The following is a 56,810-nucleotide window of genomic DNA, read 5'->3' as shown; positions in this document are numbered from 1 at the left end:
ACTGCTGGATGAGCATGGCAACGGCATGGCGCCGGCGCTCTCCTTATTAATAGGCAGCAAGCGCAGCTCGGCACCCCGTGCCGCACCGAATGCTCCGTTGGCTGCTGCACAGGTTTCCCAGGCCCATGCCGCGCCTGCAAGTACGCCTGCACCCACGCAGACGTCAGCTCCGGCGGCCAAGCGCTCGACGCAGAAAAGTCCGGAAGTCAGCGATGAACCGTCTCGCGACAGCTTCGACCCGATGTCCGGTGCCGCTTCGCAGCAAGCCCCGGTCCGTGCCGAACAGCGCACCGTGCAGGTTGAAGGTGCGCTCAAGCACACCAGTTACCTGAACCGCACCTTCACCTTCGAAAACTTCGTTGAAGGCAAGTCCAACCAGCTCGCCCGCGCGGCGGCATGGCAGGTGGCGGACAACCCCAAGCATGGCTATAACCCACTGTTCCTTTATGGTGGCGTTGGTCTGGGTAAAACCCACTTGATGCACGCGGTGGGTAACCATCTATTAAAGAAGAATCCGAATGCCAAGGTCGTGTACCTGCATTCCGAGCGTTTCGTGGCTGACATGGTCAAGGCGCTGCAACTGAACGCGATCAACGAGTTCAAGCGTTTCTACCGTTCGGTGGATGCCTTGCTGATCGACGACATTCAGTTCTTCGCCCGCAAAGAGCGTTCGCAGGAAGAGTTTTTCCACACCTTCAACGCCCTGCTTGAAGGTGGCCAGCAGGTCATTCTCACCAGTGACCGCTATCCGAAAGAAATCGAAGGCCTTGAAGAGCGCCTCAAATCCCGCTTCGGCTGGGGCCTGACGGTGGCCGTCGAGCCGCCGGAGCTGGAAACCCGCGTCGCGATCTTGATGAAGAAGGCCGACCAGGCCAAAGTCGAGTTGCCGCACGATGCCGCGTTCTTCATTGCCCAGCGTATCCGCTCCAACGTCCGTGAGCTGGAAGGCGCGCTGAAACGCGTGATCGCCCACTCGCACTTCATGGGCCGCGACATCACCATCGAGCTGATTCGCGAATCCCTGAAAGACCTGTTGGCGCTGCAAGACAAACTGGTCTCTGTGGATAACATTCAGCGCACCGTCGCCGAGTACTACAAGATCAAGATCTCGGATCTGCTGTCCAAGCGCCGTTCGCGCTCGGTCGCTCGTCCGCGTCAGGTGGCCATGGCCTTGTCCAAGGAACTGACCAACCACAGCCTGCCGGAAATCGGCGATGTGTTTGGCGGCCGCGACCACACGACCGTGTTGCACGCCTGCCGCAAGATCAACGAACTTAAGGAATCCGACGCGGACATCCGCGAGGACTACAAGAACCTGCTGCGTACACTGACCACTTGATGAACACCAGCGCAGCTTATTAAGGCAAGGGACTAGACCATGCATTTCACCATTCAACGCGAAGCCCTGTTGAAACCCCTGCAACTGGTCGCAGGCGTCGTCGAGCGCCGACAGACCTTGCCGGTACTCTCCAACGTGCTGCTGGTTGTCGAAGGCCAGCAGCTGTCGCTGACCGGTACCGACCTGGAAGTCGAGCTGGTCGGTCGTGTGCAACTTGAGGAGCCGGCGGAAACAGGTTCCATCACCGTGCCTGCGCGCAAGCTGATGGACATCTGCAAAAGCTTGCCCAACGATGCGCTGATCGACATCAAGGTCGACGAGCAGAAGCTGGTGGTGAAGGCTGGCCGTAGCCGTTTCACTCTGTCGACTTTGCCAGCCAACGATTTCCCGACCGTTGAAGAGGGTCCGGGCTCGCTGACTTGCAGCCTCGAGCAAAGCAAACTGCGTCGCTTGATCGAACGCACCAGCTTCGCCATGGCTCAGCAGGACGTGCGTTACTACCTCAATGGCATGCTGCTGGAAGTGTCTGAAGGCATCATCCGCGCCGTGGCCACCGACGGTCACCGTCTGGCGATGTGCTCGATGAAAGCCGATATCGGTCAGCCGGATCGCCATCAGGTAATCGTGCCGCGCAAAGGTATTCTCGAACTGGCACGGCTGCTCACCGAGCCCGACGGCAACGTCAGCATCGTCCTGGGTCAGCATCATATCCGCGCGACCACCGGCGAATTCACCTTCACCTCGAAACTGGTCGACGGCAAATTCCCGGACTACGAGCGCGTTCTGCCGAAGGGCGGCGACAAACTGGTACTCGGCGATCGCCAGGCGCTGCGTGAAGCATTCAGCCGTACCGCGATTCTGTCCAACGAGAAGTACCGTGGTATCCGTCTGCAACTGGCCAGCGGTCAGTTGAAGATCCAGGCCAACAACCCCGAGCAGGAAGAAGCGGAAGAAGAAGTCGGCGTTGAATACAACGGCGGCTCCCTGGAAATCGGCTTTAACGTGAGCTATCTGCTCGACGTGTTGGGCGTGATGACCACCGAGCAGGTTCGCCTGATTTTGTCCGACTCCAACAGCAGTGCGCTGGTGCAAGAGTCCGACAACGACGATTCGGCTTACGTTGTCATGCCGATGCGTCTGTAATCAGCTGACCCTGGATGTCCTTAAGTCGTGTTTCGGTCACCGCGGTGCGCAATCTGCACCCGGTGACCTTCTCCCCCTCCCCCCGCATCAACATTCTTTACGGCGCCAACGGCAGCGGCAAAACCAGTGTTCTGGAAGCCATTCATCTGCTGGGGCTTGCCCGTTCGTTTCGTAGCACGCGTCTGTTGCCGGTCATCCAGTACGAACAACTCGCCTGTACCGTGTTCGGTCAGGTCGAATTGGCCGAGGGTGGCCATAGCGCTTTGGGCATCTCGCGCGATCGTCAAGGCGAGTTCCAGATTCGCATCGACGGGCAGAACGCCCGCAGCGCTGCGCAACTGGCGGAGATCCTGCCGCTGCAGTTGATCAACCCCGACAGCTTCCGCCTGCTTGAAGGCGCGCCGAAGATTCGCCGGCAGTTTCTCGACTGGGGCGTGTTCCACGTTGAGCCGCGTTTCATGGCCACTTGGCAGCGTTTGCAGAAGGCCTTGCGCCAGAGAAACTCCTGGCTGCGGCATGGTACACTTGACGCCGTTTCGCAAGCGGTTTGGGACAGGGAACTGTGCCAGGCCAGCGCTGAAATCGATGAATACCGCCGCGCTTACATCAAAGCCTTGAAACCAGTCTTTGAACAAACCTTGAGCGAACTGGTTGAGCTCGAAGGTTTGACGCTCAGCTATTACCGAGGCTGGGACAAAGACCGGGAGTTGAGCGCCGTACTGGCCGGTTCCGTGCAACGGGACCAGCAAATGGGTCATACCCAGGCCGGACCACAACGGGCTGATTTGCGTCTTAGATTGGGTGCACACAACGCCGCGGACATTTTGTCCCGGGGTCAGCAGAAGTTGGTGGTCTGTGCACTGCGGATTGCCCAAGGGCATCTGGTCAGCCAGGCCCGCCGCGGTCAGTGTATTTATCTGGTGGATGACTTGCCGTCCGAGCTGGACGAGAGCCACCGTCGTGCGCTGTGCCGCTTGCTGGAAGACTTACGCTGCCAGGTGTTCATCACCTGTGTAGATCACGAATTATTGAGGGAAGGCTGGCAGACGGAAACGCCAGTCGCTTTGTTCCACGTGGAACAGGGCCGTATCACCCAGACCCACGACCATCGGGAGTGAAGGCATTGAGCGAAGAAAATACGTACGACTCAACGAGCATTAAAGTGCTGAAAGGCCTGGATGCCGTACGCAAACGTCCCGGTATGTACATTGGTGACACCGACGATGGCAGCGGTCTGCACCACATGGTGTTCGAGGTGGTCGACAACTCGATCGACGAAGCCCTCGCCGGCCACTGCGACGACATCAGCATCATCATCCACCCGGATGAGTCCATCACCGTTAAAGACAACGGCCGTGGCATCCCGGTAGACGTGCACAAAGAGGAAGGCGTTTCCGCCGCCGAGGTCATCATGACCGTCCTCCACGCTGGCGGTAAGTTCGACGACAACTCCTACAAAGTCTCCGGCGGTCTGCACGGTGTAGGTGTTTCGGTAGTGAACGCGCTGTCCGAAGAACTGGTTCTGACCGTTCGCCGCAGCGGCAAGATCTGGGAACAGACCTACGTCCACGGCGTGCCTCAGGCACCGATGGCCATCGTTGGCGACAGCGAAACCACCGGCACCCAGATTCACTTCAAGCCGTCGGCTGACACCTTCAAGAATATTCACTTCAGCTGGGACATCCTGGCCAAGCGTATTCGTGAACTGTCCTTCCTCAACTCCGGTGTCGGCATCGTCCTCAAGGACGAGCGCAGCGGCAAGGAAGAGCTGTTCAAATACGAAGGCGGTCTGCGTGCGTTCGTTGAATACCTGAACACCAACAAGACTGCGGTCAACCAGGTGTTCCACTTCAACATCCAGCGTGAAGATGGCATCGGTGTGGAAATCGCCCTGCAGTGGAACGACAGCTTCAACGAGAACCTGTTGTGCTTCACCAACAACATTCCGCAGCGCGACGGCGGTACTCACCTGGTGGGTTTCCGTTCGGCCCTGACGCGTAACCTGAACAACTACATCGAGCAGGAAGGTCTGGCGAAGAAGCACAAAGTCGCGACCACCGGTGACGATGCCCGTGAAGGCCTGACCGCGATCATCTCGGTGAAAGTGCCGGATCCGAAGTTCAGCTCGCAGACCAAAGACAAGCTGGTGTCTTCCGAAGTGAAGACCGCGGTCGAGCAGGAGATGGGCAAGTACTTCTCCGACTTCCTCCTGGAAAACCCGAACGAAGCCAAGCTGGTCGTCGGCAAGATGATCGACGCGGCGCGTGCCCGTGAAGCGGCGCGTAAAGCCCGTGAGATGACCCGCCGCAAAGGCGCGCTGGACATCGCCGGCTTGCCGGGCAAGCTCGCTGACTGCCAGGAAAAAGACCCGGCGCTGTCCGAACTGTACCTGGTGGAAGGTGACTCCGCGGGCGGCTCTGCCAAGCAGGGACGTAACCGCAAGACTCAGGCGATCCTGCCGTTGAAGGGCAAGATCCTCAACGTCGAGAAAGCCCGTTTCGACAAGATGATCTCGTCCCAGGAAGTGGGTACCTTGATCACCGCACTGGGCTGCGGCATCGGTCGCGACGAATACAACATCGACAAGCTGCGTTATCACAACATCATCATCATGACCGATGCTGACGTCGACGGTTCGCACATCCGAACCCTGCTGCTGACCTTCTTCTTCCGTCAGTTGCCGGAGCTGATCGAGCGTGGCTACATCTACATCGCCCAGCCGCCGCTGTACAAGGTCAAGAAAGGCAAGCAAGAGCAATACATCAAAGACGACGACGCCATGGAAGAGTACATGACGCAGTCGGCCCTTGAAGACGCGAGCCTGCACCTGAACGAAGAAGCCCCGGGCATTTCCGGCGAAGCGCTTGAGCGTCTGGTGAACGACTTCCGCATGGTGATGAAGACCCTCAAGCGTCTGTCGCGCCTGTACCCACAGGAACTGACCGAGCACTTCATCTACCTGCCGGCCGTGAGCCTTGAAAAGCTCGGCGACCATGCCGCGATGCAAGAGTGGCTGGCCCAGTACGAAGCGCGTCTGCGTACCGTCGAGAAATCTGGTCTGGTCTATAAGGCCAGCCTGCGTGAAGACCGTGAACGTGGCGTGTGGCTGCCAGAGGTCGAACTGATCTCCCACGGCCTGTCGAACTACGTCACCTTCAACCGCGACTTCTTCGGCAGCAACGACTACAAGACCGTCGTCACCCTCGGCGCTCAACTGAGCACCCTGCTCGACGAAGGCGCGTACATCCAGCGTGGCGAGCGCAAGAAAGCGGTCACCGAGTTCAAGGAAGCCCTCGACTGGCTGATGGCTGAAAGCACCAAGCGCCACACCATTCAGCGATACAAAGGTCTGGGCGAAATGAACCCGGATCAGCTGTGGGAAACCACCATGGACCCAAGCGTGCGCCGCATGCTGAAAGTCACCATCGAAGACGCCATTGGCGCAGACCAGATCTTCAACACCCTGATGGGTGATGCGGTCGAACCTCGCCGTGACTTCATCGAAAGCAATGCGCTGGCGGTGTCCAACCTGGATTTCTGATCCGCGCAAGCCATTCGGTGTGTGTTGCCGAAACAAAAAAGGCCCGCGGAAGCGGGCCTTTTTTATGGGCTTTCGTAGCAATAAACCGCTGGTCCTTGAACTCATGACAGCGGGACGAGGCAATGTTCAACTCAGAACAATCGCAGACTCACTCGATTTCAAATCAAACGCTTCGCGCGAAGGTCCAATTTCCCAAAGCAACTGCAAGCGCTGGTGGGCTTCGTACAATGTCGGAATATGACCTTCATCCACCCACCACATCACAACCCGTGGTTTGCTGATAGGCAGGAACCACTCCGCACCTCTCAAACGAAAGTCGTTGTGCGGCGTTTTATACAAGAAATCTTTCAAGGCCGCCGGGCTCTTCCACAGCGAAAGTGTATAAAGATACCCTTCTCCCCATAGTTCATCGAGAAGCTGTTGATTGTCCTCAACTTCCCGCCATATAAAGCCAGGATGGGCGTCGGCTAGACCATTTACGTAGGCGGTAGAAGAATAAAAACCGTCCATGCGTGGATCGGATTTTAAATGTTTTGGTTTGACCAGATCAAACTGCGCGAGAATAGCCATTGACTGTTAATCCTTTAATAAGATTAGAGGCTGTTAAAAAGTTGGGTAATGACAAGTAAAGTTTTGAATTGGTCTTACAGGCGAGCGCCGACATCCAGGTTACTTTGCAGTAATCAGACGGCTATTAATTATCGAGAAATCAACACGCGCTTTATTAAAGTTACATGCCGTGAACGATGGTTCTATTTAAACTGAGAGGAGACATGAATAGGTCATCTATCTGTAAGCGGTTAACGCTTGAATCTGCCCTGCCACCACTGACATTGCCAGGTGACAGGGAGACTCGCTTGCATCAAACCTGACCGTTCAACATCAAATTGAGGTTCTGTACTGCGGCGCCTGATGCGCCCTTGCCGAGGTTGTCGTACACCGCGGCAAGCAATACCTGGCCTGACGTCTCATCCGAGAAGACATAGATGTCCAGGCGGTTGGTGTCATTCAGGTATTCAGGGTCCAGTTGCGTAACGGTCTTGACCTGATCCAGCGGAACAACCTTGATGAACTCGGATTTGGCGTAATGGTTGCTGAGGCAGGCGTGGATCTGCTGCACCGAGGCGCCAGCGGGCAACAAGCGCAAATGCAGCGGCACGTACAAGACGATGCCCTGGCGATACTTGCCATAGCCAGGCGTGAAGATCGGCCGATGATCCAGCAATGCCTCAGACATCATCTCCGGGACATGCTTGTGGTTAAGGTTCAGGCCATAACCGCGGTACGGAGCGTCCGTGTGTTGCGGATGATCCGGGATTTCATAGGCGTCGATCAGTGATTTGCCCGAACCGGAATACCCGGAAATGGCATGCACATTCACCGGGTAGTCCTTGGGCACCACCCCGGCTTCCGTCAGCGGACGCAACAGCGCGATAGCGCCTGTCGGGTAGCAGCCAGGATTGGATACACGCTTGGCTGTCGTGATGATGTCAGCCTGGCCTGCAGTCAGTTCGGGCAAACCATACACCCAACCGGGTGTGGTGCGGTGAGCCGAACTGGGATCAAGTACACGTACCTTTGGATTCTCGATAAACGACACCGCTTCAACAGCGGCATCGTCCGGCAGGCAGAGAATCGCTACATCACAGCTGTTAAGTGCTTCAGCCCTTTTTACCGGGTCCTTGCGATCGGCATAGGGCAACTGCAAAAGCTCAATATCCGTGCGACCGTTCAGACGCGAATGTATCTGAAGTCCAGTCGTACCGGCTTCCCCGTCGATAAAAATAAGTGGCTTCATGTTCACGAAAATTCACGATAATGAGTGTTTTGAAACTTTATCACACCTTTACTGTGCTGCGCAGGGTGACGTTTTTATGCCAACAGTTTTTCAGGTTTATTTGAAGTACTGTTTTTGAGTCCTGCTACACCGTCACTGACCAGTGTCTCTTCAAATTTTCCGGCCATGAAGTCAATTTGATATACATAAGGAACCGGTTTAAAAAACATTTCCCGATTCAACAACTTGGCCAGTGTAAAAGTCGCAGTCAGGGTTGTAGCCAATAAACAAGCAGAACTTAGAGAGGCAACTTTACGTTGCTCGAAATCAAGCTTCGGATCTTCCAGATAGGCACGGTGCAAATGCAGCGGGTCGAGGCCTATACCGAAATTTATCAGTTTCTCCGTCTCGGTCATATCGGGCGTCAGTGCAAAATATTCTTCGAATGACATCGAGTCCGGGTGGAAGTGATGCAACGTTCCGCCGAAGCCTATAGGGCAGGAAACGACCGCTGGGATACCCAATTCCCGCGCCTTTTGGTACATCTGAATACGCGGCTCAATCACGAAGTAGTCCATGGCGTCACATAACATGTCTACGCCGGTCAAAAAGTCGTCGACTGTTTCAGCGCTCACCCCGTTGTACTGCTCAATGCGCAAGGCCGGATTGATCGATAAGAGACGCTCACGCAGGACATCGGCCTTCTTCAGCCCGACGGTATGAGTCGTTGCGCCAAATTGGCGGTTGAAGTTTTCCGGTCCAAAGGTATCGAAATCAGCAATTTTGATCCCGCCAACGCCCATGCGCACCAGTGTCTCCGCGTGGGTATATCCGACACCACCGCATCCTGGGACTGCAATTGTCTTGCTGGCCAACAGTGCCAGTTCTTGCTGGCTGATCAAGCCGATCATTCGACTGTAAATGACTTCGCGGGAATATTCATTTTGCATATAACGCTCCTTGTATTTATTTGGCGACGTAGTGGAAACCAACGATTGAAAAACCGTGGCGGGTCCAGAAAGACTGCGCCATCGAATTGGTAACGAACGTATCAAGGCAGACCTGTTCACACTGGTAATGATCAGCCAAGGCTCTTACGTAGCTGAGCAGTTGTGCGCCGACCCCACGCGATCGGTTTCCCGGCTTGATGATGAAGTGATCGATATACAAATAGTTGCCGCAGTAAATCCGGGTATTCAGCCAATAGCCTGTCAGGCCCACCAACTGAGTTCCTTCGAATACACCGACACACTGCCAATTCAACTTGGCGACAGCTTCCAATCGCTCTAACAACAGGTCTTTATTCAAATCCGGATAAAAAGTCGACAGCAACACCAGCGTCATGGGCAATTCGTAATTCTGCAAAACCCTGATCGTCACTGCCGTATCCTTACGTTCAGCACTGTGCATACAACCCCCTCACCCAGATACGTTAATAAGAATGGACGAGATAGGTCAGTGGAACTCGATAACCAGCAGATCGCGATAACCGCTGGCAGCACCATTACTGATCTGAATGGCTGTCGTATCGTGAAAAACCGTGTCATCCCTGAACAGCAGTGCCTGACAAGGCTTTTCCAGCGTGCCCACATAAATAGGTTGCTGGTGCATGATATCGACCAGGGTCGTTTCGCCTCCGACCACACCCCTTCTGTCGGCCATGAACAGACAACTGAATTTCACCCCATCCCGATGTTTGCCTTCGGGTACCGGCAATCCCGTCATGTCTGGAGTGGCGAGGATACGATTGAAATAGGTGTTGATTTTCCAGCCTTGAACATCTTCGATTTCACCGAAGGTGTTGGCGAGTTTCAGTAGAAGCTTCTTCAGCACTTCATTGTCGGCCATCTCCGCAGTGACGGGGGCGAAGTGCCGGTCGATGCCACCGTTCAGTGGGTTGAAATACTCCGGTTGGGAATACGGAACATGGGGTTGCTGCTCCAGGCGATTGCCGTTCGCATACCACTTGAATTTACCGAAACGGCGATAGCGATACATGCCACCATCGTTCATGTAACGATCAAGTTCGAGGTTTTCCCAATAACCCTGGAATTGTGCCCACTCGGGCATCTCGGAAAAATCCACACCCAGCAGTTCAGCGGAGTGCCCTGCAACAAATCGGCTGTTGTTGAGTGCCCAGACAGTCTGTGGCTCAGTATTGGCAAGATTGCTTTTCATAAGAGTTCTCTAAGTATCACGTCAACAGCGTTTTGTTGTTTTTCATAGCCCGTTCGATGCTTTTGTAATAGTCGACGGCTACGTTGTATCGGATCAGGCAGCCGATACACATTTCTTCAATGGCTTCAGGGCATGACTTCGCCAATGGCATCAGCACACGGTGGAGAAGTTGCTTGCCGTGATTGGCATCAATCTTTATATGCATGTCGTGGTAATAGATGACGTCTTCGGGCATGTGCAGACGACGCATGGCTTTGACTGTTCGGGAGAACCGGTAGGGCGCGGTGTGTTCAAGAATCGCCAGTGCGCCCAGCAGACGAGGGTGATACTGACGCCGCAATGCGTACATCAGCAGCAGATTGCCGTTCTTCAGGGCCTCCGCCGGCGCCTGTTGAACGCTGGCCTGTGGGCCGATGAGTTCGTGCAGTATTTCTGCGGATTTACGGAACAGCACGGTATGCATTTCGGATAGCGTACCCAGGCCCATTTCGTCCCAGTAGTTTTCCGCAAGCGCCAATTTCATATCGCCTGTCATGCCCAATTGCGCCAGGGCGATGACGTCATCGAAGCGACCGTCGACCTGTTCTTCCATGGCGATGTAAAAGCTCAGTTCTTCAAGCGTCGACTCTTCAGCCAGCCAAGTGAAAAACGGCGAAACCTCATCGCGATGAGTCGAATGCAGCCGGGTGTACCACTTCAAAAACTCGGCAGCGTTTTTTGGCAACCGGGTTTTATCAAGACGACTTTCTTCAAAGGCGTTCCATTCATCTTCCAACATTTGGGTGCGCGCATATTCGTGGTGAAACGGCGCCATTTTGTAGGCGCTGGGCTCGGCCAGTTCACGAAGATAAAACGAGTTGAGCGCGGTCTGTTCCGACAGCGAGTTTACGGTCGACGGCGGCGTGGTCGTCTGACACGTGGAACGATCTTGTAGATTCATTTCAATTCCTTTGCCTTACCAGGGGCGAGCACGCGCCAGACCCGAGCATGTGCCACGCCCCGTCGGAGTTAGCTATCAGTCTTGCAAGGAGCGCAGCGCGGGTTAGTTTTTGCGCATTGAGCGGAGCAGTCCCCAGTAAAAACTTTTATAAGAGACTTCCAGATAACGGCAGTTTTCATGAATTTTTTCGTGCAGGTCGTGCAGACGGTCAATAGGCAACCCGGGCATCAGATGATGCTCAACGTGGTAGTTATTGCCGTTGGTAAACCAGTTCATGAACGCGTTGCTTTTAATGGTTCTGGTGTTTTCGTAAGGGTCTGTCGAATCCGTCGCGCAACGGAAATGCTCTGGCATCTCAATCAGGGCGTGTACCGGAGCCGCGACAAACATGAGCGGAATAATCCACAGATAGACGATGATTTCATAACCGAACTGAAAGGAGACCCAACCCAGTAACGCAATCATCAATACCATCGAAAGGTGATCTCGCTTGATGCGTCTGGACACGTTGCTGGAAACGTTTTCGTACTGCGAACTGAACGCGATAAACACATTTTTGAAAAAACGTGGGTAGTGCGAAACCATCAAAAGCCTGGTTAATAGCGCGCTGATGGAACGAAGGGATAACTCACCATATTGATCACCGTAGTCAAAGAACTCGCGATTTTCCGGAGTGCCCAGGTAACGATGGTGGTGCATATGGCTGGCTTTGTAATCAGCGAATGAAACCAACATTGGCAGACCGAGCAGTATGCCGAATAGTTCGTTAAGCTTTTTATTCCTGAATCCCTGTGAGTGCAGAACTTGATGTTGAAGCTCTACGCCATGGGCGAACATTGATCCAAGAAGCATGACGCCTATGGCGATTTCCCATGGATGGCCACTCAGTGCCAGACAACCACCGGTTACAATCAGCGCTAAGTAGATTGCAAATTTCAGTGCAAACATTACATCGCTGGACCTGCTCTGAATATCGGCCAATGCCAACCGATTGGCATTAGTAAATGTAGTTCTCTGCACAACTCACTCCGTCGAACTGAACAAGAATTTCGCTGATATTTTTTAATTCGCTAGGCACGCTATCGAGTTAATTTTTAATCATTCCATTATGTGTACCTTTTACAGTCTCTGGTGTTAACTAATACCTCCGGTTTGAATGTTTCGTTGTTCAGCTCGGGTGCTTCTGAAACACATCAACTTTGATGAATGGCAATAACGCCAAGCAATCGCACGCAGTACAACTGTGAGGGATCTAACGGTTGTGCCTGCAGTATCGATTCTCAATAGATTCCGCTTCGAAGTAAAAAAGATATTGTTGATCACCCATAAGGAAAACGGATGTTTGATTACAAATTGCTTTCTGCTCTCTCTGCGGTCATTGAACAGGGAGGCTTCGAACGAGCAGCCCAGTTTCTTGGTCTGTCCCAGCCCGCAGTGTCACAGCGAATCAAGCTATTGGAGGCCAGGGTCGGCCGTCCGGTGTTAGTGCGCGTGATGCCACCGGTGCCAACCGAGATAGGGCGGCGGCTGCTTTATCATGTTCAGCAGGTGCGGTTACTTGAGCGTGATCTTCAGAGTCACGTGCCTTCTCTCGATGAAGACGGGTCCCCGGAACGCCTGCGTGTCGCCTTGAACGCTGACAGCCTGGCGACATGGTGGGCGCGATCAGTCGGCGATTTTTGCGCCGAGCAGCATTTGTTGCTGGATCTGGTCGTCGAGGATCAAGCGGTCAGTCTCAGGCGTATGCGTGCCGGTGAGGTGGCGGCCTGTGTGTGTGCCACTGAACGGCCAATGGCGGGGGCGCGTAGTCTGTTGCTCGGTGCAATGCGCTACCGCGCGGTGGCGAGTCCGGAGTTTATCGCCCGGCATTTTCCGAACGGTATCAATGCCCAGTTGATTGCCCGCACGCCCGCGCTGGTGTTTGGCCCCGATGATTTTCTGCAGCACCGCTACCTCGCAGCCTTGGGCGTGCTCGGAAGTTTCGAGCACCATTTCTGTCCGTCATCAGAAGGATTTATACGACTGACAGAAGCCGGACTGGGTTGGGGTCTGGTTCCGGAGTTGCAGATTCTCGATCATCTGCAGCGTGGCTTGCTGGTCGAGTTGATACCCGACAAGCCAACTGATGTGCCGTTGTACTGGCACCATTGGCGCAACAGTGGCGAGTTGTTGGGCAAGCTGACCGAACATCTCGCACAATCATCCAAACGGTGGCTGGTGCCGCTGGATTCCCTGGCAAACATTCCTCGTCATATCGCTTCCCTTCATCAGCCACGCTTCCCGATGCCCACTGAGCACGACAGTCATTGCTGTCTGACGATGAACGGCAAAGTATAAGAACGTTGTGTTGAGGACTGTCAGGTGGGGATAGCGCGCCCCCTGGCAGTTTCGGCTCAGCCGTTCAGGTGACGGCCGCCACACTTTCCAGGCGATACCCATAGCCATAAATTGTCAGCAGCTGCCAACCACGATCGGCCGTCAGTCCGAGCTTGTTGCGCAGGCGATAGATATGCGTGTCCAACGGTCGCGACGAAGCCATTTCCTCATGGGGCCAGAACCGTTCATACAGATAGTCCCGCGACAATGGCCGTCCGAGGTTGCTGAACAGGCAACGCGCGAGACGGTATTCCCGTTCGGTCATGATGATCGGCTTGCCCTCGCGGGTGACCGTCAGTTCCGCATCGTCAAACGCCAAGTCATTGAAACTCAGCACGTCGGCAGCGGCAGTACGCTGCTGACTATGCCGGCGCAACACCGCCGCCACGCGTGCTTTCAATTCATTGGGCCGAAACGGCTTGCTGACGTAATCATCGGCCCCGGCATTCAATGCCTGGACGATATCGCTTTCGCCGTCGCGACTGGTCAGCATGATCGCTGCCGGTGGCGCGTCCATGTGTTCGCGAGTCCAGCGCAGCAGGGCCAGACCCGTGAGGCCGGGCAATTGCCAGTCGAGGATGAGCAGGTCGAAAGTCTCCCGGCGCAGTTGCCGCAGCAAATCTTCGCCGCGCTCGAAGCTGTGCAGCGACCATGGCTGCTCGCCAGCGTCGGCCATTTGCTGCAGGGTTTGCTCGACCCGACGCAGTTCGGCGGGTTCGTCGTCCAGTATCGCAACGCGCATACGCGATGATTCCTTGTTGCTTTGGCAATCGGGAGACCACCATAGCGGCTTGCCCTGTGCCGTGAAAGTAAGGGGCTCGTCAGTGATCGACGTCCGCTATGATTCTTCGGTCTACGTCTCTGACCTGTGGCCCATGAAACCATTCCAGCCTCCCTGCCCATTTCCCCACGGCGCGTTTCCATGAATAACCGGCGCCGGCACGAAAGCCGTGAACCGAGCCAGGTGCAACGCCTGTTTCGCCAGTTAGTGCGCGAGTGGGTGTGGATAAGTCTAGTGCTGTTGCCGCTGACTGCGCTGTTGTCTTATCGCGCCCAGGTCAATCTGCGCGACGTCTCGCCAGTTCTGAGCGCATTGCTCTCGGTTGGGCTGGTGGCGTGCGTGCTCGGCCTTTTGCTCTGGCGTCCGCGCTGGGCACTGTGGATAACGCTGAGCGGCATGGCGTGCGTGCTGCTCGCCAGCGCCGGACTGGCGGAAACCCGGCGCTGGTGGTCGCCGACGCCAGCCGCGCTGGGCATGCTCTTCGGTTATCTGATCTGGAACTGGCGGCGTCTCAGCGGAGTGCTGACTTACTTCGGCTGGGAGCTTGCCCGCCTGGACAGTGAGCCGAAAGTCTTCCCCGAACGCCGCCGCACCCCGTTCACCGGGGGCGATAGGTTGCAGGGCCAGATCATGGCGCTCGAACAAGCCATGAGCCGCACTCGCGATACCCGACGGTTCATCGCCGACGGGCTGGAATATTTGCCGGTGGCGACGCTGATCAGTGATCCGAAGGGGCAGATCCTGCTCGGCAATCGCAAAGCTCGGCAACTCTTCGACAGTAATCTGGTGGGCGATGACATCCTTGATCAACTGGCGCGGCTCGGCTATCCGGAGTTATCCACAGCGCCGCGTCCGCTGTTGTCCGCCCTGCCCCTGCTTGAGTTCCGCGATCACAAGGAGCGCAGCCTGCGTCTGGAGCGCGCCGCGCTGTTGCCGGTGGACGGTGACACGCCCATCGGCTGGCTGCTGAGTCTTACCGACCTGAGCGCCGAACGCGCCGCTGAGGAACAACGCAGTGTGTTGTTGCGTTTTCTGTCTCACGATTTGCGCGCTCCGCACTCGGCCATTCTCGCGTTGCTCGATGTGCATCGGCATGAGGCCGGAACCGATTCGCCGTTGTTCGAGCAAATCGAACGGCAGGTGCGCCGCGCATTGGCCTTGACCGACGGGTTCGTGTTGTTGGCGCGAGCGGAATCCGAGGCGTATCACTTTCAACCGAGCCTGTTTGCGATGCTGGTACTGGACGTCATTGATCAGGCACTACCCATCGCCCAGCAAAAACGCATCGAGTTGCTTCACGACATGGACGAGCCATGCCAGGAGCGGTTGGTGATGGCCGATCAGGGACTGCTGACCCGGGCGTTGTTCAATCTGCTGGAGAACGCGATCAAATACAGCCCGGACGGCACCACTGTTCAGTTGCGCATCAGTTGCGATGAACAATGGTTGCGGTGTGAACTGGCGGATCAGGGTAAAGGCATCGACGCCGAGGAATTGCCGGAACTGTTCAGCCAATATCGGCGCTTCTCATCGGCCAAAGGCATTGATGGCGTAGGGCTGGGGCTGTCGATGGTCAAGGCTGTGGTCGATCATCACGGCGGGCGAATCGAGTGTCACAGCGTGGTTGACCAAGGCACGAACTTCATCCTTGAACTGCCGCTGATCGTCGAATAACCGGCACAAAAAAACCGGCTATATCAGCCGGTTTTTTACATCCGAAAAAAACTTATGCACCTTTTGCGATCTTTTATGAGCTTGAGAAATATATAAGTAAATCAATTACTTAATCCAAATATTCAAGCCTTTTCAAAGAAACCGTACACAGGTTATCCACAAAATATCAGACAGCGATCTGATCATTTGCAGCCGGTGCCTGCGGAGTCGGTGGCAGCGAACCCATTTCGCGTTGAGTCTTCTCGTTCCAGGCTTGCACCCGGTCGTTCAACTCGGCGATGGCGCGCGGGCCTGTGCCTTCGGCGTACATCGGTTCGCCGATGACCACAGTGATCACGCCGGACTTCTTGCCCCAGCCGATTTTCGGCCAGAACTTGCCGGCATTGTGTGCAATCGGCAGCACCGGAAGCGCCGCATTCACCGCCAAAGCGCTGCCACTGCGGGAGAACTTGCCGACTGTGCCGAAAGGAACGCGCGTGCCTTCGGGGAAGATCAGCACCCAAACGTTGTCCTTGAGCAGCTCATCACCCTTGGCCGCGACTTGTTTCAGTGCCGCTTTCGGGTTGTCGCGGTCAATCGCGATTGGCCGCAGCATGGCCATGGCCCAGCCGAAGAACGGCACGTACAGCAATTCGCGTTTGAGCACTTGGCTCAACGGCGAGAAATAAGCGGAGAGAAAGAATGTCTCCCAAGTGCTCTGATGGTTCGATTGAATCACGCAGGGCCGGTCAGGCACGTTTTCCGCGCCTTTGATTTCGTAATGGATACCGAGAAACACCTTGGTCAACCACAAGGCGCAACGGCACCAGTACACGTTGATAAAACGATAACGCGCCTTGAACGGCAAAAACGGCGCGATGAAAAAACTCAAGCTGCACCACAGCAGAGAGGTGGTGCCCAGCAGCAGGTAAAAGAGAAAAATCCTGATGGCCCGCAGTATCGACATAGTGACGTTTACCGTTACGGGGCAATGCCCGAGTGTTCAAGCGCACTCCCGATCAATCCCTGGTCAGGAACTTCAGAAGTACTCTAGTTGTGGATAAGTTCTGCGGCAATCGCCGCCAGATCGTCAAAAATCAGAGTGCCAACCGGCAGGGTTTTGCCCTGAGTCTTTGCGCCTTTTCCGGTCTTTACCAAAACTGGCTGTGAATCGACGGCTTTGGCGGCCTCCAGGTCACCAAGGCTGTCGCCGACGAACCAGACATTCGCCAGCGTGACGTTGTAATGCGCCGCGATGGTTTTCAACATCCCCGGTTTCGGCTTGCGGCAATCGCAGCCTTCGTCCGGCCCATGCGGGCAATACACGATCAGCCCGACTTCACCGCCCTGCTCCGCGACCAGCTCGCGCAGGCGCGCGTGCATGGCATCGAGGGTGGCGAGGTCGTAGTAGCCGCGAGCAATGCCCGACTGGTTGGTGGCCACCGCCACCGTCCAGCCGGCCTTGCTCAACTGCGCAATCGCTGCGATCGAGCCGGGCAACGGAATCCACTCCGCCACTGACTTGATGTAAGCGTCGGAGTCGTAATTGATCACTCCGTCCCGATCGAGAATCAGCAGTTTCAACAGCAATCCCTCAACCCAGCAGCGAAATGTCGGCAACGCCGAGGAACAGGCCACGCAGACGCGCCAGCAGCGCGTATCGGTTGGCCCGCACATTGGCGTCGTCGGCATTGACCATCACCGCGTCGAAGAACGCATCGACCGGCTCACGCAATGCCGCCAGGCGTGCCAGCGATTCGTTGTACTGACGCGCCGCAGCCATCGGCTGCACCGCTTGATCCGCTTGCTGGATCGCCGAGTACAGCGAGAACTCATTGGCGTTGTCGAAGTATTTGGCTTGAACTTCGGTCGGTACCGCACCTTCGAGTTTGCTCAACAGGTTCGATACACGCTTGTTCACCGCCGCCAGCGCAGCCGCTTCCGGCAGTTTGCGGAAGGCCTGAACCGCTTGCACACGCTGATCGAAGTCCAGCGCCGAACCCGGCTTCAGGGCACGTACCGACAGGTAAGTGGCGACTTCGACGCCTTCGTCTTCGTAACGTGCACGCAGACGGTCGAAGATGAACTCCAGCACGGACTCGTTGAGGCCGGCAGCCTTGACCTTGACACCGAATGCGGCCACGGCGAAAGCCACGGCGTCGTTCAGGTCAAGATCGAGTTTCTTCTCGATCAGGATGCGCAACACGCCGAGAGCTGCACGGCGCAGGGCATACGGGTCTTTGCTGCCGGTTGGCAGCATGCCGATACCGAAGATACCGACCAGGGTGTCGAGCTTGTCAGCGATGGCGACGGCCGCACCGGTCAGGGTGGCTGGCAATTCTGCACCGGCACCGCGTGGCATGTACTGCTCGTTCAGTGCCAGCGCGACGTCTTCCGGCTCGCCGTCATTGAGGGCGTAGTAGTAACCGGCGACACCTTGCATCTCCGGGAACTCGCCGACCATTTCGGTGGCCAGGTCGCACTTCGACAGCAGACCAGCACGGGCAGCCCACGAAGCGTTGCCGCCGATGCGCGCGGCGATGTACGCAGCCAGTTTCGATACGCGTTCGGCCTTGTCGTAGACGCTGCCGAGTTTTTCCTGGAACACCACGTTCTTCAGGCGATCGTTGAAGGCTTCGAGCTTCTGCTTCTTGTCTTGCTTGAAGAAAAACTCGGCGTCGGTCAGACGTGGGCGAACCACTTTCTCGTTACCGGCGATGATCTGCTGCGGGTCTTTGCTTTCGATGTTGGCCACAGTGATGAAGCGTGGCAGCAACTTGCCGTCGGCATCCAGCAGGCAGAAGTACTTCTGGTTGTCCTGCATGGTGGTGATCAGTGCTTCCTGCGGCACGTCGAGGAAACGCTCCTCGAACGAGCACACCAGCGGCACCGGCCATTCAACCAGCGCGGTCACTTCGTCGAGCAGTGCCGGCGGAACGATTGCCGTGCCTTCCTGACGGGTGGCCAGCTCTTCGGTGCGCTTGCTGATGATCTCGCGACGCTCGTTGGCATCGGCCAATACATAAGCAGCACGCAGGTCGGCGAGGTAGCTCGACGGCGAACCGATGCGCACGCTTTCCGGGTGATGGAAGCGGTGACCACGGGAATCACGGCCAGCCTTCTGCGCGAGGATGGTGCAGTCGATGACCTGGTCACCGAGCAGCATCACCAGCCATTGGGTCGGACGCACGAACTCTTCCTTGCGCGCACCCCAACGCATGCGTTTCGGGATCGGCAGGTCGTTCAGCGAATCTTCGACGATGGTCGGCAGCAGGCTCGCGGTCGGCTTGCCGGCGATGCTCTGGCTGTAACGCAGTTTCGGGCCGCTCTGATCGATTTCGCTCAGATCAACGCCGCACTTCTTGGCGAAGCCCAGTGCTGCCTGAGTCGGGTTGCCTTCAGCGTCGAACGCCGCCTGACGTGGCGGGCCGTCGAGATTGATGCTGCGATCCGGCTGCTGGGTGGCCAGCGCGGTGATCAGCACAGCCAGACGACGCGGCGCGGCGTAGACGGTTTTGGTTTCGTAGCTCAGGCCAGCGGCTTGCAGGCCCTTGTCGATACCGGCGAGGAACGCCTCAGCCAAAGTGTTGAGGGCTTTGGGTGGCAGTTCTTCGGTGCCCAGTTCAACCAGAAAATCTTGCGCACTCATTGTGCTGCCTCCAGCTTGGCCAGTACTTCGTCACGCAGGTCCGGGGTCGCCATCGGGAAGCCCAGCTTGGCGCGTGCCAGCAGGTAGGCTTGCGCAACGGAACGCGCCAGGGTGCGTACGCGCAGAATGTATTGCTGACGCGCGGTCACCGAGATCGCCCGGCGCGCATCCAGCAGGTTGAAGGTGTGCGACGCCTTCAGGACCATTTCATAGCTCGGCAACGGCAGCGGCTGGTCGAGTTCGATCAGGCGCTTGGCTTCGCCTTCATAGAAGTCGAACAGCTCGAACAGTTTGTCGACGTTGGCGTGTTCGAAGTTGTAGGTGGACTGCTCCACTTCGTTCTGGTGGAACACGTCGCCGTAGGTGACTTTGCCCATCGGGCCGTCAGCCCAGACCAGGTCGTAGACCGAATCCACGCCTTGCAGGTACATGGCCAGACGCTCGAGACCGTAAGTGATCTCGCCGGTTACCGGGTAGCATTCGATGCCGCCAGCCTGCTGGAAGTAAGTGAACTGGGTCACTTCCATACCGTTCAGCCAGACTTCCCAGCCCAGACCCCAGGCGCCGAGGGTCGGCGATTCCCAGTTGTCTTCGACGAAGCGAATGTCGTGGACCAGCGGGTCCAGGCCGACATGCTTGAGCGAGCCCAGGTAGAGTTCCTGGAAGTTGTCCGGGTTCGGCTTCAGAACGACCTGGAACTGATAGTAGTGCTGCAGACGGTTCGGGTTTTCGCCGTAACGGCCGTCAGTCGGACGGCGGCTTGGCTGCACGTAAGCGGCGTTCCAGGTTTCCGGGCCGATGGCGCGCAGGAAGGTCGCGGTGTGGAAAGTGCCGGCGCCTACTTCCATATCGTAGGGCTGAAGTACCACACAACCTTGCTCGGCCCAGTATTGCTGGAGCGCGAGGATCAAGTCTTGGAAGGTACGCACGGCTGGCGTAGGCTGGCTCACGAAATTCACCTGTTTCTTGGGCTGCGATTTAAAGAGCGGGAGTATACCCGATTCATTGCTGCGCACGCCCCCTGGAGCCTTATGCCACGCTGCTTTTGGTGTACCGAAGATCCGCTGTACATGGCTTATCACGACCAGGAGTGGGGCACGCCGCTACGCGATGCGCAGGGTTTGTTCGAGTTGCTTTTGCTCGAAGGGTTCCAGGCCGGGCTGTCGTGGATCACCGTACTGCGTAAACGCGAGCGTTATCGCGAGGTGCTGTTCGGCTTCGATGTGCAGCGCGTGGCGCAGATGAGCGACGCCGAAATCGACGAATTGATGCTCGATCCGGGGATCATCCGCAATCGCCTCAAACTCAACGCCGCCCGTCGTAATGCCCAGGCCTGGCTGGCGCTGGAGGACCCGGTGGCGTTCCTCTGGTCGTTCGTTGGCGACCAACCGATCATCAATCATTTCAAGGATCGCAGCGAAGTCCCGGCGATCACCCCCGAAGCACTGGCGATGAGCAAAGCCTTGAAAAAGGCCGGGTTCACGTTCGTCGGCCCGACCATTTGCTACGCGCTGATGCAGGCCTCGGGCATGGTCATGGATCACACTCAGGATTGCGACCGCTACGCGCAGCTCGTCAACGGCGGTTAGAATGGCCGCCTCGCGCACCGCACAAGATCAGGAGTGACCTGTGGAAAAGTTTAAAGGCGCCTTGCTGGTAGGCGCTCTGCGGCTGTTTGCCCTGCTGCCATGGCGGGCCGTGCAGGCCGTGGGTTCGGCGATCGGCTGGATCATGTGGAAAACCCCCAACCGCTCCCGCGACGTGGTGCGGATCAACCTCGCCAAATGTTTTCCACAGATGGACCCGGCCGAGCGCGAGCGCTTGGTTGGCCAGAGTTTGAAAGATATCGGCAAGTCGCTGACCGAAAGCGCCTGCGCGTGGATCTGGCCGGCGCAGCGTTCGATCGACCTGGTGCGTGAAGTCGAAGGCCTCGACGTGCTGAAAGACGCCTTGGCCTCGGGCAAAGGCGTGGTCGGCATCACCAGTCACCTGGGTAACTGGGAAGTGCTCAACCACTTCTATTGCAGCCAGTGCAAACCGATCATTTTCTACCGCCCGCCGAAGCTCAAGGCTGTGGACGAATTGCTGCGCAAACAGCGTGTGCAACTGGGCAACAAGGTTGCAGCGTCGACCAAGGAAGGCATCCTCAGCGTCATCAAGGAAGTGCGCAAAGGTGGTGCAGTGGGCATCCCCGCTGACCCCGAACCGGCCGAATCCGCCGGGATCTTTGTGCCGTTCTTCGCGACTCAAGCGCTGACCAGTAAATTCGTGCCGAACATGTTGGCCGGTGGCAAAGCCGTCGGCGTATTCCTGCATGCGCTGCGCCTGCCCGACGGTTCCGGCTACAAAGTCATCCTCGAAGCCGCGCCGGAAGCCATGTATAGCACCGATACCGCCGAATCCTGCGCGGCGATGAGCAAAGTCGTCGAACGCTACGTCGCCGCGTATCCAAGCCAGTACATGTGGAGCATGAAGCGCTTCAAGAAACGTCCGCCGGGCGAAGAGCGCTGGTATTGAGCTGATTGGCATGATCTGTGGATAACCTCACTGGCGAGGTTATCCACAACCGTTCATCAAAGGGCGCAACAAGATGTCCGAACACCGCAAATCCTTCCGCATCAAGATCACCCACGACAGCTTTGGCGAATGTCTCGGACAGACGCGCAACTTGTCGCCGACCGGGGTGTTTGTGCAGCATCCGGTTTTGGCTTCTTTGCCCAAGGGCGCAGTGGTTTACGGTCAGGTGCAGGGTTTACCCACAGGCGCACCGCGTGTGCGGATGGAAGTGGTCACGGTGGATGCCGACGGTATCGGTCTTCGTTACCTTTGATTCATTGGGCCTGACGATCGAGCTTCTTCACAAACACCGTCATTTCCTTCTCGGCCTGCTTGTCGCCATGGGCGCGGGCCGCTTCCAGACCTTGCTCCCATGCCTGACGTGCGGCGGCGATATCGCCCAGCGCCAGTTGCGCCTTGCCCAACAGTTTCCAGGCTGCTGAATACTTAGGATCGAAACCGACACAGCGCTGGAAATGCTCGGCGGCCTTGGCGTTTTCACCCAGATCCAGATAACCCTTGCCGAGGCCGAAGCGCAGCAGGGAGTTATCCACACCCTTGGCGAGCATTTTTTCCAGGGATTCAAGCATTTGTGCACCCTCGCTTCAGTGATCGTTCCCACGCTCCGCGTGGGAATGTCTCAATGGACGCTCTGCGTCCGCTCTTGGGACGCAGAGCGTCCCGGGCTGCATTCCCACGCGGAGCGTGGGAACGATCAACCTCAGAAGAAGCTCAACCCCACATGGAACAGCTTCTCCACATCGCGAATATGCTTTTTATCCACAAGGAACAGAATCACATGGTCGCCCGCTTCGATCACGGTGTCGTCGTGGGCGATGATCACCTGTTCGTTGCGGATCACCGCGCCGATGGTGGTGCCCGGCGGCAGGCCGATCTTCTCGATCGGTTTGCCGATGACCTTGCTCGACTTCGCATCACCGTGGGCAATCGCTTCGATCGCCTCCGCCGCGCCGCGCCGCAAGGAGTGCACGCTGACGATATCGCCACGGCGCACGTGGGCCAGCAAGGTGCCGATGGTCGCCAGTTGCGGGCTGATGGCGATGTCGATGTCGCCGCCCTGAATCAGGTCGACATACGCCGGGTTATTGATGATCGTCATGACCTTCTTCGCCCCCAGCCGTTTGGCCAGCAGCGACGACATGATGTTGGCTTCGTCGTCGTTGGTCAGGGCGAGGAAGATATCGGCGTCGGCGATGTTCTCTTCCAGCAGCAGATCACGATCTGACGCACTGCCCTGCAACACCACGGTGCTGTCGAGGGTGTCGGAGAGATAACGGCAGCGCGCCGGGTTCATCTCGATGATCTTCACCTGATAGCGGCTTTCGATGGCCTCCGCCAGACGCTCACCGATCTGCCCGCCACCGGCAATGACGATGCGTTTGTAGGTTTCGTCGAGGCGGCGCATTTCACTCATCACCGCGCGAATATTCTCACGGGCGGCGATGAAGAAGACTTCGTCGTCGGCCTCGATCACCGTGTCACCTTGCGGCAGGATCGGCCGGTCACGACGGAAAATCGCCGCGACGCGGGTTTCGACATTCGGCATATGTTCGCGCAACTGTCGCAGTTGCTGACCCACCAGCGGCCCGCCGTAATAGGCACGCACCGCCACCAGTTGCGCCGCGCCTTCGGCGAAATCGATCACCTGCAAGGCGCCGGGATGCTGAATCAGGCGCTTGATGTAGTTGGTCACCACTTGCTCGGGGCTGATCAGCACGTCGACCGGAATCGCTTCGTTCTGAAACAGCTGTTCTTCGCGATGGAGGTAGGACGCTTCGCGCACCCGGGCGATCTTGGTCGGGGTGTGGAACAACGTGTGGGCAACCTGACAGGCAACCATGTTGGTCTCGTCGCTGTTGGTCACCGCCACCAGCATGTCAGCGTCGTCGGCACCGGCCTGACGCAGCACCGACGGCAGCGAGCCACGGCCCTGAATGGTACGGATGTCGAGACGGTCGCCGAGGTCGCGCAGGCGTTCGCCGTCGGTGTCGACCACGGTGATGTCGTTGGCCTCGCTGGCCAAATGCTCGGCCAGCGAGCCGCCGACCTGTCCCGCACCGAGGATGATGATTTTCATCCAGTCACTCCATTGAATCCGTTTAGCCGCGCGCGGCAGCGATCTTGATCAGCTTGGCGTAGTAGAACCCGTCATGCCCACCTTGCTGGGCCAGCAATTGGCGACCATGGGGCTGTTTGATCCCGGCCGACGTGGCCAGATCCAGTTCGCGGGCGCCGGGAGTACGCTCAAGGAACGCGGCGATGACTTCGGTGTTCTCGGTCGGCAGCGTCGAGCAGGTGGCGTACAGCAGAATGCCGCCGACTTCGAGGGTCTTCCACATGGCGTCGAGCAACTCGCCTTGCAATTGCGCGAGGGCGACGATGTCGTCCGGCTGACGGGTCAGCTTGATGTCCGGGTGGCGACGAATGACACCAGTGGCCGAACACGGCGCGTCGAGCAGGATGCGCTGGAACGGTTTGCCGTCCCACCATTTTTCGGTATCGCGACCGTCGGCGGCGATCAGCTCAGCGTTCAAGCCGAGGCGCTCAAGGTTTTCCTTGACGCGCACCAGACGTTTGGCTTCCAGATCCACCGCCACCACGCCGGCCAGCGCCGGTTCGGCTTCGAGAATGTGGCAGGTCTTGCCGCCGGGCGCGCAGCAGGCGTCGAGCACGCGTTGCCCCGGCGCCAGATCGAGCAGGTCGGCGGCCAACTGCGCCGCTTCATCCTGGACGCTGATCCAGCCTTCGGCAAAACCTGGCAGGCTGCGCACGTCAGCAGCGGCTTCGAGAATGATGCCGTCGCGGCTGTACACACATGGCGTCGCAGCAATCCCGGCCTCAGTCAGCAAACCAAGGTAAGCGTCGCGGCTGTGATGGCGGCGATTGACCCGCAGAATCATCGGCGGATGCGCATTGTTCGCTTCGCAAATCGCTTCCCACTGTTCCGGCCAGAAGGCTTTCAGGGATTTTTGCAGCCAGCGCGGGTGAGCGGTGCGCACCACTGGATCACGTTCCAGCTCGGCGAAAATCGTCTGGCTTTCGCGCTGGGCGTTGCGCAGCACGGCGTTGAGCAGGCCCTTGGCCCAAGGCTTTTTCAGCTTGTCGGCGCAACCGACGGTTTCGCCGATGGCGGCGTGGGCCGGTACGCGGGTGTAGAGCAATTGGTAGAGACCGACCAGCAGCAGCGCTTCGACATCGGCGTCGGCAGCCTTGAAGGGTTTCTGCAGAAGTTTCTCCGCCAGCGCCGAAAGACGCGGCTGCCAGCGTGCGGTGCCGAAGGCCAGATCCTGAGTAAAACCGCGATCGCGATCCTCGACCTTGTCCAGTTGTGTCGGCAGGGAGCTGTTCAGCGAGGCTTTGCCGCTGAGCACGGCGGCGAGTGCCTTGGCGGCGGCCAGACGCGGATTCATTGTGCGCCCACCGCTGCACCGAGCACTGTGCCGACCGCGAACTTCTCGCGGCGGCTGTTGAACAGGTCGCTGAAGTTCAGCGCCTTGCCGCCGGGCAATTGCAGGCGGGTCAGGCACAGGGCTTGTTCGCCGCAGGCGACGACCAGGCCGTCCTTGCTGGCGCTGAGGATTTCACCCGGTGCGCCGTTGCCGTCGGCGAGTGTCGCCGCCAGCACTTTCAGTGCTTCACCGTTGAGGGTGCTGTGGGTGATTGGCCATGGGTTGAAGGCGCGTACCAGACGCTCCAGTTCAACTGCCGGGCGGTTCCAGTCGATGCGTGCTTCGTCTTTGTTCAGCTTGTGCGCGTAGGTGGCGAGTTCGTCGTTCTGCACTTCGCCTTCCAGGGTGCCAGCGGCCAGACCGGCAATCGCTTGCACCACGGCGGGCGGGCCCATTTCGGCGAGGCGATCGTGCAGGCTGCCGCCCGTGTCTTCAGCGCTGATCGGGGTGACGACCTTGAGCAGCATCGGCCCGGTGTCGAGACCGGCTTCCATGCGCATCACGGTCACGCCGCTTTCCGCATCACCGTGTTCCACGGCACGCTGGATCGGCGCCGCACCGCGCCAGCGTGGCAGCAACGAGGCGTGACTGTTGATGCAGCCCAGACGCGGGATATCCAGCACCACTTGCGGCAGGATCAGGCCGTAGGCGACCACTACCAGCAAATCCGGTTTCAGCGCAGCCAGCTCCGCCTGGGCGTCGGCGTTACGCAACGTCGGCGGCTGCAACACCTGGATATTGTTTTCCACGGCCAGCTGTTTGACCGGGCTCGGCATCAGTTTTTGCCCGCGACCGGCCGGACGATCCGGTTGGGTGTAGACCGCAACGATCTCGTAAGGGCTGTTCAGCAGGGCCTTGAGGTGTTCGGCGGCGAATTCCGGGGTGCCGGCAAAAACGATGCGCAGTGGCTCAGTCATGAAAGGCGTCTCATAAAAAGAAAAAGGCTTGCCGCAGCAAGCCTTTGAAGGAGGGGCATCAAGCGTTCTGGCGGTGCTGCTTTTCCAGTTTCTTCTTGATCCGGTCGCGTTTGAGCGTGGACAGGTAATCGACGAACAATTTGCCGTTGAGGTGGTCGCATTCGTGCTGGATGCACACCGCGAGCAGGCCTTCGGCGATCAGCTCATAGGGCTTGCCGTCGCGGTCCAGCGCCTTGATCCTGACCTTCTGCGGGCGATCGACGTTTTCGTAGAAACCCGGTACCGAGAGGCAGCCTTCCTGGTATTGCTCCATTTCCTCGGTCAGCGATTCGAACTCGGGGTTGATGAACACCCGGGGTTCGGTGCGGTCTTCGGAAAGGTCCATCACGACGATACGTTTGTGCACGTTGACCTGGGTCGCGGCAAGGCCGATGCCCGGCGCTTCATACATTGTTTCAAACATGTCATCGACCAACTGACGCACTTCGTCGTCCACTACAGCCACTGGTTTGGCGATAGTGCGCAGACGCGGGTCCGGGAATTCGAGGATGTCTAAAATGGCCATAGGCTTTGATTGCTGCACACGTTGAGTAAAGTCGGGCGATGGCCTGGCAGGTCCGAAGATGCAGGCTACCGTTGTGAAGCGTAGCTTGTGCATTTTGCACAAGCGAGCCACGGGGGCTCTGACGGTTCACGCGAATGCACATGATAAAGGGATTCACTGCATGAGGAAAACACTACTCGCCCTGCTGCTGTTGGCTTCGGCCGGCGTGGCACAAGGGCAAGTGCAACTCAGGGATGGTTTTCCACAGCAATACACGGTGGTTTCGGGGGACACACTCTGGGACATTTCCGGCAAATACCTGCGCGAGCCCTGGCAGTGGCCACAACTGTGGCGGGCCAATCCGCAAATCGAAAACCCCAACCTGATCTATCCCGGCGACACGCTGACGCTCAGCTACGTCAACGGCCAGCCACAATTGATGCTCAATCGTGGCGATTCGCGCGGCACCATCAAACTCTCGCCACGGATCCGCACCAGTCCGGTGGCCGAGGCGATACCGAGCATTCCGCTGAAATCCATCAATAGCTTTCTGCTGAGTAACCGCATCGTCGACAAGGTCGAGGATTTCGACAAGGCACCGTATATCGTCGCCGGCGATGCCGAGCGCGTGCTCAGCGGCACCGGTGACCGGATCTTCGCGCGCGGCCATTTCGATCCGGATCAGCCGGTTTACGGGATTTTCCGTCAGGGCAAGGTCTACACCGACCCACAGACCAAGGAGTTTCTGGGGATCAACGCCGACGACATCGGCGGCGGTGAAATTGTTGCCACCGAAGGCGACGTTGCCACCCTCGCCCTGCAACGCACCACTCAGGAAGTGCGCCTCGGCGACCGCTTGTTCAGTGGCGAAGAGCGTTCGATCAATTCGACCTTCATGCCCAGCGCGCCAACGACCAACATCAACGGCGTGATCATCGATGTACCGCGCGGCGTCACCCAGATTGGTGTGATGGACGTGGTTACCCTGAACAAAGGCAAGCGCGACGGTCTGGCTGAGGGCAACGTACTGGTGGTGATGAAAACCGGCGAAACCGTGCGTGACCGCATCACCGGGCAGCCGCTGAAAATTCCCGACGAACGCGCCGGGTTGCTGATGGTGTTTCGCACCTACGACAAACTCAGCTACGGCCTCGTTCTCAACGCATCGCGCTCGCTGGCGGTGCTCGACAAGGTACGAAATCCGTAAGCTTGCTTCACAAGTTACCAACAGAGTTATCCACAGCTTGTTCCGAATGGTTCGGGGCTTATAACGATCAAGGATGATCCATGATGATGTCTGCCTCCACGCCGGTTTCCCCGGCGGAACTGGAAGCGCGCCTGCGCCTGCACCGCTTGCCGGATGTCGGCCCGAAGCGGTTTACAAAATTGCTAGAAGCCTTTGGCTCGGCGTCGAAAGCCATCAGCGCGCCGGCCAGTGCCTGGCGCTCGTTGGGCTTGCCAGCGGCGAGTGCCGAAGCGCGCCGTTGTCCAGACGTGCGCGATGGCGCCAGCCACGCAATGCGCTGGCTAGAGCGGCCGGATCAGCATTTGCTGATGTGGGACCAAGCCGATTACCCCGCGTTGCTGGCGCAGATTCCCGACCCGCCGCCAATGTTGTTCGTGGCCGGTGATCCGCTGATTCTGGAAAAACCGCAGTTGGCGATGGTCGGCAGCCGCCGCGCGTCGCGTCCGGGAATGGACACGGCAGCGGCGTTTTCCCGCAGCCTGGCCGGGGCCGGTTTTGTCATCACCAGCGGTTTGGCGCTGGGCATCGATGCTGCTGCGCATCAGGCCGCGCTGGATGTTGGCGGGTTGACCGTCGGCGTACTCGGCACCGGGCTGGAAAATTTTTATCCACAGCGCAATCGACGCTTGGCCGACGCGATGATTGCCTCGGGCAGCGCAGTGCTTTCGGAGTTCCCGCTGGACGCCGGGCCGACCGCGAGCAACTTCCCGCGACGTAACCGGATCATTAGCGGATTGTCCCTCGGCGTGCTGGTGGTCGAGGCCAGTGTCGCTAGCGGTTCATTGATCACCGCACGGCTGGCAGCGGAACAGGGGCGCGAGGTTTACGCGATTCCCGGTTCGATCCATCACCCCGGTGCGCGCGGTTGTCACCAGTTGATTCGCGACGGCGCGGTGCTGGTGGAAACCATCGAACACATCCTCGAAGCCCTGCGCGGCTGGCAGCATTTGCCGTTGTCCACGGACACTGCGAAAGTCGATCATCCACTGCTCATTCTGCTCCACGCGGCGCCGCACACCAGCGAAGGCTTGGCCGACAGCAGCGGCTGGGCATTACCGAAAGTGCTGGCGGCCCTGACCGAACTGGAAATGGATGGCCGTGCGGTGTGCGAAAACGGTCGCTGGTTGGCCAGGACGAGCTAGGTTTTACAAGGAAGATCGGTAAACTGCGCGAAACCTGATTGCGGAGAGTTTTTTCATGGTCAACAGTTGGCGTGTGCAACAAGCCGCACGAGAGATTCGCGCCGGGGCGGTGATTGCCTATCCAACCGAAGCTGTCTGGGGCCTGGGTTGCGACCCGTGGAATGAAGAGGCGGTGGATCGATTGCTGGCGATCAAGAATCGCTCGGTGGTCAAAGGACTGATTCTGGTTGCCGACAACATTCGCCAGTTCGACTTCCTGTTCGAAGACTTCCCGCAAGAGTGGATCGACCGCATGGCCAGCACCTGGCCGGGGCCGAACACCTGGCTGGTGCCGCATCAGGGCTTGTTGCCGGAATGGGTCACCGGTGTGCACGACACCGTGGCGCTGCGGGTCAGTGATCATCCGCAAGTGCGCGATCTGTGCTCGATGGTCGGGCCGTTGATTTCGACCTCGGCCAACCCGCAGGGTCGCCCGGCGGCGCGCACCCGATTGCGCGTTGAGCAATATTTCCGGGGGCAGATCGATTTGATACTGGGCGGGCAACTGGGTGGGCGCAAGAACCCCAGCGTGATCCGTGATCTGGCCACTGGAAAAGTCATTCGTCCCGACTGAACCGGCCTCGAACATTTGTAACGTGAGTACTCCTCGCCTTGTCGGCGAGGAGTACTACGCGTGCCTGCGATTTATCCTGCAATGATGCTTGTTGTTGCGTCGGAGAAATCCTCAACTGCTTGGATTAGCTGAATTTTCCCACCTGATTATCAGACCGCGTTTCATGGCGGTATCGCCAAAAGCAACCATCCTTTCCCTGCACTCGGAACACTTCGATAAGTTAAGGTCTGCGGAGAAAGAATGGACACTACGGATTTGCAACTCACGGATTACCTGCAGACGCTTCAGGTGACGTTAAACAGTCATCAGGAGGGTTGCCGTATCGTGAGGCTTGAAGCGGGGTCGGATACCCAAGTGTTCGATCGGTTTATCGATCGGCAATTTCGGCTTCGGCTGCAGCACTACATGCTGACGTCGAGGGCGCGGATGCTCGAAACCCGACTGGCGACAAGGTCGCGCAGTACTCACTTTCTGCTGTATCGGCACGAACAGTTGCTGGCGGTATTGAGGGCCACTCCGGCGCCGTTCGAGTGGGCATCGCTGGCGCAGCAGCATGTTTCGCCCACGGTGGCGTTGTCACGGCATGTCGAGCTCAGTCGCTTGATCTCGCAGGCGCCCAGCCAACAGCCCATCGCCGTCAACAGTCTGCTGGCGGCCGCTGCCGAGTGGGCCATAAACCAGGGCTATCAAGGTGTCACTGCGTTGTGCAGGGCATCGCAGTTGCGCCTGTACCAGCGATTCGGGCTGATGCCGGTCGCCTCCAATCCCTTGCAGATTGAACATCGCGCACGCGGTGATTACTGGGTGTTGTCAGCCGAGTGGCGGCAAATCCTCGCAGCGGTTCAACAGCCTGATCACACGAGGGTCGGGCATTGGCCGCAAAAACCATTGGCGAGTCATCCACCGAGGTTCTGAACACAGCCGAATCGTCCTGCCAGCCATGGTTGTGAAACCCTGACTGGCAGGACGCCGGACGGTATCAGGGCAGCAGAACGGTGGAGCCGGTGGTGCGTCGCGCCGACAGTTCGGTTTGCGCCTTCGCCGCATCAGCCAGTGAATAACGCTGGCTGATGTCCACCTTCAGCTTGCCGCTGATGATCATCTCGAACAATTCATCGGCCATCCGCTGCAGGTTTTCGGCGTTGTTGGCATAAGTCGCCAGCGTCGGTCGGGTCACGTACAGCGAACCCTTGGCGGAGAGAATCCCCAGATTCACGCCGTCCACTGCACCAGAGGCATTACCGAAGCTCACGACCAGGCCGCGCGGCGACACGCTGTCGAGGGACGTCAGCCAGGTGTCCTTGCCGACACCGTCATAGACCACCGGGACTTTCTTGCCGTCGGTCAATTCCAGCACGCGCTGGGCAACGTTTTCGTGGCTGTAATCGATCGTCGCCCACGCGCCATTGGCCTTGGCCAGTTCGGCTTTTTCTTTGGAACTGACGGTGCCAATCAGCTTCACGCCTAACGCTTTGGCCCATTGGCAGGCCAGTGAACCGACACCGCCGGCCGCCGCGTGGAACAGAATGGTTTCGCCACCCTTGAGTTCATAGGTCTGGCGCAGCAGATACTGCACGGTCAGGCCTTTGAGCATGACCCCGGCAGCGGTTTCGAAACTGATTTCGTCGGGCAGGTGCACCAGATTGTCCTGAGGCAGCACATGCAGTTCGCTGTAAGCACCCAATGGGCCGCTGCCATAGGCGACGCGATCGCCGACCTTGAACCGGGTGACGTCGCTGCCCACGGCATCGACGATGCCCGCACCTTCAGCTCCCAGGCCGGACGGCAAGGCTGGCGGCGCATACAGGCCGCTGCGGAAATAGGTGTCGATGAAGTTCAAGCCAATGGCCTTGTTGGCCACGCGCACCTGATTCGGGCCGGGCGCAGCGGGTTGGTAGTCAACATATTCGAGTACTTCGGGACCGCCGTGGGCGCGGAACTGGATACGCTTTGCCATCTGCCTGCTCTCCTTGGGTCTTTTGTAAGCCCCCTATCCAACTCCCATGCTTGATCTTCGTCAACTGCGGCGCGCCAGTCTGCGGTGGTATGCTACGCGCCCATTTGCGTCGCCCGCCTGCGGGGCGCCGCCCGATTCAAGGTGAAGCCATGACGACCCGCACCGACGCCGTAAAGGCCTATCTGCTCGACCTGCAAGACCGCATCTGCGCGGCTCTCGAAACCGAAGACGGCGGCACGCGCTTCGTCGAAGACGCCTGGACCCGGCCCGCCGGCGGTGGTGGTCGCACCCGCGTGATCGAGAACGGTACGGTGATCGAAAAGGGTGGCGTCAACTTCTCCCACGTCTTTGGCAGCGGTCTGCCGCCATCGGCCAGCGCCCATCGCCCGGAACTGGCCGGGCGCGGTTTTGAAGCCCTCGGCGTGTCACTGGTGATCCACCCGCACAACCCGCACGTGCCGACATCTCACGCCAACGTGCGCTTTTTCATCGCCGAAAAAGAGGGTGAAGAGCCTGTCTGGTGGTTCGGCGGCGGCTTCGACCTGACGCCGTATTACGGCAACGAAGAAGACTGCGTTCATTGGCACCGCGTTGCCGAACAGGCTTGCGCGCCGTTCGGGCCGGATGTCTACCCGCGCTACAAAGCCTGGTGTGACACCTATTTCCACATCAAGCATCGCCACGAACCCCGCGGTATCGGCGGTCTGTTCTTCGATGACCTGAACGAGTGGGACTTCGACACCAGCTTCGCCTTCATGCGCGCCATTGGTGATGCTTTCATCGACGCTTATCTGCCGATCGTGCAGCGCCGCAAAAACGATGCCTTCACGGCTCAGCAGCGTGAATTCCAGGAGTTCCGTCGTGGCCGTTACGTCGAGTTCAATCTGGTCTACGACCGTGGCACCTTGTTCGGTCTGCAATCGGGCGGGCGTACCGAGTCGATCCTGATGTCGTTGCCGCCGCAAGTGCGCTGGGGCTACGACTGGAAGGCCGAGCCTGGCAGCGAAGAAGCACGCCTGACCGAATACTTCCTGCAAGACCGCGACTGGTTAGGCGAAGCCTGAGGATTTCTGATGGATCGTTACGTCGTTTTCGGTAACCCGATCGGCCACAGCAAATCGCCGATGATTCACAAACTGTTCGCCGAGCAGACTGGGCAGCACCTCGACTACAGCACCTTGCTGGCGCCGCTCGATGATTTCGCCGGCTGCGCCACGGCGTTTTTCCGGGACGGGCGTGGCGCCAACGTCACCGTGCCGTTCAAGGAAGACGCTTACCGTTTGGCCAACAGCCTGACCGCCCGCGCCCAACGGGCCGGCGCGGTGAACACCTTGAGCAAACTGGCCGATGGCTCGCTGTTGGGCGACAACACCGACGGCGCCGGACTGGTGCGCGATCTGACGGTGAACGCCGGGTTCAGCCTGAGCGGCAAACGCATCCTGCTGCTGGGCGCCGGTGGCGCGGTGCGCGGTGCGCTGGAGCCGTTGCTGGCGGAGCAACCGGCGTCGGTGATCATCGCCAATCGCACAGTGGACAAGGCTGAGTTGCTGGCAGAGTTGTTCTGCGACCTGGGGCCAGTGTCGGCCAGTGGTTTTGACTGGTTGCGCGAGCCGGTGGACGTGATCATCAACGCCACGTCGGCGAGCCTCACCGGCGATGTGCCGCCGATTGCGCCGAGCCTGATCGAACCGGGCAAAACCCTGTGCTACGACATGATGTATGGCAAGGAACCGACGGCGTTCTGCCGTTGGGCCAGTGAGCATGGCGCGGCGGTGGCGATGGATGGCTTGGGGATGCTCGCCGAGCAGGCCGCCGAGGCGTTCTTTTTGTGGCGCGGTGTGCGCCCAGACACGGCGCCCGTGCTCACAGAGCTGCGTCGACAACTGGCCCTTTAAAAGCTTCGCGAGCAAGCTCGTTCCCACAGTGGAATGCGATCAAATGTGGGAGCGAGCTTGCTCGCGAATGGCCGCACCGCCGGTCTTTGATCAATCCTCAAACCGGATCGGGCATTTCTCCGGCCCTTCCAGCTTCCGCAACTCCTCCACCACCTGCGGCCGCGCCCGGCGCAACGTCAGGCTGCGATTCTGGCTCAGCAAACGCCGCGCCTCCTGATGCAGCATCTCCACCCCGGAATAGTCGATGAAGTTGATCTGCTGCGCCTCGATCACCACCCGTGCGCCATGCAGGCGCTGCAGGCGCACTTGCAGGTAATGGCTGGCACCGAAAAAGATTGAGCCGCCGACGCGCAATACATCGTCCTCACCGTCGCGCCAATGCTGCACGCGCGGTTGCGAGGTGCGCTTGAGGTAGAAAAACAGCGAGGCCAGCACACCGGCATAAATGGCCGTCTGCAATTCCAGCAGCAACGTCGCGAGGCAAGTCAGCGCCATCACCACGAACTCGGCACGGCTGACCCGCAGTAACGCACGAATGCCGCGATGATCGACCAGGCCCCAGGCAATCAAAAGAATGCTGCCCGCCATCGCCGGAATCGGAATGTGCGCAATCAGCCCCGCGCCGAAAATCGCAAACAATGCCACCCATATCGCCGAAAAAATCCCGGCCAGCGGCGAGCAGGCGCCCGCCTCGTAACTCAAACCGGAACGGGTAAACGATCCGGCCGACAACGACCCGGAAAAGAACGCCCCGACGATATTCGACAAGCCCTGCGCACGGACTTCCTGATTGGCATCGAGTAATTGCTGCGAGCGTGCCGAAATCGAGCGGGCAATCGACAGACTGGTGACCAGTCCAAGCATGCCCACCGCCACGGCGCTCGGCAGCAATCGCAGGATCAAGTCCAGATCCAGCGGTAATCCGCTGAACGGCGGCAACCGCCCGACAAACGCGCTGACCAGATGCACGTGGCCGAACATGCCCGGCCACAACCACACCAGCAGACTGGCCAATGCGAGGGTTATCAACAGCGTCGGCCAGCGCGGTAGCAGTTGTTTCAGGACGATGCCGACCACGACCGTGGTGGCGCCGAGCACTAACGAAGGTTTATCCACAGCCCTGAGGTGTTGCAGCAGATCCATCAAACTCGCCAGCGCCGTAGCCTTGGCCGGCAACTCCAGCCCCAGCAGGTTCGGCAATTGGCCGATGGCGATCACCACTGCGGCACCGAGGGTGAACCCCAGCACCACCGAATGCGAGACGAAATTCACCAGCGCGCCGAACCGCAGTAAACCGAGCAGCCACTGGAAAATCCCGGCTAGAAACGTCAGCAACAGAATCAGCGTGATGTAGTCCTGCGAGGCTGGCACGGCCAAGGGACTGACGCTGGCGTACAGCACGATCGAGATCGCCGCCGTCGGGCCGCAGATCAAATGCCACGATGAACCCCACAGGCAGGCGATCAGCACCGGGATGATTGCCGCGTAGAGGCCGTATTCCGGTGGGAGACCGGCGATCAGCGCGTAGGCAATCGACTGGGGTAACGCGAGAATTGCGCCGCTGAGGCCAACGATCAGATCCCGTCCGACGCTGGCGCGGGTTTGCCGCGGTAGCCAGGTGAGGAAGGGCAAGAGAGAGTGGCGGCTGGGGAAGGCCATGGATCCTCGCGGTTGGGATTTTGTTCAAGGTTATCAGGGTGTCAGGGGAAAGGCCCTTCACCCTAGCCCTCTACCAGAGGGAGAGGGGACCGAGCGCGGTGTTTGTCAGAGATTCACCGACCTGCGATTTCAGAGTTGAACGCAAGTTTTGAATCCAACAGATATCGGCTCCCTTTCCCCCTCGCCCCTCTGGGGGAGAGGGCTGGGGTGAGGGGGCAACAATCTCAAGCCGGGCACAATTCCAGCCACCCCACGATCAAAGCTTCGCCTTCACCGCCACCAACGCATCCTTGCCATCGATGGTCTTCACCCCATCCAGCCACTTATCCAGCACCGCCGGATTGGCCTTGATCCACGCCTTCGCCGCCTCGGCATTAGTGACCTTCTTGTTCACCACCTCAGCCATGATGCTGTTCTCCATCTCCTGGGTGAACGAAAGATTGGTCAGCAATTTACCCACATTCGGACACGCCTCGGCGTAGGCCTTGCGCGTCAACGTAAACACGCTGCCGGTGTCGCCAAAGTACTTCTCGCCACCCTTCAGGTAATGCATTTTCAACTGCACGTTCATCGGGTGCGGAGTCCAGCCAAGGAAGGTGACGAATTTCTGTTTCTTCACCGCCCGCGATACCTCGGCCAGCATCGCCTGTTCGCTGGATTCGATCAGCTTCCACTGGCCCATGTCGAAGTCGTTCTTCTTGATGATTTCCTGCAACGAAATGTTCGCCGGTGCGCCCGAGCCGATGCCGTAGATCTTGTGCTCGAACTTGTCGGCGTATTTGTTCAGGTCGGCAAAGTTATGCACACCCGCATCCCACACGTAGTCCGGCACGGCGAGGGTGAACTCGGTGCCGTCCAGATTCTTCGCCAGTTGCGTGACATCGCCGGTGGCGACGAACTTGTCGTAGAAGCCCTGCTGCGCCGGCATCCAGTTGCCGAGAAAGACATCCACCTGACCATCCTTCAATCCGCCAAAGGTGATCGGCACCGCAAGGGTGTCGACCTTGGCCTTGTAGCCCATGCCGTCCAGCAGAAACCCGGTGATGGCGTTGGTCGCGGCAATGTCGCTCCAGCCCGGGTCGGCCATTTTCACCGTGTCGCAGCTCTGCTCGGCGAACGCTGAAGCGCTGCTCAGCGCGAGCAGGCCAACCGTCACTACTGTGGATAACTTACGCATGGACTTCCCCTTAACATTATTGGTTTTGGCAGGGTTGTGGATAACGTGCTTTGCGTTCCAGATCATCGAGGTCGATATGGTTGCGCATGTACTGCTGACTGGCGTCCACCAGCGGCTGGTGATCCCAGCTCTTCAGCTTGCCGAGGGTTAACGCGTCGGCGACAAAACGGCGGCGGCGCTGGCTGGCGAGTACCTCCTGGTGAATCGCCGGAATGTCCCACTTGGCCCGCGCTTCGGCGAGAAAATCGTCGAAAAGCGGGCGATGCTGCGGCGATTGGCTGAGTTCTTCCCGTTCGCGCGGATCGTTGTCTACGTCGAAGAGCAGGCAAGGGTCGCTCTCACTGTAGATAAATTTATAGGCTCCGCGACGGATCATCATCAATGGGCTGACGGTGCCTTCGGCCATGTATTCGCCGAACACTTCGTCATGGCCGCCCTGCCCTTGCAGGTGCGAGACCAATGAACGGCCATCCAGCGGCAGGCCCGGTTCCAGCGTGCCGCCGGCCAGTTCAACAAATGTCGGTAGCAGGTCGGCGGTCGACACGGCAGCGCTGACACGCCCGGCAGCGAATTGGCCTGGCGCACTTATCAACAGGGGCACACGGGCTGCCATCTCGTACCAGTGCATTTTGTACCAGAGGCCTTTCTCGCCGAGCATGTCGCCGTGGTCGCCGGAGAAGACGATGATTGTGTCTTCGATTAACCCGGTTTCTTCCAGTGTTTGCAGAAGTTTGCCGACGTTGGCGTCTATATAGCTGCACGCCCCGAAGTACGCCCGACGTGCATCGCGAATCTTATCCACAGGCAGCGGCTTATCCCACAAGTCGTAAACCTTGAGCAGGCGCTGGGAATGCGGATCGAGCTCATGTTGATTCGGCGTGGTAGGAAGCGGGATATCAGCATCGTCGTACAAATCCCAGAATGCCTTGGGAATGGTGTACGGGTCGTGTGGGTGAGTCATCGACACGGTCAGGCAGAACGGCTGGTCGCCGTCCTCGCGAATATGATCGAACAGATACTGCTGCGCCTTGAACACCACCTCTTCATCGAAATCGAGCTGGTTGGTGCGCACACACGGACCGGCCTGCAGCACCGAAGACATATTGTGATACCAGGTCGGGCGCACATCCGGCTCATCCCAGTTCACGGCCCAACCGTAATCTGCCGGGTAGATATCGCTGGTCAGGCGTTCTTCATAACCGTGCAACTGGTCCGGGCCGCAGAAATGCATTTTCCCCGACAGTGCAGTGCGGTACCCGAGGCGGCGCAGATAGTGAGCGTAGGTGGGAACATCGGCGGGGAAGTCGGCCGCATTGTCGTAGGCGCCGATCTTGCTCGGCAACTGGCCACTGACCAGGGTGAAACGGGACGGCGCGCACAACGGGCTGTTGCAGTAAGCGGCGTCGAACACCACGCCTTGGGCGGCGAGGCGGGAGAGATTCGGCAGTTTGATCGGCGACGGGCCGTAGAACGGCAACATTGGCGCGGCCATCTGATCGGCCATGATGAAAAGAATATTCTTGCGCTTCATGTGATCGCGGCATTCCATAGTGAATATTTATGCGACATTGCTGCGATCGAGCATGGAGTCCATGCTGTAAACGGTAAAGCCCGCCACAGACAATGACTAGGATAAGCACTGCTTATGTATGAAGCCTTGGGTGATCTGTCGCTCGATCTGTTGCGCGCGTTCGAAGCGGCAGCCCGCCAGCGCAGCTTTACCGCCGCGGCGGTTGAGCTTGGCACCACGCAACCAGCGATCAGCCAGCAGATCAAACGGCTGGAAGAACAGCTCGGCACGCGGCTATTTGATCGCATTTACCGTGGGATCGAGCTGACCGAAGTCGGCGCGATACTGTTTGAGCAAGTTACCCTCGGTTTGCAGAATATCGATGCAGGATTGAGCGCGATCAGCGCACAGCAGCAACATGAAGTTCTGCAAGTTGCCACCGATTTTGCCTTCGCTGCGTATTGGCTGATGCCACGTCTGCACCGCTTTCACGAAGCCAATCCGCAGGTCGACGTCAGCCTGGTGACCAGTGAACGCAACCACAACATGCTGCGTACTGATATCGATGTCGCGATTCTGTTCGGCGACGGGCGTTTCAAGCAGGGCGAAAGTCACTGGTTGTTCAGTGAAGAAGTGTTTCCGGTGTGCAGTCCGCAATTGCTCAAGGGCCGCGCGCTGCCCTTGCCGACTCACGCGTTGCTGGAATTGCCGTTGTTGCATCTGCGTGGCGAAAACAGCAGTAACTGGTTTGACTGGAGCGGATTGTTTCGCGAGTTGGGCATCAGCACGCCGCCAGCACCGGGGCAGTTGCGTTTCGACAATTACACGCTGTTAATTCAAGCGGCGATTGGCGGGCAAGGCGTGGCGATTGGCTGGCGCCACCTTGTGGATAACTTGCTGACCCAAGGTTTGTTGTGTCGGCCGATTGCTGAAACCACGCTGTCGCGGTTGGGGTATTACGTGGTATTGCCGCAGCGCAAACGCCGCGGGGCGTTGATTCAACAGTTTGTCGATTGGTTGATGGCGGAGCAGGCGAGCAGCGCCGAATCCCTGAATGGGCTGGCGCTGCCTTCGATTGCTGTTTGAAGATCAAAAGATCGCAGACTGCGCCAAGTCCTACATGGAGTCGGTGGCGGCGATGAAATTGACGTGCTGCCCCACATGAAGATTCAGCCGCAGCTCATCGGCAATCCCCACCGCCACACGATTCAGCCGTTCCAGCGGCTCAGCCAATCCTGGCTCAAGATTGCCGCCGACCTGACTGAAATGCTCAATCGTCAGCCCGGCCACGCCGTGCGGAGCATTGACCAGCGTCCACTGCAACGGGCTGCTTTGCAGCGCTTCACGAATTTCCTCGGCCGCATGGCGTTGCAGGCGATCGTCCAGTTCCGGCTCATCAAGCACCGAGAACTCTCCCACCAAAAACAGCCGCGAAACATTCGCCGCTTGCAGTCCATCGACCAAAGCATCTACGGCTAATACCTGCTCAACCGGTCCGAGCACCACCGAGCGTTCAACGTGATCACTGCTGAACGGCAATCCCGGCGCATCCAATAAACAGATGACCGCCGAACTGCCTGCCACACTTTGATTGACCCGCTCGGAATCGAACAGATCACCGCTTTTCGTACGTAGGCCCGGACGCGGCGCAAGCGCGGTGAGGTCGTCGAGAATGGCGATGACTTCGTGCTGGCGACGCAGCAACTCAGCCATCAACGCACCGCCCAGGCTACTCATGGCACCATAGAGCACCACTTTTACCGCCGGGGTTTCGGCATTTTTCATGGCTGATCCCTTTTGTTTTCCCTTGTAAGGCGTGTGACATACGGGCAACGCCGAGGGTTCGAACCGATTCAGAGGCTTTCCGATGCAAGCGATCAAGGGTTATCACGCCCACGTCTATTTCGACGCCAGCACCATCGAGCAGGCGCGGGCTTTGTGCGAGCAGGCCGCGCAGCGGTTTGCGCTGAAAATGGGCCGCGTTCACGAACGCCCGGTCGGGCCGCATCCGGACTGGAGTTGCCAACTGGCCTTCGGCCCCGAACGGGTCGCTGATGTGCTGCCGTGGCTGGCGCTCAATCGCAAAGGCCTGGTGGTGTTTTTGCACCCGGACACTGGTGATGACTTGCTCGACCATACGGAGCACGCGATCTGGATGGGCGCAATCAGGCCGCTGAATTTGTCTGTTTTTTGATCAAAGCGTTTCTTCGATTTCGCTCGGCAGATGCTCGTCCAGATGCAGCCAGGGCAATTGGCTGTCGGTCCAGATATGTCGTTCGGCCGGCGCCAGTTCCGGGTGATCCAGCGTGGCGATGGTCACGTCGATGCTCTCGGGACTGAGCAGCGTCACCAACGCCAGTTGCGCGCCGCACTGCGCACAGAAGTACCGCGCGCAACTGGCGGATGAGTCATAACGCGCCGGCTTACCGGCCAGCCATTGAAAACTCACCGCCGGCACGGTGATCCACGTCGTGACAATCCCGCCGCTGACTTTGCGGCAAATCGAGCAATGACAGTGGGCGATGTCGTGCAGCGCCCCACTGAACTGATAACGAATGTGTCCGCAGTGGCAACCGCCGCTGTGCAATTCGCTCATGTCGAACGCCCTCCTTCCCGTGTTTGTTGACTGTAGTTCGCATCCGACGACCGGTTGACCGTTCATTCAAAGCTTTCTGCAGCGAAAGGTAGCTGAAAGCTTCCGCGATTAGGATCGCCTCCACTTCCGGCAACAGACCGGTTGGCCAATGCGTGTGATACCTCGCGCGAACGGCCCAATTAACAACAACAATGGTGATTCTGATGTCCTCTGCAACCCGCCTCCTCGCTTTGACTCCGCCCGTACGTCTCGTGCTTCCCGTTCTGCGCTGATCCCGTCCGATCTGCTCATTTAACTCGCCGCGCTACGCCTGGAGTATTCCCATGCTGACTTTCCTTGGCTTCGCCATGGTCATCACGTTCATGTTCCTGATCATGACCAAGCGCCTGTCCGCGCTGATCGCTCTGATCATCATCCCGATCGTCTTCGCCCTGTTCGGCGGTTTTGCACCGAAGATCGGCCCGATGATGCTCGAAGGCATTACCAAGCTGGCGCCGACTGGCGTGATGCTGATGTTCGCCATTCTCTATTTCGCCCTGATGATCGACTCCGGCCTGTTCGACCCGGCCGTGCGCAAGATCCTCAAACTGGTCAAGGGTGACCCGCTGAAGGTTTCAGTCGGCACCGCCGTACTGGCGCTCGTCGTCTCCCTCGACGGTGACGGCGCGACCACTTACATGATCTGCGTGGCCGCCATGCTGCCGCTGTACAGCCGCATCGGCATGAGCCCGCGGATCATGGCCGGTCTGATCATCCTTGCCGGTGGCGTGATGAACATGACCCCGTGGGGCGGCCCGACTGCCCGTGCGGCGAGTGCGTTGCATGTCGACCCGTCGGATATCTTCGTGCCGATGATTCCGGCCATGGCCGCCGGCGTGGTGGCGATCCTGCTTATCGCCTACTTCTACGGCAAACGTGAGCGAGCACGCCTTGGTGAACTTCACTTGGCCGGCGACGAGATCGACCACAGCGAAATCAGCGTCTCGCAATTCCCCGATGCCCGCCGTCCAAAACTGATCTGGTTCAACGGCGCGCTGACCTTCGGCCTGATGTGCACCCTGATTGCTGGCCTGCTGCCTTTGCCGGTGCTGTTCATGGTGGCGTTCAGTATTGCCATGATCGTCAACTACCCTTGCCTGCAGATGCAGAAGGATCGCGTCGCGGCTCACGCCGGCAGCGTGCTGGCAGTGGTCGGGCTGATCTTTGCGGCGGGTATCTTCACCGGTATCCTGAGCGGCACCGGCATGGTTGATGCGATGTCGAAGAGCCTGTTGGCAGTGATTCCGGATTTCCTCGGCCCGTATCTGGCCGTGATCACGGCGCTGGTGAGCATGCCGTTCACCTTCTTCATGTCCAACGATGCGTTCTACTATGGCGTGTTGCCGGTGTTGGCCGAAGCCGCCAGCCACTACGGGATTACCGCAGTGGAAATGGCCCGTGCCTCGATCGTCGGTCAACCCGTCCACTTGCTGAGCCCGTTGGTGCCATCGACCTATCTGTTGGTGGCCCTGGCCGGTATTGATTTTGGTGACCACCAGCGTTTCACCCTGAAATGGGCGATCCTGGTGTGTATCTGCATCCTGATTGCTGCACTGCTGTTGGGGACTTTCCCGGTGTTCAGCACTCTATAAGCCCAAGACTCACCGTTTCGGATCCTGGCCTCGCGGTTTGAAGCCCGGACCTTTTTCGGTTTAACACTCGCTCAAAGGAATACACATGGATTGGCTGACCAACCCCGAAATCTGGGTTGCCTTCTTTACCCTGACCGCCCTGGAAATCGTTCTGGGCATCGATAACATCATCATGATTTCGATCCTGGTCAGCCGCATGCCCAAACACATGCAGCAACGCACCCGGATCTTCGGTCTTGGCCTGGCCATGATCACCCGGATCCTGTTGCTGCTGTCGATCACCTGGGTCATGCGCCTCACCGCCGACCTGTTCGAAGTGTTCGGCCAGGGCATCTCCGGTCGTGACCTGATCCTGTTCTTCGGTGGTCTGTTCCTGCTGTGGAAGAGTTCGCAAGAGATGTACCACGCGCTGGAAGGCGAGGACGAAAGCGACGACACGCCTGGCGGCAAAGGTGGCAACTTCCTTTACACCATCATCCAGATCGCGATCATCGACATCGTCTTCTCGCTGGATTCGGTGATCACCGCTGTCGGCATGGTTTCTCACGTGCCGGTGATGGTCGCGGCGATTGTCGTGGCCGTGCTGGTGATGATGCTGGCCTCGGGCAAGATCAGCGAATTCATCGACAAGCACCCGTCGCTGAAAATGCTGGCGCTGTCGTTCCTGCTGGTGGTCGGTACCGTGCTGATTGCCGAGTCGTTCGACGTGCATGTACCGAAAGGCTACGTCTACTTCGCCATGGCGTTCTCGCTGGCGGTGGAAGCGATCAACATCAAGCTGCGCGGCGCGATGGCCAAGAAAAAACAGCAGCAAGACCCGGTGAAACTGCGCAAGGACATCCCGGGCCAGTAACCCGGTAGTCTTCAGGCAACACCCCTTGTAGGAGTGAGCCTGCTCGCGATAGCGGTCTGTCAGTCAACATCAATGTTGAGGCTGATGGCCCTATCGCGAGCAGGCTCACTCCTACATTTGTTTGTGGTGGATTCAGGTGGGTGTATGAAGCGCTTTTCATGACACTTTTGTTTCAATCCACACTTTAGCTGTGCAATGCTGGCGCCCAGTCCGTTAGCCAACTACAGCTTAAGTATCAAAAACGTAGAAACCGCGCGGTACCGTCAACTTGCCTCTCTGAGGCACTGCTATTACAGGGGGTCTGCATGCTCACCCTGCTCAATCTGCTTTCCGCCGTTGCCCTGCTGATCTGGGGCACGCACATCGTCCGAACCGGCATCCTGCGGGTGTACGGCACCAACCTGCGCCATGTGATTGGCCAGAACATGTCCAAGCGCTGGCTGGCCTTTGTCGCCGGCATCGTCGTCACCGCGATGGTGCAGAGCAGCAACGCTACCGCCATGCTCGTCACTTCCTTCGTCGGCCAGGGCCTGATGGCGCTGACCCCGGCGCTGGCGACCATGCTCGGCGCCGACGTCGGTACCGCGCTGATGGCGCGGGTGCTGACGTTTGATCTGTCGTGGCTGTCGCCGCTGCTGATTTTTCTCGGGGTGATTTTCTTTCTGTCGCGCAAACAGACGCGGCTCGGGCAGATGGGCCGGGTGTCCATCGGTCTGGGGCTGATCATTCTCGCGCTGCAATTGATCGTCGAAGCTGCCGCGCCGATCACCCACGCTCAAGGCGTGAAAGTGATTTTCGCTTCGCTGACCGGCGACCTCCTCCTCGACGCCTTGGTTGGCGCGTTGTTCGCGATGATTTCCTACTCCAGCCTCGCCGCCGTGCTGCTCACCGCGACGCTCGCCGGCGCCAGTGTGATCAGCCTGCCGGTGGCGATTGGTCTGGTGATTGGCGCCAACATCGGCAGCGGCATTCTTGCCTTCATGAGCACCAGCATGCAGAACGCCGCTGGCCGGCAAGTGGCGCTGGGCAGCCTGTTGTACAAACTGATCGGCCTGCTGCTGATCATCCCGGTACTTGACCCGCTGGTGCACTGGATCGACAGCCTCGATTTCAGCCCGCAGGAAATGGTCATCGGCTTCCACCTGCTCTACAACACCGCGCGCTGCCTGATTCTGCTGCCGTCGGTGGGGCCGATGGCGCGACTCTGCGCGTGGCTGCTGCCCGAGCGGCCGGAGGTCAACGGCACCGCCAAACCACGGCACCTCGATGCCACCGCGCTGGTCACGCCGAGCCTGGCCCTGGCCAACGCCGCACGGGAAACCTTGCGCATGGGCGATCTGCTGGAGAACATGCTCGACGCCACCCTTGACGTACTGCGCGGCAAGCAGACCGCTGTCACCCAGGAAATACGTCGGCTGACCGACGACATCGAATCCTTGTACAGCGCGATCAAGCTTTACCTGGCGCAGATGCCCCGCGAAGACCTCGGCGAACAGGACAGTCGGCGCTGGGCCGAAATCATCGAGCTGGCGATCAACCTGAAGCTGGCCGCCGACCTGATCGAACGCATGCTGCGCAAGATCCAGCAGCAGAAGACTTCGCAGCGCCGCTCGTTTTCCGAAGAAGGTCTGGAAGATCTGGCCGGATTGCAGCAGCAACTGATCTCTAACCTGCGCCTGGGCCTCTCGGTGTTTCTCAGCGGCGACCGCGAAAGTGCCCGGCAGTTGCTCCGCGAGAAACGCCGTTTCCGCGCCCAGGAGCGCCGTCTGGCCCATGCGCATGTCAGCCGTTTGCAACGCAAGATCGTGCAGAGTATCGAGACCAGTTCGCTGCATCTGGAGTTGATTGCCGACATGAAGCGGCTCAATTCGCTGTTTTGCGGCAGTGCGTATGTGGTGCTGGAAACGGCGGATACCGGGGCGCTGGGCGCGGATGATATTGCCGACATTACGCATTCGCCTTGAACGTCTGGGGCTGGGTTTAGTCAGTTACATTGATTCAGCCTTCAGGCCGCTATCGCGAGCAGGCTCACTCCTACAGGGGGACGCATTCCAAATGTAGGAGTGAGCCTGCTCGCGATGGGGCCCTGACTGACGACACGGATCTCCAAATCAGCCGTACGGAAGCCTGTTATGCGTTGCCTGTTGTTCGCCTGTCTGTTGCTCGGTTCCCTGCCCGCCTTTGCCCTGGATCGTTTTCAGGTTGAAGGCTATGCGTTGCCCAACGGTTTGCAGTTGCTGCTCAAACCCGGCACCGAGCGCGGTCACGTGGCGATCCGGCTGGTGGTCGGCGTCGGTCTCGATGATTTCGATTGCGATGAGAAAGAGTTGCCGCACCTGCTCGAACACCTGCTGTTCAGCGGCATCGACGCCACGGGCGAAGGGGGGCTGGAGGAGCGCATGCAAGCGCTGGGCGGTGACTGGAATGCCTTCACCAGCAACGCTGACACCACGTTCGTCATCGAAGCCCCGGCGAAAAACCAGCGCAAAGTGCTCGACCTGCTGCTCGCTCTGCTCACGCAAACCCGCATCGACGACAACGCGATCAACGCCGCCAAACGTGTGGTCGAGCGCGAGGACGGCGGCCATTACACCCGTCTGCAACGCTTTCTCGACCGCCAGGATCTCGGCCACACCGCGAGCAATCAACTCGCCGTCGAACTGGGCCTGAAGTGCCCGCAGCGCGCCGAAGTCGGTCACCTGACTCAGGAACAGTTGGAGAAGGTGCGCAAGGCCTGGTACGCGCCGAACAACATGACCCTGATCGTCGTCGGCGAACTCGACAAACTGTTGCCGGCTTATCTGGAGCGCACCTGGGGCGCGCTCGACGCGGTCGAGCCGAGCGAGCATCGTGCGCTGCCGGACATCAGCACCCGTGCTGCCCATGCGCGCACCCTCACCCGTGGTTTTATCGGCGACAGTGCCAAGCTGCACTGGTTGGTGCCGGAACCGGTGATCGACGATCAGTACGACCAGACCTTCGACATTCTCAAGGATTACCTCGACTGGGCGCTGTACCGGCAGATCCGCCTCAATCACGGCTTGTCGTACGGGCCATGGGCTGAGCGCGAGGTGTTTGGCGGCGTCGGTTTCATGAGCCTCAACGCCGACCTGGATCGTGATGATGTCGACGAAGCCATACAAGTGCTGGAAGACCTCAAGGCCGATCTGCTGAAAAACGGCCTCGACCCGGACACGTTCGCGCGGATCAAACAGGCTTCAATCGCCCATCAGGCGTGGGCGGTGCAGGGCAACAGCGCGATGGCGGATTATTACTGGAGCGCCCTCGGCGATTACGAGGATGGCCGCTTCGCCAACCCGGCGCGCGAACTGCAGGGCGTGACGCTGGAAGCGGCGAACAAGGCCATGCGTGAGTTGCTGTTGCAACCGGGGTATTTGCGGATCGAGAAGCCGTTGATCAGTGATGATCAGGTGTTGTGGTTGAGCGCGGGTGGGTTAGGTGTGTTGCTACTGATCCTGATCGGCTGGCGCCTGCACCGCCGCCGCAACCCCGCCGAACACTGACCCTGTGGGAGCGAGCTTGCTCGCGAAAGCGGTGTGTCATTCAACGAATGTGGTGACTGCCCCGCCGCCTTCGCGAGCAAGCTCGCTCCCACAGGGTGAGGTGGTGAATTTACTGACAGGCAGCCTCGCCACAACGCCCGGCGGGCGCTACTCTGTCGAGGTTTTTTCCTATCCAGTCGTGAACCACCCAAATGCCGAAAATACAGCTTCTGATCCAGCGCATCCTCGAACTGATGAAGCGCTATCCTGGGGTCATTGCGCTCGGCGGTTTCATTTCCGGGGTCGGCAGTTTCATCATGGTCGATCGTCAGCAAGGGCTGGCGAGCTGGATCACCGTGATCATGCTGCTCAGCTGGATCTGGCTGATGCTGGAAAACACCCTCACCGGCCTCTTCACCCGCGTGTTCAAACGCGAGATTCCCCAGCCGCTGCTGCGTTACGCAACGCAGATGATCCACCAGGAAAGCCTGTTTTTCGTTCTGCCGTTCTTCTTCATCACCACGACGTGGAACAGCGGCCAGTTGTTCTTCACCGGCCTGCTCAGCGTCGCCGCACTGATTTCCATCGTCGATCCGCTCTATTACAAATGGCTGGCGCCACGGCGCTGGGCGTTTCTCGCGTTGCACACCCTGACCCTGTTCGCCGCCCTGCTCACCGCGTTGCCGGTGATCATGCACCTGACCACGGCGCAGAGCTTCAAGTGGGCGCTGGGCATTGCCGTGCTGCTGTCGTTCCCGAGCCTGGCGTCGATCTTCCCGATCCGCACGGTGCGCAATGCGCTGGCGATTCTGTGCATCACCGTCGGTATCGGTGCTGTCGGCTGGACCCTGCGTTCGTGGGTGCCGCCGGCGACGCTGTGGATGACCGACGTGGCAATCAGCACGCAAATGCAGGATCGCACCCCCGGTGCCAGCCTTGATGAAGTCAGCGCCGAACAGATCCGCAACGGCGGGCTTTACGCCTACACCGCAATCAACGCGCCGCGCGGGCTCGATGAGCGGATTTATCACGTCTGGCAGTTCAACGGCAAAGAGGTTGACCGCATCGCTCTCGATATCCATGGCGGGCGCAAGGAAGGCTATCGGGCGTGGACGCACAAGCAGAATTTCCCTGGCAGTCCGGCCGGCAAGTGGCAAGTGCGCGTGCTGACCGAGGATGGCCAGGTGATCGGCGTGCTGCGCTTCGAAGTCACGGACAGCACAGCGATCAAAGAAAAGTAATCCGGTTCGTGCTATTACGTTAGTTCGCTTAGCAGACGAACAAGCACGGAGCTTATGACCAGCAGCTCGATCAGCGGTAATGCCCAACTGGACACGTCTATCAGCCCTGCCCGCCTGCGGGTCACGGGGGACTGGACGCTTGCCCATTACGCCGAGCTCAAGCAACTGAGCGAAAAGCTCCACGGCCAGTACGACGCCAACACCCCGATCGACCTCAACAGCCTCGGCGCCCTCGACACCGCTGGCGCTTCGTTGCTGGTCGAACTGCTCGGTTCCGAGCGCCTCGGCAAGTCCGCCGAACACCCCGATTGCACCCTGACTTCCGCCGACCGCGCGCTGCTGCAAACCGTGTATTGCTCGATGACCGACTTCTGCGTGCCGATCAAAGAGCCGGAAATCAGCGTCAGCGTGCAGTTGCTGACGCGCATCGGTCGCGCCGTCGACACGGTCTGGCAAGACACCTTGCAACTGCTCGGTTTCGTCGGCCTGATTATGGAAACCATCGCTCGCAACCTGTTTCGGCCCAAGCGCTGGCGCATCACCCCGATGATCGCGCACATTGAGCAAACCGGCCTCGACGCCGCGCCGATCGTGGCATTGCTGACCTTTCTGGTCGGCGCGGTGGTGGCGTTTCTCGGCGCGACGGTGCTGGCCAGTTTCGGTGCAACGATTTTTACCGTGGACCTGGTGGGCTTCTCGTTTCTGCGTGAATTCGGTGTGCTGCTCACGGCGATCCTGATGGCCGGCCGCACCGCCAGTGCCTTTACCGCGCAGATCGGCTCGATGAAGGCCAACGAAGAAATCGACGCGATTCGCACCCTCGGCCTCGACCCGATGGAGCTGCTGGTGGTGCCGCGTGTGCTGGCGATGCTGGTGGCGCTGCCGATGCTGACGTTTCTTGCGATGCTCTGCGGGATCATTGGCGGCGGCGTGGTGTGTGCGGTATCGCTGGATATCTCGCCGGCGATGTTCCTGACGCTGTTGCAGTCGGACATCGGCGTGCAGCATTTCCTGGTCGGCTTGGTGAAGGCACCGATCTTCGCCTTCATCATTGCCGCGATTGGTTGCCTGGAAGGCTTCAAGGTCAGCGGCAGTGCCGAGTCGGTCGGTGCCCACACCACGTCTGCCGTGGTGCAGTCGATTTTCGTGGTGATCGTGCTCGACGCGGTGGCCGCTCTGTTCTTCATGGAGATGGGCTGGTGAGTCGTCTACCCCGCGCGCCCTCGGAGGCGGTGATCGAAGTCCGTGGCCTGTGCAATCGCTTCGGCAGCCAGAGCGTGCACGAGAACCTCGATCTGGATTTGTACAAAGGCGAGATTCTCGCCGTGGTCGGCGGTTCCGGCAGTGGCAAATCAGTGCTGTTGCGCAGCATTGTCGGACTGCGCCGGCCCAGCGAAGGCATGGTCAAAGTGTTCGGCAAGAACCTGCCGAGCCTGTCCGAACACGAACGCTCGCTGGTCGAACGGCGCTTCGGCGTGCTGTTCCAGAAAGGCGCGCTGTTCTCCTCGCTGACCGTCACCGAGAACGTCGCCCTGCCCCTCATCGAGCACGCCGGCCTCAGCCGCAACGACGCCGAGCACCTGGCGGCAGTGAAGCTGGCGCTGGCCGGATTACCACTGTCAGCGGCGGACAAATACCCGGCGTCGCTCTCTGGCGGCATGATCAAACGCGCCGCGCTGGCCCGGGCCCTGGCGCTGGATCCGGACATACTGTTTCTCGACGAACCTACTGCCGGCCTCGATCCGATTGGCGCGGCGCAATTCGATCAATTGATCCTGACCCTGCGCGATGCACTCGGCCTTAGCGTGTTTCTGGTGACCCACGACCTCGACACGCTCTACACCATCACCGACCGCGTGGCGGTGCTGGCGCAGAAAAAAGTGCTGGTCGCCGGTCCCATCGACGTGGTCTCGGAAACCGACGACGCGTGGATTCACGAATACTTCCACGGCCCGCGCGGCCGCTCGGCGCTGGACGCCGCCAAATTGCTTAACGAGGTCTGACATGGAAACCCGAGCGCATCATGTGTTGATCGGCTTGTTCACCGTGATCGTGGTGGCAGGTGCCCTGCTCTTCGGTCTGTTCCTGGCCAAGTCCAGCGTCGACACCGAGTTCAAGGATTACGAGATTGTCTTCAGCGAAGCGGTCAGCGGTTTGTCCAAGGGCAGCCCGGTGCAGTACAGCGGGATCAAGGTCGGCGATGTGATCAACCTGCGCCTTGATCCAAAGGACCCACGGCGGGTGCTGGCGCGGATTCGTCTGGCCGGTGATACGCCGGTCAAGGAAGACACCCAGGCCAAACTGGCACTGGCCGGGATCACCGGCACTTCGATCATCCAGCTCAGCGGTGGTACGCCCGAGAGCCCGAAACTGCGCGGGCATGACGGTAATCTGCCGACCATCGTCGCCTCGCCCTCGCCTATTTCGCGCTTGCTCAATGACTCCAACGATTTGATGACCGGCATCACTGCGCTGCTGCAGAACGCCAACCAGATGTTCTCTGCCGAGAACGTCGAGCGCGTCAGCAAAACGCTCGCGCATCTGGAGCAAACCACCGGGACGATCAACGATCAACGCGGCGACATCAAACAGGCCATGCAGCAACTGGCGACCGTCGGCAAACAGGCCGGCAGCATGCTCGAACAGACCTCACTGCTGATGCGCAACGCCAACGGCCTGATCAACGACCAGGGCAAACAGGCACTGGGCAGCGCCGAGCAGGCGATGAAGTCGCTGGAGCAAAGCACGACCACCATCAGCACCTTGCTCAGCAAAAACGAAAACTCCCTCGATAACGGCATGCAGGGCCTCAATGGCCTGGCCCCGGCGATCCGCGAACTGCGTGAGACGCTGACCTCGCTGCGGGCCATCTCGCAACGCCTTGAGGCCAACCCCAGCGGCTACTTGCTGGGCCGTGACAAGAACAAGGAATTCACACCATGAAGCTGACTCGACTTGCCCTTCTCGCCGGCTTCACGCTGATCAGCGCCTGTTCGATTCTGCCCAAGTCCGAGCCGTCGGACGTCTATCGCCTGCCAATCGCACAGGCGCCCGCCTCGGCCAGCTCGGTGGCAACGCAGCATTGGTCGTTGCGACTGAACAAGTTGCAGGCCAGTGAGGCATTGAACCGGCCGACGATTGCGGTGATTCCGCAGGGTGACGTGATCAGCAGCTACAAGGGTTCGCGCTGGAGCGATCCGGCGCCGGTGCTGGTGCGTAATCGCTTGCTCGACGGGTTTGCGCGTGATGGCCGGGTGACGTTGCTCAGTACCGATGACAGCAACTTTGCCGCGGATCTGGAATTGGGCGGGAGTTTGCAGGCGTTTCAGACCGAGTATCAGGGTTCGCAGGCCAGCGTCGTGGTGCGGGTTGATGCGTTGCTCGTGCGTGGTTATGACCAGCGGATTCTGGCCAGTCGCCGGTTTGAAGAGCGCCAGCCGTTGAGTGATGTGCAGGTGCCGGCAGTGGTCGCAGGCTTTGGCCAGGCCAGTGATCGCCTGACCGCCAAAGTCGTCGCTTGGGCTGTCGACCAAGGCCAGAAACTGGCCCCCCCAAAACCTTAAACCCAACACACAACCCCTGTAGGAGTGAGCCTGCTCGCGATAGCGGTGTATCAGTCACCGATGATGGCGATTGATAAACCGCTATCGCGAGCAGGCTCACTCCTACAGTTTGGATATTTGGTTAGCCGAAGAACCAGTAGCAGACGGCAATGGCGCCCACCACACCAGCGAACTCCGCCAACAACGCACACCCCACCGCATGCCGCGCGCGCTGAATCCCCACCGCGCCGAAATACACCGCCAACACATAGAACGTCGTTTCGGTACTGCCCTGCACCGTCGCCGCGACCAGCGCCGGGAAGCTGTCGACGCCCGAGGTCTGCATCGTTTCGATCAACATCGCCCTTGCCGCGCTGCCGGAAAACGGTTTGACCATTGCCGTTGGCAAGGCATCGACAAACCGCGTGTCCCAACCGGCCCACTCGACCAGATGGCGAATCCCGTCCAGACCAAAGTCCAGGGCACCAGAGGCACGCAGCACGCCCACCGCACAGAGCATCGCCACCAGATACGGCAGCAGATTCTTGGCGACGTCGAAGCCCTCTTTGGCGCCTTCAACGAACGCCTCGTAGACCTTGACCTTCTTTAGCGCGCCGATCAGCAGGAACAGCATGATCAGACCGAACAGCGTGAGGTTGCCGAGGATCGACGACAGTCCCGCCAAAGCCGTCGCCGAAAGCGTGCCGAGCAGCGCCATGAAGCCACCGAGTATCAACGCCCCGGGAATCAGATATGCCATCACCACCGGATCCCAGATTCGCAGCCGCTGCATGAACGCCACCGAGAGGAAACCGACAATCGTCGAGCAACTGGTTGCCAGCAGAATCGGCAGGAACACCAGCGTCGGGTCCGGCGCGCCTTGCTGGGCGCGGTACATGAAGATCGTCACCGGCAGCAGCGTCAGGGAGGAGGCGTTGAGCACCAGGAAGAGGATTTGTGCATTGCTGGCGATGGTGGCACTGGGATTGAGCTCCTGCAGCGCCTTCATGGCTTTCAGGCCGATGGGCGTCGCGGCGTTGTCGAGGCCCAGACCGTTGGCGGCGAAGTTCAGGGTGATCAGACCAAGGGCAGGGTGACCGGCCGGGACTTCCGGCATCAGCCGCAGAAACAGCGGACCGAGCACTTTCGCCAGCCATTCGACGATCCCGGCCTTCTCGGCGATGCGCAGAAAGCCCAGCCACAGGGTGAGGGTGCCGAACAGCAGCACCATGACTTCGACCGAGAGCTTGGCCATGGCGAAAATGCTTTCCACCATCGCCGCGAAGATCCCGGCGTTGCCGCCGATCAGCCACTGCGCCAACGCCGACACGGCTGCGACGATAAAGAAGCCAAGCCACAGGCCATTAAGCATCAGTCAAATCCCCCGAAGAATGCGGCGAATGATAGCGGGGTCGCCAGAAACGACAAACCCCGGATTTCTCCGGGGTTTGTGTGTGCCTCATTTGTGGCTTGGCTCACATCCCCTGTGGGAGCGAGCCTGCTCGCGAAAGCGTCCTGCCAGTCACTTCAGTGCTTAATGACACTCCGCCTTCGCGAGCAGGCTCGCTCCCACAGAAAAGCCAATCTCCACAGGGTTCAGCAATCAGTTCTTCGAGATTTCGCCCGCTGGCAGTTTTTCCTTGCTGCGCCAGTGCGGCAGGGAGTTCCAGTAGCGCTGGCCCTTGGCATCGTCGTACATGCCTTCCCAGCGTGCGATAACCAGTACCGCCAAGGCATTACCAATCACGTTCAGTGCAGTTCGCGCCATGTCCATGATGCGGTCGACACCGGCGATGAACGCCAGACCTTCCAGCGGAATACCAACACTGCCGAGGGTCGCCAGCAGCACCACGAAGGACACGCCCGGTACACCGGCGATGCCTTTGGAGGTGACCATCAGGGTCAGCACCAGCAGCAGTTGTTGGCTGATCGACAGGTCGATGCCGTACAGCTGAGCGATGAAGATCGCGGCGATTGACTGGTACAGGGTCGAACCGTCGAGGTTGAACGAGTAACCGGTCGGCACCACGAAGCTGCAGATGGCTTTCGGCGCGCCGTAGGCTTCCATCTTCTCGATCACGCGTGGCAGCACGGTTTCCGAAGAAGCGGTGGAGTAGGCCAGGACCAGCTCATCCTTGAAGATGCGCATCAGCTTGAACACCGAGAAACCGAACATCTTGGCGATCAGGCCCAACACCACGAAGGCGAAGAAGGCGATGGCGAAGTAAACCAGAATGACCAGTTTGGCCAGCGGCACCAACGATGCGAAGCCGAAGTTGGCCACGGTCACCGCGATCAGGGCGAATACGCCGATCGGCGCATAGTTCATGATCATGTGGGTGACTTTGAACATGCTTTCCGAAACGCCCTGGAACATCTTCACCAGCGGCTCGCGCAGGTCCGACTGCAGGCTCGACAGACCGAGACCGAACAGCACGGAGAAGAAGATGATCGGCAGCATTTCGCCGCGAGCCATGGCCGCGAAGATGTTCGACGGGATCAGGTTGAGGATGGTCTCGATGAACGCATGTTCATGTTGTACTTCGGCGGCAGTCGCCTGGTACTTGGAGATGTCCACCGTGCCCAGGGTGCTCATGTCGATGCCCGCGCCCGGATGGAACAGGTTGGCCAGCAGCAGGCCGACGACGATGGCGATGGTGGTGACGATTTCGAAATAGATGATCGTCTTCAGGCCGATACGCCCGAGCTTCTTGGCGTCGCCCACGCCGGCGATGCCGACAATCAGGGAGGAGATGACGATCGGGATCACGATCATCTTGATCAGACGGATAAAGATATCGCCTGCCGGTTGCAGGACGTTGCTGATCCACCAGGCCTTCTCGGCACTGAAGTGGTTGAGCAACGCACCAATTGCAATACCCAAAACCAGACCGATGAGGATCTGCCAGGCGAGGCTAATTTTTGCCTTCTTCATTATCTTTACCCTTACTTGCGTTTGACTCAGGCACATGCAGGAACTGGAACGCTCTTGGCGGAAAAGTCTGTGCATCTGCCTCCGTATAAGGTGCCCCGAATTGCGTAATTACGGCTCTTCGGCAGGCGAAAAAAGGCGCAACTATTCCGATGCAAGGTTGCGCCGTCTAATGCCGTAAACGCCTACCCTATGCCGAATCGGCATGAGCTTTTTTAAATGAAACTGGCGTCCCAACCGGTTCGATTGTGACATTTCGGCCGGCATAAGTGCCGTGAACCGGTCATTACAGCGTGGGTTGGTTATTTTTTGAACGAGAAAAATCGACGAAAAATCTAGGAAAAAGCCTACGCAGGAAGACTAGAAGTCCTATTGTTTAAACGGTCTCTTTGTCGATATACGGTCGCCGTGAAACACCGCGTAATGTTTTCGCGCGCAGTGTCAGCGATAAAAAAGGTGAGCTGGACGCTCTGGATCAATGTTTTGCTCGATTGAAAGCTCAGCGCAAGTCCGTCGAACCGCTGTGGGTCGGCGAACCTGCGGCGCAGCTTTTACCCTGACCCGGCCCTCGCGCAGGCACTCCCTGTACCCGTAGGTCACTCCGACCCTGCAACAGTCAGAACGTCCCGGCCCCTTGGTCATGCGCCTGCCTTCCTCAGGTGGGCGCAATGGAGGGCAGCAGGGCGCTGCCCTCATGTTCAAATCAATACCACTTCGGATCTTTCTTCAGGGTTTCCATCAACAGATCCTGCATGCCCTGATCGGGTTTGCCGAGGAAGCGGTAGGTGGCATGTCGCGTTGGCGACTTGTCGGCCGGCAATCCTTCAGGCACATCGACGAGCATGGCGTAAGCGTCTTTCTTGTCGTAACTGAACGCGACGATCAAGCGATGGTTCAGGCATTTGTCTGCGGATTCGCAGAGCGGTCCGACCAGATACTTGTCGCCATCTTCAGTGACGGCATTCATCTGTTGGTCAGGCGTGCCGGAGAGGTTCATCACCCATTCCGGCAGGCGTTCTTCCTTCTTCACCACGCCTTCCCAGGTTTCCCGGTATTGCGGGTCGGAACTCAACAGTTCGTTGACTCGCGTCTGACCGTCATTGGCCGCCATCGCCATGGCACTACCGCCCAGAAGCAGGGCGGCTGCCAGTGTCTTTAACGCACTCATCGTTAACCTCGGCCGCGACGGCCAAAGAAGAAGGAAGCGATGAACATCACCAGGAACACGACAAAGAGAATCTTGGCGATACCCGTGGCGGTGCCCGCGATACCACCGAAGCCCAGTACTGCAGCGATGATGGCAATGATCAAGAATGTAATTGCCCAGCTCAACATGGTGATTCTCCTTACTTCTCTATTTAGGGGTGTTGCGTGTTCTGGCGCTGCGCGCCCGAATTCATTCAATCAGTCAGAAAACCCAACGCTCTTCACGTGGCAATTGATCCAGCGGCTGCGCCTGATCGACGTCCATCATGCGCATCGAAGCGCTTTCGGCCTGGCTGCTGCTGACGGCGCTGAAGTGTGTTTGCGTGTTGTGCTGGATCGAGATCAACGGCTCAACCTGCTGGCTGTTTTCCCAGCGCAGGTATTGCTGGCAGGCGATCAGGGTGATTAACAGCGCCAAAACGCCAAACAGACCTTGCTGGATGTGCAGTGGCGAGATACGCACTTGGGCGGCACGTTGGCGAGTCATCCTGGGTTCCTCACTCTTATTCGGTTGGGGCAGTTCATGTTCTGCCCGGGCTGAGTGAGGTATTGCAGCCTGCATGCCAGTTTTTTAATTGAAAAATATTCAATGAAATCAACAAGTTAAAACTGTGTTGAAAAGCGATAACGACGCATCCTGCACGATGGGCCATCTGGGATCGTGCGCAATGCACGATTTTTTCGTAGGAGAATTCATTCTTATGGAATTGAGAGCAGGGCGCAGATGTCAGAAATGTATGCAGGGAAGGCTCTGCAATTCGGTGATTGTTTAAAAAACCAACAAAACCAACAACTTGGCCGTAATGGCAGGAGAGAGCTACCCTCCCATGGCTGGCATCGTTCAGAATCAACCATGCAACTTGCCCGATTTTTCCGGGACTAACCCAAGACCAATCACTATGGAGCGTAGGAAAAATGGAATCTGCCACTGAGCATCAAGGCCGCATTCTGCTGGTGGACGACGAATCCGCCATCCTGCGTACCTTCCGTTATTGCCTCGAAGATGAAGGCTATACGGTCGCCACCGCCAACAGCGCGGCCCAGGCTGACGCGTTGTTGCAACGTCAGGTCTTCGACCTGTGCTTCCTCGATTTACGCTTGGGCGAAGACAACGGCCTCGACGTACTGGCGCAGATGCGCATTCAAGCGCCGTGGATGCGTGTGGTGATCGTCACTGCGCATTCGGCCGTCGACACTGCCGTGGATGCGATACAGGCGGGCGCTGCCGATTATCTGGTCAAGC

At 58.8% G+C, this 56,810-nt stretch carries 55 protein-coding genes (1 of these 55 running past the window's edge); 27 read left to right on the top strand and 28 right to left on the bottom strand.

Translation table 11 applies throughout. The annotated features are described in order from the left end of the window. The 4 genes in view from dnaA to gyrB are tightly spaced (at most 39 nt apart) and all read left to right on the top strand, a layout consistent with a single transcriptional unit that may run on beyond the window. A protein-coding gene (gene dnaA / locus ACWR1S_RS14905; protein ID WP_454564038.1) for a chromosomal replication initiator protein DnaA crosses the window boundary here: on the top strand, positions 1-1,339 show its 3' portion. The gene continues 182 nt to the left of window position 1, outside the view; 1,339 of the gene's 1,521 nt are visible here — the last part of the coding sequence; its start codon lies off the left edge, out of view; it ends in the stop codon at positions 1,337-1,339. 39 nt (positions 1,340-1,378) lie between these two features. Then, positions 1,379-2,482, top strand: a complete 1,104-nt coding sequence (dnaN, locus tag ACWR1S_RS14900; RefSeq protein WP_007911887.1) for a DNA polymerase III subunit beta — start codon at positions 1,379-1,381, stop codon at positions 2,480-2,482. 14 nt (positions 2,483-2,496) lie between these two features. Further along, the gene (gene recF, locus ACWR1S_RS14895) at positions 2,497-3,600 is read left to right on the top strand and encodes a DNA replication/repair protein RecF (protein ID WP_003220208.1); all 1,104 of its coding nucleotides are present in this window, start codon (positions 2,497-2,499) and stop codon (positions 3,598-3,600) included. Between the two features lie 5 nt (positions 3,601-3,605). Further along, a complete protein-coding gene (gene gyrB / locus ACWR1S_RS14890) occupies positions 3,606-6,023 on the top strand; it encodes a DNA topoisomerase (ATP-hydrolyzing) subunit B (protein WP_175552755.1) in 2,418 nt (805 codons plus the stop codon). 126 nt (positions 6,024-6,149) lie between these two features. On the opposite strand, the gene ACWR1S_RS14885 is transcribed toward gyrB, so the two are convergent. The 7 genes from ACWR1S_RS14885 to ACWR1S_RS14855 form a co-directional block, all read right to left on the bottom strand. Further along, complete coding sequence (locus ACWR1S_RS14885) at positions 6,150-6,593, bottom strand: DUF3291 domain-containing protein (protein ID WP_454564037.1); 444 nt, start codon at positions 6,591-6,593, stop codon at positions 6,150-6,152. A 292-nt stretch (positions 6,594-6,885) separates the two neighbouring features. Continuing rightward, a complete protein-coding gene (gene argC / locus ACWR1S_RS14880) occupies positions 6,886-7,821 on the bottom strand; it encodes an N-acetyl-gamma-glutamyl-phosphate reductase (protein WP_454564036.1) in 936 nt (311 codons plus the stop codon). Between the two features lie 74 nt (positions 7,822-7,895). Continuing rightward, positions 7,896-8,750 (bottom strand): ThiF family adenylyltransferase, encoded by an 855-nt coding sequence (locus ACWR1S_RS14875; protein ID WP_454564035.1) that lies wholly within the window; start codon positions 8,748-8,750, stop codon positions 7,896-7,898. A gap of 16 nt (positions 8,751-8,766) precedes the next feature. After that, positions 8,767-9,210 (bottom strand): GNAT family N-acetyltransferase, encoded by a 444-nt coding sequence (locus ACWR1S_RS14870; protein ID WP_454564034.1) that lies wholly within the window; start codon positions 9,208-9,210, stop codon positions 8,767-8,769. Between the two features lie 45 nt (positions 9,211-9,255). Further along, on the bottom strand, positions 9,256-9,978 hold the full coding sequence (locus ACWR1S_RS14865) for a 2OG-Fe dioxygenase family protein (RefSeq protein WP_454564033.1): 723 nt from the start codon (positions 9,976-9,978) through the stop codon (positions 9,256-9,258). 16 nt (positions 9,979-9,994) lie between these two features. Then, positions 9,995-10,918 carry an iron-containing redox enzyme family protein gene (locus tag ACWR1S_RS14860; RefSeq protein ID WP_454564032.1) on the bottom strand — a complete coding sequence of 308 codons (924 nt, stop codon included), beginning with the start codon at positions 10,916-10,918 and terminating at the stop codon, positions 9,995-9,997. Between the two features lie 102 nt (positions 10,919-11,020). Further along, positions 11,021-11,938 carry a fatty acid desaturase family protein gene (locus ACWR1S_RS14855; protein WP_454564031.1) on the bottom strand — a complete coding sequence of 306 codons (918 nt, stop codon included), beginning with the start codon at positions 11,936-11,938 and terminating at the stop codon, positions 11,021-11,023. A gap of 318 nt (positions 11,939-12,256) precedes the next feature. On the opposite strand from ACWR1S_RS14855, the gene ACWR1S_RS14850 reads away from it, so the two are divergent. Further along, positions 12,257-13,255, top strand: coding sequence for a LysR family transcriptional regulator ArgP (locus ACWR1S_RS14850; protein WP_454564030.1), 999 nt, complete (start codon positions 12,257-12,259; stop codon positions 13,253-13,255). A gap of 64 nt (positions 13,256-13,319) precedes the next feature. Here ACWR1S_RS14850 and ACWR1S_RS14845 read toward each other — a convergent pair whose 3' ends face one another. Further along, the gene (locus ACWR1S_RS14845) at positions 13,320-14,036 is read right to left on the bottom strand and encodes a response regulator transcription factor (protein ID WP_454564029.1); all 717 of its coding nucleotides are present in this window, start codon (positions 14,034-14,036) and stop codon (positions 13,320-13,322) included. Between the two features lie 180 nt (positions 14,037-14,216). On the opposite strand from ACWR1S_RS14845, the gene ACWR1S_RS14840 reads away from it, so the two are divergent. Continuing rightward, positions 14,217-15,749 carry an ATP-binding protein gene (locus ACWR1S_RS14840; protein WP_454564028.1) on the top strand — a complete coding sequence of 511 codons (1,533 nt, stop codon included), beginning with the start codon at positions 14,217-14,219 and terminating at the stop codon, positions 15,747-15,749. Positions 15,750-15,915: 166 nt separating this feature from the next. On the opposite strand, the gene ACWR1S_RS14835 is transcribed toward ACWR1S_RS14840, so the two are convergent. The 4 genes from ACWR1S_RS14835 to glyQ all read right to left on the bottom strand — a co-directional run bounded on the left by ACWR1S_RS14835 (position 15,916) and on the right by glyQ (position 20,327). Then, complete coding sequence (locus ACWR1S_RS14835; protein ID WP_454564027.1) at positions 15,916-16,695, bottom strand: lysophospholipid acyltransferase family protein; 780 nt, start codon at positions 16,693-16,695, stop codon at positions 15,916-15,918. A gap of 83 nt (positions 16,696-16,778) precedes the next feature. Then, on the bottom strand, positions 16,779-17,318 hold the full coding sequence (gmhB, locus tag ACWR1S_RS14830) for a D-glycero-beta-D-manno-heptose 1,7-bisphosphate 7-phosphatase (RefSeq protein WP_454564026.1): 540 nt from the start codon (positions 17,316-17,318) through the stop codon (positions 16,779-16,781). A gap of 4 nt (positions 17,319-17,322) precedes the next feature. Beyond that, the gene (gene glyS / locus ACWR1S_RS14825) at positions 17,323-19,377 is read right to left on the bottom strand and encodes a glycine--tRNA ligase subunit beta (RefSeq protein ID WP_454564025.1); all 2,055 of its coding nucleotides are present in this window, start codon (positions 19,375-19,377) and stop codon (positions 17,323-17,325) included. Beyond that, entirely contained in the window at positions 19,374-20,327 is a 954-nt protein-coding gene (gene glyQ, locus ACWR1S_RS14820) for a glycine--tRNA ligase subunit alpha (protein WP_034152298.1), read from the bottom strand. The genes glyS and glyQ overlap by 4 nt, the downstream gene beginning before the upstream one ends. An 81-nt stretch (positions 20,328-20,408) precedes the next feature. Between glyQ and ACWR1S_RS14815 the strand changes: the two genes are divergently transcribed. The 3 genes from ACWR1S_RS14815 to ACWR1S_RS14805 all read left to right on the top strand — a co-directional run bounded on the left by ACWR1S_RS14815 (position 20,409) and on the right by ACWR1S_RS14805 (position 22,207). After that, positions 20,409-20,966, top strand: coding sequence for a DNA-3-methyladenine glycosylase I (locus tag ACWR1S_RS14815; RefSeq protein WP_141126041.1), 558 nt, complete (start codon positions 20,409-20,411; stop codon positions 20,964-20,966). Positions 20,967-21,006: 40 nt separating this feature from the next. After that, entirely contained in the window at positions 21,007-21,894 is an 888-nt protein-coding gene (locus tag ACWR1S_RS14810; protein ID WP_008084359.1) for a lysophospholipid acyltransferase, read from the top strand. A 73-nt stretch (positions 21,895-21,967) separates the two neighbouring features. After that, on the top strand, positions 21,968-22,207 hold the full coding sequence (locus ACWR1S_RS14805; protein ID WP_007911864.1) for a PilZ domain-containing protein: 240 nt from the start codon (positions 21,968-21,970) through the stop codon (positions 22,205-22,207). A gap of 1 nt (position 22,208) precedes the next feature. Here the strand turns inward: ACWR1S_RS14805 and ACWR1S_RS14800 are convergent, their stop codons facing one another. The 5 genes from ACWR1S_RS14800 to def all read right to left on the bottom strand — a co-directional run bounded on the left by ACWR1S_RS14800 (position 22,209) and on the right by def (position 26,885). Further along, on the bottom strand, positions 22,209-22,523 hold the full coding sequence (locus ACWR1S_RS14800) for a tetratricopeptide repeat protein (RefSeq protein WP_454564024.1): 315 nt from the start codon (positions 22,521-22,523) through the stop codon (positions 22,209-22,211). Positions 22,524-22,654: 131 nt separating this feature from the next. Further along, entirely contained in the window at positions 22,655-24,031 is a 1,377-nt protein-coding gene (gene trkA / locus ACWR1S_RS14795; RefSeq protein ID WP_454564023.1) for a Trk system potassium transporter TrkA, read from the bottom strand. A 22-nt stretch (positions 24,032-24,053) separates the two neighbouring features. Continuing rightward, on the bottom strand, positions 24,054-25,364 hold the full coding sequence (gene rsmB / locus ACWR1S_RS14790; RefSeq protein ID WP_077575170.1) for a 16S rRNA (cytosine(967)-C(5))-methyltransferase RsmB: 1,311 nt from the start codon (positions 25,362-25,364) through the stop codon (positions 24,054-24,056). Next, complete coding sequence (gene fmt, locus ACWR1S_RS14785) at positions 25,361-26,320, bottom strand: methionyl-tRNA formyltransferase (RefSeq protein ID WP_454564022.1); 960 nt, start codon at positions 26,318-26,320, stop codon at positions 25,361-25,363. The genes rsmB and fmt overlap by 4 nt, the downstream gene beginning before the upstream one ends. Before the next feature lie 58 nt (positions 26,321-26,378). Continuing rightward, on the bottom strand, positions 26,379-26,885 hold the full coding sequence (gene def / locus ACWR1S_RS14780) for a peptide deformylase (protein WP_454564021.1): 507 nt from the start codon (positions 26,883-26,885) through the stop codon (positions 26,379-26,381). A 160-nt stretch (positions 26,886-27,045) separates the two neighbouring features. On the opposite strand from def, the gene ACWR1S_RS14775 reads away from it, so the two are divergent. The 4 genes from ACWR1S_RS14775 (at position 27,046) to ACWR1S_RS14760 (ending at position 30,780) form a co-directional block, all read left to right on the top strand. Continuing rightward, the gene (locus ACWR1S_RS14775; protein ID WP_454564020.1) at positions 27,046-28,071 is read left to right on the top strand and encodes a LysM peptidoglycan-binding domain-containing protein; all 1,026 of its coding nucleotides are present in this window, start codon (positions 27,046-27,048) and stop codon (positions 28,069-28,071) included. A gap of 80 nt (positions 28,072-28,151) precedes the next feature. Continuing rightward, positions 28,152-29,252, top strand: coding sequence for a DNA-processing protein DprA (gene dprA / locus ACWR1S_RS14770; protein ID WP_454564019.1), 1,101 nt, complete (start codon positions 28,152-28,154; stop codon positions 29,250-29,252). A 55-nt stretch (positions 29,253-29,307) separates the two neighbouring features. Beyond that, positions 29,308-29,865 carry an L-threonylcarbamoyladenylate synthase gene (locus ACWR1S_RS14765; protein WP_038359601.1) on the top strand — a complete coding sequence of 186 codons (558 nt, stop codon included), beginning with the start codon at positions 29,308-29,310 and terminating at the stop codon, positions 29,863-29,865. Between the two features lie 240 nt (positions 29,866-30,105). Further along, complete coding sequence (locus tag ACWR1S_RS14760; RefSeq protein WP_454564018.1) at positions 30,106-30,780, top strand: hypothetical protein; 675 nt, start codon at positions 30,106-30,108, stop codon at positions 30,778-30,780. 64 nt (positions 30,781-30,844) lie between these two features. Here ACWR1S_RS14760 and ACWR1S_RS14755 read toward each other — a convergent pair whose 3' ends face one another. Continuing rightward, positions 30,845-31,822, bottom strand: a complete 978-nt coding sequence (locus ACWR1S_RS14755; protein WP_116028625.1) for an NADPH:quinone reductase — start codon at positions 31,820-31,822, stop codon at positions 30,845-30,847. A 149-nt stretch (positions 31,823-31,971) separates the two neighbouring features. Here ACWR1S_RS14755 and hemF point away from each other — a divergent pair, with 149 nt between their 5' ends. Continuing rightward, a complete protein-coding gene (gene hemF / locus ACWR1S_RS14750) occupies positions 31,972-32,886 on the top strand; it encodes an oxygen-dependent coproporphyrinogen oxidase (RefSeq protein ID WP_454564017.1) in 915 nt (304 codons plus the stop codon). A 9-nt stretch (positions 32,887-32,895) separates the two neighbouring features. Beyond that, entirely contained in the window at positions 32,896-33,717 is an 822-nt protein-coding gene (gene aroE / locus ACWR1S_RS14745; RefSeq protein WP_454564016.1) for a shikimate dehydrogenase, read from the top strand. A 90-nt stretch (positions 33,718-33,807) separates the two neighbouring features. On the opposite strand, the gene ACWR1S_RS14740 is transcribed toward aroE, so the two are convergent. The 3 genes from ACWR1S_RS14740 to betC all read right to left on the bottom strand — a co-directional run bounded on the left by ACWR1S_RS14740 (position 33,808) and on the right by betC (position 38,084). After that, positions 33,808-35,376 carry a SulP family inorganic anion transporter gene (locus ACWR1S_RS14740; RefSeq protein WP_454564015.1) on the bottom strand — a complete coding sequence of 523 codons (1,569 nt, stop codon included), beginning with the start codon at positions 35,374-35,376 and terminating at the stop codon, positions 33,808-33,810. Positions 35,377-35,632: 256 nt separating this feature from the next. Further along, the gene (gene choX, locus ACWR1S_RS14735) at positions 35,633-36,553 is read right to left on the bottom strand and encodes a choline ABC transporter substrate-binding protein (protein ID WP_454564014.1); all 921 of its coding nucleotides are present in this window, start codon (positions 36,551-36,553) and stop codon (positions 35,633-35,635) included. A gap of 16 nt (positions 36,554-36,569) precedes the next feature. Beyond that, a complete protein-coding gene (gene betC, locus ACWR1S_RS14730) occupies positions 36,570-38,084 on the bottom strand; it encodes a choline-sulfatase (RefSeq protein ID WP_454564013.1) in 1,515 nt (504 codons plus the stop codon). Positions 38,085-38,198: 114 nt separating this feature from the next. On the opposite strand from betC, the gene ACWR1S_RS14725 reads away from it, so the two are divergent. Continuing rightward, positions 38,199-39,149 (top strand): choline sulfate utilization transcriptional regulator, encoded by a 951-nt coding sequence (locus tag ACWR1S_RS14725; protein ID WP_454564012.1) that lies wholly within the window; start codon positions 38,199-38,201, stop codon positions 39,147-39,149. A gap of 30 nt (positions 39,150-39,179) precedes the next feature. Here the strand turns inward: ACWR1S_RS14725 and ACWR1S_RS14720 are convergent, their stop codons facing one another. Next, positions 39,180-39,848, bottom strand: coding sequence for an NAD(P)-dependent oxidoreductase (locus ACWR1S_RS14720; RefSeq protein ID WP_454564011.1), 669 nt, complete (start codon positions 39,846-39,848; stop codon positions 39,180-39,182). Between the two features lie 82 nt (positions 39,849-39,930). Here ACWR1S_RS14720 and ACWR1S_RS14715 point away from each other — a divergent pair, with 82 nt between their 5' ends. Then, complete coding sequence (locus ACWR1S_RS14715; protein WP_454564010.1) at positions 39,931-40,257, top strand: DOPA 4,5-dioxygenase family protein; 327 nt, start codon at positions 39,931-39,933, stop codon at positions 40,255-40,257. On the opposite strand, the gene ACWR1S_RS14710 is transcribed toward ACWR1S_RS14715, so the two are convergent. Further along, positions 40,258-40,659, bottom strand: a complete 402-nt coding sequence (locus tag ACWR1S_RS14710; protein WP_454564009.1) for a GFA family protein — start codon at positions 40,657-40,659, stop codon at positions 40,258-40,260. It abuts the gene before it with no gap. Positions 40,660-40,982: 323 nt separating this feature from the next. On the opposite strand from ACWR1S_RS14710, the gene ACWR1S_RS14705 reads away from it, so the two are divergent. The 9 genes from ACWR1S_RS14705 (at position 40,983) to ACWR1S_RS14665 (ending at position 51,450) form a co-directional block, all read left to right on the top strand. Next, entirely contained in the window at positions 40,983-42,290 is a 1,308-nt protein-coding gene (locus ACWR1S_RS14705; RefSeq protein ID WP_034152221.1) for a CitMHS family transporter, read from the top strand. A gap of 85 nt (positions 42,291-42,375) precedes the next feature. After that, positions 42,376-43,143 carry a TerC family protein gene (locus tag ACWR1S_RS14700; protein ID WP_064116582.1) on the top strand — a complete coding sequence of 256 codons (768 nt, stop codon included), beginning with the start codon at positions 42,376-42,378 and terminating at the stop codon, positions 43,141-43,143. 305 nt (positions 43,144-43,448) lie between these two features. Continuing rightward, positions 43,449-45,107, top strand: a complete 1,659-nt coding sequence (locus tag ACWR1S_RS14695) for a Na/Pi cotransporter family protein (protein ID WP_454564008.1) — start codon at positions 43,449-43,451, stop codon at positions 45,105-45,107. Positions 45,108-45,275: 168 nt separating this feature from the next. Continuing rightward, positions 45,276-46,667: a M16 family metallopeptidase gene (locus ACWR1S_RS14690; RefSeq protein ID WP_454564007.1), complete on the top strand. Its 1,392-nt coding sequence runs from the start codon at positions 45,276-45,278 to the stop codon at positions 46,665-46,667. A gap of 191 nt (positions 46,668-46,858) precedes the next feature. Next, positions 46,859-47,887 (top strand): DUF5924 family protein, encoded by a 1,029-nt coding sequence (locus ACWR1S_RS14685; protein ID WP_454564006.1) that lies wholly within the window; start codon positions 46,859-46,861, stop codon positions 47,885-47,887. 54 nt (positions 47,888-47,941) lie between these two features. Continuing rightward, positions 47,942-49,090 (top strand): MlaE family lipid ABC transporter permease subunit, encoded by a 1,149-nt coding sequence (locus ACWR1S_RS14680; RefSeq protein WP_454564005.1) that lies wholly within the window; start codon positions 47,942-47,944, stop codon positions 49,088-49,090. Beyond that, positions 49,087-49,890 carry an ABC transporter ATP-binding protein gene (locus ACWR1S_RS14675; protein ID WP_007911797.1) on the top strand — a complete coding sequence of 268 codons (804 nt, stop codon included), beginning with the start codon at positions 49,087-49,089 and terminating at the stop codon, positions 49,888-49,890. The genes ACWR1S_RS14680 and ACWR1S_RS14675 overlap by 4 nt, the downstream gene beginning before the upstream one ends. Position 49,891: 1 nt before the next feature. Further along, a complete protein-coding gene (locus ACWR1S_RS14670) occupies positions 49,892-50,830 on the top strand; it encodes an MlaD family protein (RefSeq protein ID WP_016986431.1) in 939 nt (312 codons plus the stop codon). Then, positions 50,827-51,450 carry an ABC-type transport auxiliary lipoprotein family protein gene (locus ACWR1S_RS14665; protein WP_454564004.1) on the top strand — a complete coding sequence of 208 codons (624 nt, stop codon included), beginning with the start codon at positions 50,827-50,829 and terminating at the stop codon, positions 51,448-51,450. Before ACWR1S_RS14670 ends, ACWR1S_RS14665 begins: the two co-directional genes overlap by 4 nt. 121 nt (positions 51,451-51,571) lie before the next feature. Here the strand turns inward: ACWR1S_RS14665 and ACWR1S_RS14660 are convergent, their stop codons facing one another. From ACWR1S_RS14660 to ACWR1S_RS14640, 5 genes are all read right to left on the bottom strand, one after another. Continuing rightward, a complete protein-coding gene (locus ACWR1S_RS14660) occupies positions 51,572-52,801 on the bottom strand; it encodes a nucleoside recognition domain-containing protein (protein WP_454564003.1) in 1,230 nt (409 codons plus the stop codon). Between the two features lie 231 nt (positions 52,802-53,032). Continuing rightward, the gene (gene gltP / locus ACWR1S_RS14655) at positions 53,033-54,364 is read right to left on the bottom strand and encodes a glutamate/aspartate:proton symporter GltP (RefSeq protein ID WP_454564002.1); all 1,332 of its coding nucleotides are present in this window, start codon (positions 54,362-54,364) and stop codon (positions 53,033-53,035) included. A 700-nt stretch (positions 54,365-55,064) separates the two neighbouring features. Further along, positions 55,065-55,529, bottom strand: a complete 465-nt coding sequence (locus ACWR1S_RS14650) for an inhibitor of vertebrate lysozyme family protein (protein ID WP_454564001.1) — start codon at positions 55,527-55,529, stop codon at positions 55,065-55,067. A 2-nt stretch (positions 55,530-55,531) separates the two neighbouring features. Further along, positions 55,532-55,696: a DUF1328 domain-containing protein gene (locus ACWR1S_RS14645; protein ID WP_003177151.1), complete on the bottom strand. Its 165-nt coding sequence runs from the start codon at positions 55,694-55,696 to the stop codon at positions 55,532-55,534. Positions 55,697-55,769: 73 nt separating this feature from the next. Further along, positions 55,770-56,054: a hypothetical protein gene (locus ACWR1S_RS14640; protein WP_093429512.1), complete on the bottom strand. Its 285-nt coding sequence runs from the start codon at positions 56,052-56,054 to the stop codon at positions 55,770-55,772. Between the two features lie 428 nt (positions 56,055-56,482). On the opposite strand from ACWR1S_RS14640, the gene ACWR1S_RS14635 reads away from it, so the two are divergent. Further along, a partial coding sequence (locus ACWR1S_RS14635; protein WP_454564000.1) for a response regulator occupies positions 56,483-56,810 on the top strand: 328 nt, incomplete at its 3' end.

Source organism: Pseudomonas sp. AIG, from assembly GCF_977020205.1.
The sequence above is the reverse complement of the archived record's forward strand: the minus strand, read 5'-3'. Positions and strand labels throughout refer to the sequence as shown.

Bases quoted from the DNA above. Each gene is read 5' to 3' on its own strand.
- dnaN (WP_007911887.1), top strand. From the start codon at position 1,379: ATGCATTTCACCATTCAACGCGAAGCCCTGTTGAAACCCCTGCAACTG.
- recF (WP_003220208.1), top strand. From the start codon at position 2,497: ATGTCCTTAAGTCGTGTTTCGGTCACCGCGGTGCGCAATCTGCACCCG.
- ACWR1S_RS14885 (WP_454564037.1), bottom strand. From the start codon at position 6,593: ATGGCTATTCTCGCGCAGTTTGATCTGGTCAAACCAAAACATTTAAAA.
- argC (WP_454564036.1), bottom strand. From the start codon at position 7,821: ATGAAGCCACTTATTTTTATCGACGGGGAAGCCGGTACGACTGGACTT.
- ACWR1S_RS14875 (WP_454564035.1), bottom strand. From the start codon at position 8,750: ATGCAAAATGAATATTCCCGCGAAGTCATTTACAGTCGAATGATCGGC.
- ACWR1S_RS14870 (WP_454564034.1), bottom strand. From the start codon at position 9,210: ATGCACAGTGCTGAACGTAAGGATACGGCAGTGACGATCAGGGTTTTG.
- ACWR1S_RS14865 (WP_454564033.1), bottom strand. From the start codon at position 9,978: ATGAAAAGCAATCTTGCCAATACTGAGCCACAGACTGTCTGGGCACTC.
- ACWR1S_RS14860 (WP_454564032.1), bottom strand. From the start codon at position 10,918: ATGAATCTACAAGATCGTTCCACGTGTCAGACGACCACGCCGCCGTCG.
- ACWR1S_RS14850 (WP_454564030.1), top strand. From the start codon at position 12,257: ATGTTTGATTACAAATTGCTTTCTGCTCTCTCTGCGGTCATTGAACAG.
- ACWR1S_RS14845 (WP_454564029.1), bottom strand. From the start codon at position 14,036: ATGCGCGTTGCGATACTGGACGACGAACCCGCCGAACTGCGTCGGGTC.
- ACWR1S_RS14840 (WP_454564028.1), top strand. From the start codon at position 14,217: ATGAATAACCGGCGCCGGCACGAAAGCCGTGAACCGAGCCAGGTGCAA.
- ACWR1S_RS14835 (WP_454564027.1), bottom strand. From the start codon at position 16,695: ATGTCGATACTGCGGGCCATCAGGATTTTTCTCTTTTACCTGCTGCTG.
- glyS (WP_454564025.1), bottom strand. From the start codon at position 19,377: ATGAGTGCGCAAGATTTTCTGGTTGAACTGGGCACCGAAGAACTGCCA.
- ACWR1S_RS14815 (WP_141126041.1), top strand. From the start codon at position 20,409: ATGCCACGCTGCTTTTGGTGTACCGAAGATCCGCTGTACATGGCTTAT.
- ACWR1S_RS14805 (WP_007911864.1), top strand. From the start codon at position 21,968: ATGTCCGAACACCGCAAATCCTTCCGCATCAAGATCACCCACGACAGC.
- ACWR1S_RS14800 (WP_454564024.1), bottom strand. From the start codon at position 22,523: ATGCTTGAATCCCTGGAAAAAATGCTCGCCAAGGGTGTGGATAACTCC.
- trkA (WP_454564023.1), bottom strand. From the start codon at position 24,031: ATGAAAATCATCATCCTCGGTGCGGGACAGGTCGGCGGCTCGCTGGCC.
- rsmB (WP_077575170.1), bottom strand. From the start codon at position 25,364: ATGAATCCGCGTCTGGCCGCCGCCAAGGCACTCGCCGCCGTGCTCAGC.
- fmt (WP_454564022.1), bottom strand. From the start codon at position 26,320: ATGACTGAGCCACTGCGCATCGTTTTTGCCGGCACCCCGGAATTCGCC.
- def (WP_454564021.1), bottom strand. From the start codon at position 26,885: ATGGCCATTTTAGACATCCTCGAATTCCCGGACCCGCGTCTGCGCACT.
- ACWR1S_RS14775 (WP_454564020.1), top strand. From the start codon at position 27,046: ATGAGGAAAACACTACTCGCCCTGCTGCTGTTGGCTTCGGCCGGCGTG.
- dprA (WP_454564019.1), top strand. From the start codon at position 28,152: ATGATGATGTCTGCCTCCACGCCGGTTTCCCCGGCGGAACTGGAAGCG.
- ACWR1S_RS14765 (WP_038359601.1), top strand. From the start codon at position 29,308: ATGGTCAACAGTTGGCGTGTGCAACAAGCCGCACGAGAGATTCGCGCC.
- ACWR1S_RS14760 (WP_454564018.1), top strand. From the start codon at position 30,106: ATGGACACTACGGATTTGCAACTCACGGATTACCTGCAGACGCTTCAG.
- ACWR1S_RS14755 (WP_116028625.1), bottom strand. From the start codon at position 31,822: ATGGCAAAGCGTATCCAGTTCCGCGCCCACGGCGGTCCCGAAGTACTC.
- hemF (WP_454564017.1), top strand. From the start codon at position 31,972: ATGACGACCCGCACCGACGCCGTAAAGGCCTATCTGCTCGACCTGCAA.
- aroE (WP_454564016.1), top strand. From the start codon at position 32,896: ATGGATCGTTACGTCGTTTTCGGTAACCCGATCGGCCACAGCAAATCG.
- ACWR1S_RS14740 (WP_454564015.1), bottom strand. From the start codon at position 35,376: ATGGCCTTCCCCAGCCGCCACTCTCTCTTGCCCTTCCTCACCTGGCTA.
- choX (WP_454564014.1), bottom strand. From the start codon at position 36,553: ATGCGTAAGTTATCCACAGTAGTGACGGTTGGCCTGCTCGCGCTGAGC.
- betC (WP_454564013.1), bottom strand. From the start codon at position 38,084: ATGAAGCGCAAGAATATTCTTTTCATCATGGCCGATCAGATGGCCGCG.
- ACWR1S_RS14725 (WP_454564012.1), top strand. From the start codon at position 38,199: ATGTATGAAGCCTTGGGTGATCTGTCGCTCGATCTGTTGCGCGCGTTC.
- ACWR1S_RS14720 (WP_454564011.1), bottom strand. From the start codon at position 39,848: ATGAAAAATGCCGAAACCCCGGCGGTAAAAGTGGTGCTCTATGGTGCC.
- ACWR1S_RS14715 (WP_454564010.1), top strand. From the start codon at position 39,931: ATGCAAGCGATCAAGGGTTATCACGCCCACGTCTATTTCGACGCCAGC.
- ACWR1S_RS14710 (WP_454564009.1), bottom strand. From the start codon at position 40,659: ATGAGCGAATTGCACAGCGGCGGTTGCCACTGCGGACACATTCGTTAT.
- ACWR1S_RS14705 (WP_034152221.1), top strand. From the start codon at position 40,983: ATGCTGACTTTCCTTGGCTTCGCCATGGTCATCACGTTCATGTTCCTG.
- ACWR1S_RS14700 (WP_064116582.1), top strand. From the start codon at position 42,376: ATGGATTGGCTGACCAACCCCGAAATCTGGGTTGCCTTCTTTACCCTG.
- ACWR1S_RS14695 (WP_454564008.1), top strand. From the start codon at position 43,449: ATGCTCACCCTGCTCAATCTGCTTTCCGCCGTTGCCCTGCTGATCTGG.
- ACWR1S_RS14690 (WP_454564007.1), top strand. From the start codon at position 45,276: ATGCGTTGCCTGTTGTTCGCCTGTCTGTTGCTCGGTTCCCTGCCCGCC.
- ACWR1S_RS14685 (WP_454564006.1), top strand. From the start codon at position 46,859: ATGCCGAAAATACAGCTTCTGATCCAGCGCATCCTCGAACTGATGAAG.
- ACWR1S_RS14680 (WP_454564005.1), top strand. From the start codon at position 47,942: ATGACCAGCAGCTCGATCAGCGGTAATGCCCAACTGGACACGTCTATC.
- ACWR1S_RS14670 (WP_016986431.1), top strand. From the start codon at position 49,892: ATGGAAACCCGAGCGCATCATGTGTTGATCGGCTTGTTCACCGTGATC.
- ACWR1S_RS14665 (WP_454564004.1), top strand. From the start codon at position 50,827: ATGAAGCTGACTCGACTTGCCCTTCTCGCCGGCTTCACGCTGATCAGC.
- ACWR1S_RS14660 (WP_454564003.1), bottom strand. From the start codon at position 52,801: ATGCTTAATGGCCTGTGGCTTGGCTTCTTTATCGTCGCAGCCGTGTCG.
- gltP (WP_454564002.1), bottom strand. From the start codon at position 54,364: ATGAAGAAGGCAAAAATTAGCCTCGCCTGGCAGATCCTCATCGGTCTG.
- ACWR1S_RS14650 (WP_454564001.1), bottom strand. From the start codon at position 55,529: ATGAGTGCGTTAAAGACACTGGCAGCCGCCCTGCTTCTGGGCGGTAGT.
- ACWR1S_RS14645 (WP_003177151.1), bottom strand. From the start codon at position 55,696: ATGTTGAGCTGGGCAATTACATTCTTGATCATTGCCATCATCGCTGCA.
- ACWR1S_RS14640 (WP_093429512.1), bottom strand. From the start codon at position 56,054: ATGACTCGCCAACGTGCCGCCCAAGTGCGTATCTCGCCACTGCACATC.